General features: G+C 54.9%; 56 protein-coding genes and 1 tRNA gene (1 of these 57 cut by a window edge). 28 read left to right on the top strand and 29 right to left on the bottom strand.

The features are described 5' to 3' along the window. On the top strand, nt 1–333 hold the final stretch of the coding sequence (locus tag LG198_RS06370) for a DsbC family protein (RefSeq protein WP_230342345.1). 393 nt of this gene lie to the left of the window's left edge; 333 of the gene's 726 nt are visible here — the last part of the coding sequence; the start codon falls outside the window, past its left edge; the stop codon is at nt 331–333. A 45-nt stretch (nt 334–378) separates the two neighbouring features. Here the strand turns inward: LG198_RS06370 and LG198_RS06365 are convergent, their stop codons facing one another. Together LG198_RS06365 and pilB are read right to left on the bottom strand one after the other, a co-directional pair. Beyond that, entirely contained in the window at nt 379–1587 is a 1209-nt protein-coding gene (locus LG198_RS06365) for a type II secretion system F family protein (protein WP_230342344.1), read from the bottom strand. 16 nt (nt 1588–1603) lie between these two features. Beyond that, complete coding sequence (gene pilB, locus LG198_RS06360; RefSeq protein WP_230342343.1) at nt 1604–3322, bottom strand: type IV-A pilus assembly ATPase PilB; 1719 nt, start codon at nt 3320–3322, stop codon at nt 1604–1606. A gap of 302 nt (nt 3323–3624) precedes the next feature. Here pilB and LG198_RS06355 point away from each other — a divergent pair, with 302 nt between their 5' ends. Beyond that, nucleotides 3625–3828 carry a cold-shock protein gene (locus LG198_RS06355; protein ID WP_011480361.1) on the top strand — a complete coding sequence of 68 codons (204 nt, stop codon included), beginning with the start codon at nt 3625–3627 and terminating at the stop codon, nt 3826–3828. Nucleotides 3829–3920: 92 nt separating this feature from the next. On the opposite strand, the gene icd is transcribed toward LG198_RS06355, so the two are convergent. Next, nucleotides 3921–5159 (bottom strand): NADP-dependent isocitrate dehydrogenase, encoded by a 1239-nt coding sequence (gene icd, locus LG198_RS06350; RefSeq protein ID WP_230342342.1) that lies wholly within the window; start codon nt 5157–5159, stop codon nt 3921–3923. 59 nt (nt 5160–5218) lie between these two features. Between icd and LG198_RS06345 the strand changes: the two genes are divergently transcribed. From LG198_RS06345 to LG198_RS06330, 4 genes are all read left to right on the top strand, one after another. Beyond that, nucleotides 5219–5758 carry an rRNA large subunit pseudouridine synthase E gene (locus LG198_RS06345; protein WP_230342341.1) on the top strand — a complete coding sequence of 180 codons (540 nt, stop codon included), beginning with the start codon at nt 5219–5221 and terminating at the stop codon, nt 5756–5758. Between the two features lie 59 nt (nt 5759–5817). Further along, nucleotides 5818–6903: a chorismate synthase gene (gene aroC / locus LG198_RS06340; RefSeq protein WP_230343011.1), complete on the top strand. Its 1086-nt coding sequence runs from the start codon at nt 5818–5820 to the stop codon at nt 6901–6903. A gap of 72 nt (nt 6904–6975) precedes the next feature. Beyond that, nucleotides 6976–8142 carry an MFS transporter gene (locus tag LG198_RS06335; protein WP_230342340.1) on the top strand — a complete coding sequence of 389 codons (1167 nt, stop codon included), beginning with the start codon at nt 6976–6978 and terminating at the stop codon, nt 8140–8142. Further along, the gene (locus LG198_RS06330) at nt 8139–8786 is read left to right on the top strand and encodes a retropepsin-like aspartic protease family protein (protein WP_230342339.1); all 648 of its coding nucleotides are present in this window, start codon (nt 8139–8141) and stop codon (nt 8784–8786) included. The genes LG198_RS06335 and LG198_RS06330 overlap by 4 nt, the downstream gene beginning before the upstream one ends. Nucleotides 8787–8858: 72 nt before the next feature. On the opposite strand, the gene folE2 is transcribed toward LG198_RS06330, so the two are convergent. The 5 genes from folE2 to LG198_RS06305 form a co-directional block, all read right to left on the bottom strand. Beyond that, nucleotides 8859–9659, bottom strand: a complete 801-nt coding sequence (gene folE2, locus LG198_RS06325) for a GTP cyclohydrolase FolE2 (protein WP_230342338.1) — start codon at nt 9657–9659, stop codon at nt 8859–8861. Between the two features lie 44 nt (nt 9660–9703). Next, the gene (dxs, locus tag LG198_RS06320) at nt 9704–11548 is read right to left on the bottom strand and encodes a 1-deoxy-D-xylulose-5-phosphate synthase (RefSeq protein WP_230342337.1); all 1845 of its coding nucleotides are present in this window, start codon (nt 11546–11548) and stop codon (nt 9704–9706) included. Nucleotides 11549–11559: 11 nt separating this feature from the next. Further along, nucleotides 11560–12450 carry a polyprenyl synthetase family protein gene (locus tag LG198_RS06315; RefSeq protein WP_230342336.1) on the bottom strand — a complete coding sequence of 297 codons (891 nt, stop codon included), beginning with the start codon at nt 12448–12450 and terminating at the stop codon, nt 11560–11562. Further along, on the bottom strand, nt 12447–12704 hold the full coding sequence (locus LG198_RS06310; protein WP_230342335.1) for an exodeoxyribonuclease VII small subunit: 258 nt from the start codon (nt 12702–12704) through the stop codon (nt 12447–12449). Before LG198_RS06310 ends, LG198_RS06315 begins: the two co-directional genes overlap by 4 nt. Nucleotides 12705–12814: 110 nt before the next feature. After that, nucleotides 12815–13483 (bottom strand): alpha/beta hydrolase, encoded by a 669-nt coding sequence (locus LG198_RS06305; protein WP_230342334.1) that lies wholly within the window; start codon nt 13481–13483, stop codon nt 12815–12817. 138 nt (nt 13484–13621) lie between these two features. Between LG198_RS06305 and LG198_RS06300 the strand changes: the two genes are divergently transcribed. Together LG198_RS06300 and LG198_RS06295 are read left to right on the top strand one after the other, a co-directional pair. Then, nucleotides 13622–15850: a CHASE2 domain-containing protein gene (locus LG198_RS06300; RefSeq protein ID WP_230342333.1), complete on the top strand. Its 2229-nt coding sequence runs from the start codon at nt 13622–13624 to the stop codon at nt 15848–15850. Beyond that, the gene (locus LG198_RS06295; protein WP_230342332.1) at nt 15847–16611 is read left to right on the top strand and encodes an MBL fold metallo-hydrolase; all 765 of its coding nucleotides are present in this window, start codon (nt 15847–15849) and stop codon (nt 16609–16611) included. Before LG198_RS06300 ends, LG198_RS06295 begins: the two co-directional genes overlap by 4 nt. A gap of 461 nt (nt 16612–17072) precedes the next feature. On the opposite strand, the gene LG198_RS06290 is transcribed toward LG198_RS06295, so the two are convergent. The 3 genes from LG198_RS06290 to LG198_RS06275 form a co-directional block, all read right to left on the bottom strand. Continuing rightward, nucleotides 17073–17507: a pilin gene (locus LG198_RS06290; RefSeq protein ID WP_328484990.1), complete on the bottom strand. Its 435-nt coding sequence runs from the start codon at nt 17505–17507 to the stop codon at nt 17073–17075. 236 nt (nt 17508–17743) lie between these two features. After that, complete coding sequence (locus tag LG198_RS06280) at nt 17744–18277, bottom strand: SRPBCC family protein (RefSeq protein ID WP_230342331.1); 534 nt, start codon at nt 18275–18277, stop codon at nt 17744–17746. 95 nt (nt 18278–18372) lie between these two features. Next, nucleotides 18373–19335 (bottom strand): YVTN family beta-propeller repeat protein, encoded by a 963-nt coding sequence (locus LG198_RS06275; protein WP_230342330.1) that lies wholly within the window; start codon nt 19333–19335, stop codon nt 18373–18375. A gap of 207 nt (nt 19336–19542) precedes the next feature. On the opposite strand from LG198_RS06275, the gene LG198_RS06270 reads away from it, so the two are divergent. Then, entirely contained in the window at nt 19543–20061 is a 519-nt protein-coding gene (locus LG198_RS06270; protein ID WP_230342329.1) for an RNA pyrophosphohydrolase, read from the top strand. Between the two features lie 52 nt (nt 20062–20113). Here the strand turns inward: LG198_RS06270 and asd are convergent, their stop codons facing one another. The 6 genes from asd to nadC form a co-directional block, all read right to left on the bottom strand. After that, nucleotides 20114–20962 carry an archaetidylserine decarboxylase gene (asd, locus tag LG198_RS06265; protein WP_230342328.1) on the bottom strand — a complete coding sequence of 283 codons (849 nt, stop codon included), beginning with the start codon at nt 20960–20962 and terminating at the stop codon, nt 20114–20116. A gap of 136 nt (nt 20963–21098) precedes the next feature. Then, nucleotides 21099–22115 carry a ketol-acid reductoisomerase gene (gene ilvC / locus LG198_RS06260; protein WP_230342327.1) on the bottom strand — a complete coding sequence of 339 codons (1017 nt, stop codon included), beginning with the start codon at nt 22113–22115 and terminating at the stop codon, nt 21099–21101. 56 nt (nt 22116–22171) lie between these two features. Next, complete coding sequence (gene ilvN, locus LG198_RS06255) at nt 22172–22663, bottom strand: acetolactate synthase small subunit (RefSeq protein ID WP_230342326.1); 492 nt, start codon at nt 22661–22663, stop codon at nt 22172–22174. A 12-nt stretch (nt 22664–22675) separates the two neighbouring features. Next, nucleotides 22676–24382, bottom strand: coding sequence for an acetolactate synthase 3 catalytic subunit (locus LG198_RS06250; RefSeq protein ID WP_230342325.1), 1707 nt, complete (start codon nt 24380–24382; stop codon nt 22676–22678). Nucleotides 24383–24540: 158 nt separating this feature from the next. Then, nucleotides 24541–26325: a GspE/PulE family protein gene (locus tag LG198_RS06245; protein ID WP_230342324.1), complete on the bottom strand. Its 1785-nt coding sequence runs from the start codon at nt 26323–26325 to the stop codon at nt 24541–24543. 96 nt (nt 26326–26421) lie between these two features. Then, complete coding sequence (nadC, locus tag LG198_RS06240) at nt 26422–27282, bottom strand: carboxylating nicotinate-nucleotide diphosphorylase (protein ID WP_230342323.1); 861 nt, start codon at nt 27280–27282, stop codon at nt 26422–26424. A gap of 47 nt (nt 27283–27329) precedes the next feature. Between nadC and LG198_RS06235 the strand changes: the two genes are divergently transcribed. After that, nucleotides 27330–27941 (top strand): glutathione S-transferase family protein, encoded by a 612-nt coding sequence (locus tag LG198_RS06235; protein ID WP_230342322.1) that lies wholly within the window; start codon nt 27330–27332, stop codon nt 27939–27941. Between the two features lie 20 nt (nt 27942–27961). Here the strand turns inward: LG198_RS06235 and mnmA are convergent, their stop codons facing one another. Continuing rightward, complete coding sequence (gene mnmA / locus LG198_RS06230; RefSeq protein WP_230342321.1) at nt 27962–29044, bottom strand: tRNA 2-thiouridine(34) synthase MnmA; 1083 nt, start codon at nt 29042–29044, stop codon at nt 27962–27964. Nucleotides 29045–29053: 9 nt separating this feature from the next. After that, entirely contained in the window at nt 29054–29497 is a 444-nt protein-coding gene (locus LG198_RS06225) for an NUDIX hydrolase (protein WP_230342320.1), read from the bottom strand. Between the two features lie 165 nt (nt 29498–29662). Here LG198_RS06225 and LG198_RS06220 point away from each other — a divergent pair, with 165 nt between their 5' ends. From LG198_RS06220 to LG198_RS06210, 3 genes are all read left to right on the top strand, one after another. After that, nucleotides 29663–30253, top strand: coding sequence for a Maf family protein (locus tag LG198_RS06220; protein ID WP_328484982.1), 591 nt, complete (start codon nt 29663–29665; stop codon nt 30251–30253). Between the two features lie 35 nt (nt 30254–30288). Then, entirely contained in the window at nt 30289–31740 is a 1452-nt protein-coding gene (gene rng / locus LG198_RS06215; protein WP_230342319.1) for a ribonuclease G, read from the top strand. A 152-nt stretch (nt 31741–31892) separates the two neighbouring features. Next, nucleotides 31893–32615 carry an NADPH-dependent F420 reductase gene (locus LG198_RS06210; protein WP_230342318.1) on the top strand — a complete coding sequence of 241 codons (723 nt, stop codon included), beginning with the start codon at nt 31893–31895 and terminating at the stop codon, nt 32613–32615. Nucleotides 32616–32706: 91 nt separating this feature from the next. On the opposite strand, the gene LG198_RS06205 is transcribed toward LG198_RS06210, so the two are convergent. Genes LG198_RS06205 through LG198_RS06195 form a run of 3 tightly spaced genes read right to left on the bottom strand, consistent with a single transcriptional unit; the run spans nt 32707 to nt 34839 of the window. Then, complete coding sequence (locus LG198_RS06205; RefSeq protein WP_230342317.1) at nt 32707–33282, bottom strand: YggT family protein; 576 nt, start codon at nt 33280–33282, stop codon at nt 32707–32709. Nucleotides 33283–33316: 34 nt separating this feature from the next. Further along, the gene (gene proC, locus LG198_RS06200; RefSeq protein ID WP_230342316.1) at nt 33317–34126 is read right to left on the bottom strand and encodes a pyrroline-5-carboxylate reductase; all 810 of its coding nucleotides are present in this window, start codon (nt 34124–34126) and stop codon (nt 33317–33319) included. Nucleotides 34127–34131: 5 nt separating this feature from the next. Beyond that, nucleotides 34132–34839 carry a YggS family pyridoxal phosphate-dependent enzyme gene (locus LG198_RS06195; RefSeq protein WP_230342315.1) on the bottom strand — a complete coding sequence of 236 codons (708 nt, stop codon included), beginning with the start codon at nt 34837–34839 and terminating at the stop codon, nt 34132–34134. A 76-nt stretch (nt 34840–34915) separates the two neighbouring features. Here LG198_RS06195 and LG198_RS06190 point away from each other — a divergent pair, with 76 nt between their 5' ends. The 4 genes from LG198_RS06190 to LG198_RS06175 all read left to right on the top strand — a co-directional run bounded on the left by LG198_RS06190 (nt 34916) and on the right by LG198_RS06175 (nt 39553). Next, nucleotides 34916–35959, top strand: coding sequence for a type IV pilus twitching motility protein PilT (locus LG198_RS06190; protein ID WP_230342314.1), 1044 nt, complete (start codon nt 34916–34918; stop codon nt 35957–35959). 19 nt (nt 35960–35978) lie between these two features. Further along, nucleotides 35979–37115: a PilT/PilU family type 4a pilus ATPase gene (locus LG198_RS06185; protein WP_230342313.1), complete on the top strand. Its 1137-nt coding sequence runs from the start codon at nt 35979–35981 to the stop codon at nt 37113–37115. A 54-nt stretch (nt 37116–37169) separates the two neighbouring features. Continuing rightward, nucleotides 37170–37922, top strand: coding sequence for a TerC family protein (locus LG198_RS06180; RefSeq protein WP_230342312.1), 753 nt, complete (start codon nt 37170–37172; stop codon nt 37920–37922). Nucleotides 37923–38101: 179 nt separating this feature from the next. Beyond that, nucleotides 38102–39553: an acetamidase/formamidase family protein gene (locus tag LG198_RS06175; RefSeq protein ID WP_230342311.1), complete on the top strand. Its 1452-nt coding sequence runs from the start codon at nt 38102–38104 to the stop codon at nt 39551–39553. A gap of 60 nt (nt 39554–39613) precedes the next feature. On the opposite strand, the gene LG198_RS06170 is transcribed toward LG198_RS06175, so the two are convergent. From LG198_RS06170 to LG198_RS06140, 7 genes are read right to left on the bottom strand one after another with little or no spacing between them, the layout of a single operon-like run. Further along, nucleotides 39614–40891, bottom strand: a complete 1278-nt coding sequence (locus LG198_RS06170) for a dihydroorotase (RefSeq protein WP_230342310.1) — start codon at nt 40889–40891, stop codon at nt 39614–39616. Continuing rightward, nucleotides 40888–41841 (bottom strand): aspartate carbamoyltransferase catalytic subunit, encoded by a 954-nt coding sequence (locus LG198_RS06165; protein ID WP_230342309.1) that lies wholly within the window; start codon nt 41839–41841, stop codon nt 40888–40890. Before LG198_RS06165 ends, LG198_RS06170 begins: the two co-directional genes overlap by 4 nt. Further along, nucleotides 41841–42365 (bottom strand): bifunctional pyr operon transcriptional regulator/uracil phosphoribosyltransferase PyrR, encoded by a 525-nt coding sequence (gene pyrR, locus LG198_RS06160; protein WP_230342308.1) that lies wholly within the window; start codon nt 42363–42365, stop codon nt 41841–41843. Before pyrR ends, LG198_RS06165 begins: the two co-directional genes overlap by 1 nt. Continuing rightward, nucleotides 42362–42808, bottom strand: a complete 447-nt coding sequence (ruvX, locus tag LG198_RS06155) for a Holliday junction resolvase RuvX (protein ID WP_230342307.1) — start codon at nt 42806–42808, stop codon at nt 42362–42364. The genes pyrR and ruvX overlap by 4 nt, the downstream gene beginning before the upstream one ends. Next, a complete protein-coding gene (locus tag LG198_RS06150) occupies nt 42801–43370 on the bottom strand; it encodes a YqgE/AlgH family protein (RefSeq protein ID WP_230342306.1) in 570 nt (189 codons plus the stop codon). Before LG198_RS06150 ends, ruvX begins: the two co-directional genes overlap by 8 nt. Before the next feature lie 40 nt (nt 43371–43410). Next, on the bottom strand, nt 43411–44496 hold the full coding sequence (gene ribBA, locus LG198_RS06145; protein WP_230342305.1) for a bifunctional 3,4-dihydroxy-2-butanone-4-phosphate synthase/GTP cyclohydrolase II: 1086 nt from the start codon (nt 44494–44496) through the stop codon (nt 43411–43413). 36 nt (nt 44497–44532) lie between these two features. After that, nucleotides 44533–45132 carry a riboflavin synthase gene (locus LG198_RS06140; RefSeq protein ID WP_230342304.1) on the bottom strand — a complete coding sequence of 200 codons (600 nt, stop codon included), beginning with the start codon at nt 45130–45132 and terminating at the stop codon, nt 44533–44535. 290 nt (nt 45133–45422) lie between these two features. On the opposite strand from LG198_RS06140, the gene LG198_RS06135 reads away from it, so the two are divergent. The 11 genes from LG198_RS06135 (at nt 45423) to LG198_RS06085 (ending at nt 55709) form a co-directional block, all read left to right on the top strand. Continuing rightward, the gene (locus LG198_RS06135) at nt 45423–46190 is read left to right on the top strand and encodes a PEP-CTERM sorting domain-containing protein (RefSeq protein WP_230342303.1); all 768 of its coding nucleotides are present in this window, start codon (nt 45423–45425) and stop codon (nt 46188–46190) included. A gap of 109 nt (nt 46191–46299) precedes the next feature. Beyond that, nucleotides 46300–47565, top strand: a complete 1266-nt coding sequence (locus tag LG198_RS06130; RefSeq protein WP_230342302.1) for a lipoprotein-releasing ABC transporter permease subunit — start codon at nt 46300–46302, stop codon at nt 47563–47565. After that, nucleotides 47558–48235, top strand: coding sequence for a lipoprotein-releasing ABC transporter ATP-binding protein LolD (lolD, locus tag LG198_RS06125; RefSeq protein WP_230342301.1), 678 nt, complete (start codon nt 47558–47560; stop codon nt 48233–48235). Before LG198_RS06130 ends, lolD begins: the two co-directional genes overlap by 8 nt. 14 nt (nt 48236–48249) lie before the next feature. Then, nucleotides 48250–50658 (top strand): DNA internalization-related competence protein ComEC/Rec2, encoded by a 2409-nt coding sequence (locus LG198_RS06120; RefSeq protein WP_230342300.1) that lies wholly within the window; start codon nt 48250–48252, stop codon nt 50656–50658. A gap of 37 nt (nt 50659–50695) precedes the next feature. Beyond that, nucleotides 50696–51310, top strand: coding sequence for a MotA/TolQ/ExbB proton channel family protein (locus tag LG198_RS06115; protein WP_230342299.1), 615 nt, complete (start codon nt 50696–50698; stop codon nt 51308–51310). Beyond that, nucleotides 51307–51729 carry an ExbD/TolR family protein gene (locus tag LG198_RS06110; RefSeq protein ID WP_230342298.1) on the top strand — a complete coding sequence of 141 codons (423 nt, stop codon included), beginning with the start codon at nt 51307–51309 and terminating at the stop codon, nt 51727–51729. Before LG198_RS06115 ends, LG198_RS06110 begins: the two co-directional genes overlap by 4 nt. Before the next feature lie 19 nt (nt 51730–51748). Continuing rightward, entirely contained in the window at nt 51749–53500 is a 1752-nt protein-coding gene (gene msbA / locus LG198_RS06105) for a lipid A export permease/ATP-binding protein MsbA (protein WP_230342297.1), read from the top strand. Between the two features lie 12 nt (nt 53501–53512). Beyond that, a complete protein-coding gene (lpxK, locus tag LG198_RS06100) occupies nt 53513–54520 on the top strand; it encodes a tetraacyldisaccharide 4'-kinase (protein ID WP_230342296.1) in 1008 nt (335 codons plus the stop codon). A gap of 3 nt (nt 54521–54523) precedes the next feature. Beyond that, on the top strand, nt 54524–54706 hold the full coding sequence (locus tag LG198_RS06095) for a Trm112 family protein (RefSeq protein WP_230342295.1): 183 nt from the start codon (nt 54524–54526) through the stop codon (nt 54704–54706). Next, complete coding sequence (gene kdsB, locus LG198_RS06090) at nt 54706–55479, top strand: 3-deoxy-manno-octulosonate cytidylyltransferase (RefSeq protein ID WP_230342294.1); 774 nt, start codon at nt 54706–54708, stop codon at nt 55477–55479. Before LG198_RS06095 ends, kdsB begins: the two co-directional genes overlap by 1 nt. 153 nt (nt 55480–55632) lie before the next feature. Beyond that, nucleotides 55633–55709 (top strand) — tRNA-Met (locus tag LG198_RS06085). Nucleotides 55710–55870: the final 161 nt, after the last annotated feature.

Raw genomic sequence — 55870 nt, 5'->3', positions numbered from 1 at the left:
CAAAAGGAGCTGGCCAATATCAATGATGTGACCATTTATACCTTCCTGTTCCCGCTGGAGCAGTTGCATCCTGATGCCGCCAACAAGTCTCGCGCGATTTGGTGTGCGCCCGACCGTGCCAAGGCATGGAATGACTGGATATTCAATGGCCAGTTGCCCAAGGCACAGGGAACTTGTGATACACCAATTGAGAAACTGGCTGAACTGGGCCGCAAGCTGAATGTCACCAGTACGCCTACTTTGATCTTTGCCGATGGCAAACGTATGCTGGGTGCTTATCCGGCCAAGGATATTGAGAAGGCAATGACGACTGCTGGCACTACCAAGAAGTAAGCAGTGATTGTTAGGTAGGGGACGTTCCGTCCCCTACTAAGTTTTCTATACCACTTGTCCCATCTTGAATATTGGCAGGTACATGGCAATGACCAGGCCGCCGATCAGGACGCCAAGCACGACCATGATGATAGGTTCCATCAGGCTGGAAAGGCCTTCTACCGCATCATCCACTTCAGCCTCGTAAAAATCCGCAACCTTGCTGAGCATGGAGTCCAACGCACCGGATTCCTCTCCAATCGCGACCATCTGCAACACCATGTTGGGGAATACCTCTGTGTTCTGCATCGCCACGGTCAGGCTGGCGCCTGTGCTGATCTCGCTTTGCACCTTCTTGGTGGCATCGTAATAAACGCGGTTGCCGGAAGCGCCGGCAACGGAATCCAAGGCTTCGACCAGAGGCACACCGGCAGCAAACATGGTGGACAATGTGCGTGAGAAACGTGCAATCGTTGCCTTGCGGATGACTTCGCCGAAGATGGGCAGCTTGAGCAAAAGCCTGTCCATGGTGGACTGCATTTTTTCCGAGCGCTTCCAGGTATAGAAAAAGAACCAGAGGCCGCCGCCGATGGAGCCGAAGATTGCCCACCAGTATTCGACAAAAAAGTCGGAAATCGCCATCACCATGACGGTTGGTGCAGGCAGGTCTGCGCCAAAACTGCTGAACAGCTCCTTGAAGGCCGGAATCACGAAGATCATGATGACGGCAGTGATGACAAAGGCTACCACGATGATGGAAATCGGATAGAACAAGGCCGACTTGATCTTGCCCTTGATGGCGAGAATCTTTTCCTTGTAGCTGGCGAGCCGGTCCAGCAGGGAGTCGAGGATACCTGCCTGTTCGCCTGCACCCACGAGGTTGCAGAACAGGTTGTCGAAATACAGCGGATATTTTCGGAAGGCCTGGCTCAGGCTGCTGCCGGTTTCCACATCGGCCTTAATGTCGCCGAGTAGCTTGCTGACGGCGGCATTGCTATGGCCCTTGCCGACAATATCGAATGCCTGCAACAGTGGCACGCCGGCCTTCATCATGGTGGCAAGCTGGCGGGTGAACAGGGTGACGTCCTTGTCAGAGATTTTGCCGCCGCTCTTGAAGCGTTGCTTGCTGACCTTGACGACATTGATGCCCTGGCGGCGCAGGGTGGCCTTGACGAATGCCTCCCCACTGGCTTTCATCTCCCCTTTGACGCGCTTGCCTTTTTTGTCCGTACCCTCCCAGGCGTACGTGACTTCCTTGGTTTCCTTGGCAGCCATGATTCCCTATTTCGTTCTATTCGTTGGTGACAGCTTCGATTTCTTCCAGCGAAGTCAGGCCTTGTCTGACCTTGAGCAGGCCGGATTGCCGTAAATCCCTGACACCTTCCTTGCGTGCCTGGTCTGCAATATCGTGCGAAGTGCCATTTTTCATGATGATGCGGCTCATCTCATCGGATACCGGCATGACCTGATAAATCCCCACACGTCCCTTGTAGCCCAGGTTGCAATATTCACAGCCTTCTGTATTGGCGGCATACGGTTGCCAACTGCCGTCCAGTTCCTCCGCGGTGTAGCCAACACTCAGCAGGGCTTCACGCGGAATATCGGCGGGCACCTTGCAATGTGGACAGAGTTTGCGCGCCAGACGTTGTGCTGTTATTAACGACACGGCCGAGGCAATATTGAATGGTGCCACGCCCATATTGACGAGACGGGTCAATGTCGAGGGCGCATCATTGGTGTGCAAGGTGGAGAGGACCATATGTCCGGTGGATGCCGCCTTGATCGCCATATCCGCGGTTTCCAGGTCGCGGATTTCGCCGATCATGATAATGTCGGGATCCTGGCGCAGGAAAGATTTGAGGGCTGCTGCAAATGTCAGGCCCTGCTTGTCATTGACGTTGACCTGGTTGATACCGGCCAGCGGAATTTCAGCCGGGTCTTCGGCGGTGGATATATTGACGCCGGGTTCGTTGAGAATATTGAGGCAGGTGTAGAGCGAAACTGTTTTACCGGAGCCTGTCGGCCCGGTGACCAGCACCAGGCCATAAGGCCGGGTGACCGCATTGAGCAGGGCCTCTTTCTGTTCCGGCTCGTATCCCAATGCGTCAATGCCAAGTTTGGCACTGCTCGGGTCCAGGATACGCATCACGATTTTTTCGCCATTGATCAATGGCAGGGTGCTGACGCGGAAATCAATACTGCGGGTCTTGGAAAGCACCAGTTTCATGCGCCCGTCCTGCGGTACACGCTTTTCCGAGATGTCGAGGTTGGAAATCACCTTGATACGCGAAGCCAATTTTTCCTTGATCGCAAGCGGAGGCTGGGCGATCTCGCGCAGGATGCCGTCAACCCGGTAGCGGATGCGGTAGAACTTCTCATAAGGTTCAAAGTGCAGGTCAGATGCGCCCATATTGATGGCATCAAGCAGGATTTTATGGATATATTTGACAACGGGCGCATCCTCGATTTCTATCGATTGTTCCGGCTCGTTGTCCTTCTCATCGTTTTCTGCCTCCAGCCCAAAGTCGTCTTCGCTGACGAGGGACTGCATGGTAGTGTCGCTGGCTTCCACCAGTTTGTCTATCCATTTGCCCAGCTTGTCGTCTTCGACAATGACAGGGACCAGCGTCTTGCCGGTCTGGAACTGGACTTCATCAAGCGCATGCAGATTGGTCGGGTCCGATAGCGCGACGAACATATTGTTGCCGCGGTTATACAGCGTGATGGCGCGGTAGCTCTGCATGAGCTGCGGGCTGATGCCCTTGCTGGGCAGAAAGTCCCGGTTTACAGCTTCGAGGTCAAGCAGGGGAAAGCCAAAAGCTTGGGAGGATGCCTGGGCAATTTGCAGCGCAGTCAGCCTGCGTGTTTGCAGAAGCTGGTTGATAAATGAGGTTTGCTTGCTATTGGCCGTGGATTGAATGGTGGCAGCCTCATCCTCGCTCAACAGTTTTTGATGGATTAATACGCGAGCAAGTCCGCCCATCTTGTTAGGTGAAGTGACAGCAGCCATTGATCCTCAAGCCAACTCTTTCCTGATTAAAGCGATAGTCGCAGTGATAATGCATGCTGGCATTTTATTTGTAAAGCATTGAGGATATTTGCGCTGTCTGTCCCGATAGGGCGCTGCGGAGAAGAGAAAAATAACAATTATCATCTAAAAGCGCTTGACTTATTCAAATAACCCACGTAAAAACGCATACAGGCGTTTGGAATTCGAGTGCAATTGTAGCCGGCAACTACCGACTTTAATTCTTGAAGTACAAACTTTTGGGGTCGCCTCCCCTTCAAATGTTTTAAGCAAGGAAGTATGAAATGGCAACAGGTACCGTAAAGTGGTTCAATGATTCCAAAGGTTTTGGTTTCATTACCCCGGACGATGGTGGCGACGATTTGTTCGCACACTTCTCCGCAATTGTAGAAGCTGGCTACAAAAGTCTGAAGGAAGGTCAACGCGTATCATTCGATGTTACCGAAGGCCCCAAGGGCAAGCAAGCTTCTAATATCCAGAAAGCTTAGCTTGACTCGCTGATGACTACATAGTCTTCAACATAAAAAGGCCGGAGAAATCCGGCCTTTTTTATTTGTGCTTGCGATCGAGCTCAAGCACATTACATATGCTTGACGATTTCTGCTCCAAACTCTGCACTGCCCACTTGCGTGGCGCCTTCCATTTGCGATGAGAAGTCATGGGTCACGCGTTTTGCCTGAATTGCCTTGGCTACGCCTTTAAGCACCAGGTCCGCGGCTTCTGTCCATCCCAGGTGACGCAACATCATTTCCGCTGACAGAATCAACGAGCTAGGATTGGCAATATCCTTGCCGGCAATTTTTGGTGCAGTGCCGTGAGTGGCTTCAAACATGGCAACGGTATCCGAGATATTGGCGCCAGGGGCGATGCCGATACCGCCAACCTGGGCTGCAAGCGCGTCAGAAATATAATCGCCATTGAGGTTGAGGGTAGCCACTACATCATAATCTGCTGGATGCAGCAGGATTTCCTGCAGGAATGCATCGGCGATACAGTCCTTGATGATAAGGCCGTTGGGCAGTTTGCACCACGGCCCGCCATCGATCTCGACCGCGCCGAATTCTTCCTTGGCAACTTCATAGCCCCAGTTCTTGAAACCACCTTCGGTGAATTTCATGATGTTGCCCTTGTGGGCAATCGTCACGGACTTGCGGTTGTTGTCGATCGCGTACTGGATTGCCTTGCGCACCAGGCGTTTGCTGCCGTCAATAGAAACCGGCTTGATGCCGATTGCGGAAGCTTCGGGAAAGCGGATTTTCTTGCGCACGCCCATGTCGCTGAGGAAATCCACTACTTTCTTCACTTCATCGGTGCCAGCCGCCCATTCGATACCGGCATAGATGTCTTCGGTATTCTCGCGGAAAATGACCATATCGGTTTTTTCAGGGTGCTTGACCGGGCTGGGAACTCCCTGGAAATATTGGATAGGGCGCAGGCAGACATAAAGATCAAGCTCCTGGCGCAGGGTGACGTTGAGTGAGCGGATACCGCCGCCAACAGGGGTAGTCAGTGGGCCCTTGATCGAGATGACGTAATCCTTGACTGCTTTCAATGTTTCATCAGGCAGCCAGGTATTGTCACCGTAGGTCTTGACGGCTTTTTCGCCTGCATAAACTTCCATCCATGAAATGGCGCGCTGACCGCTATACGCCTTGGCGACAGCACTATCCACCACATGGCGCATGGGCGGGGTGATGTCCACGCCAATGCCGTCTCCCTCGATAAATGGGATAATCGGCTGATCGGGGACATTGAGCGTGTTGTCGGCGTTGACGGTGATTTTCGCGCCGTTGGCTGGTACTTTAATTTTTGTAGACATTCAGAACTATCCTATTCAAACGCTAGAGAAAACAGGCGTAATCGTTGCAAGAGACCAAGATGCTGATTCTATTCAATAAGCCTTATGGTGTAATTTGCCAGTTCAGTCCGCATGAAAAGCACAAGACATTGAAGGATTATGTTGCCGTGCCTGGGGTTTATGCCGCCGGGCGGCTTGATACTGACAGTGAAGGTCTGCTTATTTTAACCGATGATGGCAGGCTGCAACACCGCATATCGCATCCAAAACATAAAGAATTCAAAACCTATTGGGTGCAGGTGGAGGGCGATCCTACGGAGGAAATGCTGGAACCCTTGCGCCATGGTGTGGATTTGGGCGATTTTGTCACCAAGCCTGCCCGTGTGCGACGGATTGATGAGCCTGTCGGGCTATGGCCACGCAATCCGCCCATTCGTGAGCGCAAGGCCATCCCGACTACCTGGCTGGAAGTGATCATCAGCGAGGGCAAGAACCGTCAGGTACGCAGGATGACGGCCAAGGTGGGTTTTCCTACCCTGCGCCTGATTCGCTATGCCGTGGGACAGCACACGATTGAAGGCATCGCGCCGGGCGAGTGGAAGCGCCTCCCAGCTAGCTAAATCATGTGTCGGGATATGTTAAACTCCCGACCTTGTCCATCTATACCGCGAAGATATCCATGTCCGGCAATACCATAGGCACCTTGTTCACCCTTACCTCATTTGGAGAGTCGCACGGCCCTGCGATAGGCGGCGTGATCGATGGCTGTCCGCCTGGGCTGGAGCTTTCGGTCGAAGATATCCAGCAAGAGCTGGACCGGCGCAAGCCTGGCACCTCGCGGCATGTGACCCAGCGCAAGGAACCAGATACCGTGGAGATACTCTCCGGCGTGTTCGAGGGCAAGACCACGGGCACGCCAATCGGCCTGCTGATCCGCAACCAAGACCAGCGTAGCCAGGATTACGGCAAGATTGCTGAGACTTTCCGCCCTGGACATGCCGATTACACCTATTGGCAGAAGTATGGCATTCGCGACTATCGTGGCGGTGGCCGCTCAAGTGCGCGTGAAACAGCGGTCCGTGTGGCCGCTGGCGCGATTGCCAGGAAATGGCTCAAGCAGCGTTATGGTGTCACTATCCGCGGCTATATGAGCCAGCTGGGGGAAATCCGGATCCCATTCAGCTCCTGGGATCATGTTAGCCAGAATGCTTTCTTTGCCCCTGACGAGCGCATTGTTCCTGAGTTGGAGGCTTATCTCGATAAAATCCGCAACGAACGGGATTCGGTCGGCGCCAGGATCACTGTGGTGGCGGAAGGTGTGCCGGTAGGCTGGGGCGAGCCGGTCTACGACCGGCTGGATGCCGATATCGCCCATGCCATGATGGGTATCAACGCGGCCAAGGGTGTGGAAATCGGAGATGGTTTCGCCAGTGTGGCGCAGCGTGGTTCTGTGCACGGCGATGAGTTGACGCCACAGGGTTTTGCCAGCAACCATGCCGGCGGCATACTCGGTGGCATTTCCAGCGGGCAGGACATTGTCGCGCATGTGGCGTTCAAGCCGACTTCCAGCATTCCGCAATTGCGCCACTCCATCGACAAGCAGGGCGCGGCGCTGGAAATGCAGACCACAGGCCGTCATGACCCATGCGTTGGCGTGCGTGCGACACCGATCGTGGAGGCCATGATGGCGCTGGTACTGATGGACCATGCCTTGCGCCATCGTGCCCAGAACGCTGACGTCTCGGTGGATACCGTCAAGCTCTGAAGAGCCTTCACCATCATGCAGGCGGGCAAGTGTATCCACGATGATCAAGCTGCCCATTTGTACTAAGCCAGCATGAAAGTGCATGCTCCCTTGCCTTATTGGCGCTTGTCCGGCTTTTACTTTGCCTATTTTGGCTTTGTCGGCGCTTTTACCCCGTTCTGGACGTTGTATCTAAAGTCCCTGGCGTTCAGCGCCTTCCAGATCGCCATCCTGATGTCGCTTTTCCAGATTGCCCGCAGTTTCTCACCCAGCCTGTGGGGTTGGGTGGCAGACCATCGCGGGCATCGTGTCCCCATTATCCAATTCTTGGCGGGAGCCAGCTTGCTGGCCTATGTCGGCGTGTTTTTCGGCAATAGTTTTTACTGGCTGTTTGCCATCATGCTGACCTTGAGTTTTTTCTGGAGCGCTTCCTTGCCGTTGATCGAGGCGGTTACCCTAGGCCATCTTGGAGACAGGCTGGACCGTTATGGGCATATCCGGCTCTGGGGCTCTATAGGATTTGTTGTCGCGGTCGTTGGGCTGGGGTATGCCGTGCAATACCTGGGCATGATGGCGTTGCTGTGGGTGATCCTGATCCTGCTGGCTGCCGTCTGGGGCTTGTCATGGCGCCTGGCGGATCCGCTGGTGGCGTTGCAGCATCACGATAGCGATGGTTCCTGGTGGGCAATATTGCGCAGGCGCGAGGTCATTGCGCTGATGGCTGCCTGTTTTGCCATGTCCGCCGCACATGGCGTCTATTACACTTTCTACTCGATCTATCTGGTGGACCACGGTTACAGCAAAGGCATTGTCGGCTGGCTGTGGGGGCTGGGCGTGATGTGCGAGATTATGGTGTTCCTCTACATGCCCAGGCTATTTGCCCTTTTTGGCTTGCGCCGCATTATGCTGACCAGCCTGTTTCTTGCATTTGTACGCTTTTTCGTGATTGGCTGGGCAGTGGATGTCTGGTGGCTGATCGTATTGGCCCAGACGCTGCATGCCGCTACCTTCGGTTCTTATCACGCGGCCGCAGTGGCCTTGACGCATCGCTACTTCAGGGGCAAGCACCAATCCAAGGGGCAGGGCCTTTACACCAGCATCTCCTATGGGGTCGGCGGCACGCTTGGCGCAGTCATCAGCGGGTTTGCCTGGGACAGCATAGGCCCAAGCTGGACATTTACCGCGTCCGCGCTCTGCGCTATGCTCGGCTTTATCTTTTTCATGTTCATGATGCGGGAAGATCAAGGAGAGACAGAATGATGCGGGCATGGATGCTGGTGTTTCTATGGCTCTTACCGATGACGGTGTGGGCAGAAACCCAGGTGAATATTGTCGGCCTGTTCCAAGGCAAGGCCATTATGGCTATCAACGGTGGCAAGCCACGTACGTTGTCGGCAGGGGAAATCAGCCCTGAGGGCATACGCCTGATTGCTGCGAGTAGTGACAAAGCAGTGATCGAGGTGGATGGCGTCAAGCGCGAACTCGGCATGGGCCAGGCGATTGCCTTGCCCAGCAAGGATGCGGTAGCTGGTGGCAGCAGCGTCACCTTATATGCGGATTCCACCGGCCATCATTTTATCGATGGTCATATCAATGGGGCTTCCCTGCGTTTCCTGGTGGATACCGGCGCATCTGCGATTGTCATGAACAGCGGCGATGCGCGTTATGCCAAGATTGATTACAAGCGAGGTACGCCGGTTTCGGTACAAACAGCCAATGGCGTTGCCAATGCCTACAAGGTGGTTATCAATAACGTGCGGCTGAATGGACTGGTGTTGACCCAGGTGGATGGACTGATCATGGAAGGCGGCTCGCCTGCGGTAGTGCTGCTAGGAATGAGTGCGCTCAATCGCGTGGAGATGAAACGCGATGGTATTGCGTTGACATTGACTAAGAAGTATTGAACCTTAAACGCAATAAAAAAAACGGCAGCTTCAAGCTGCCGTTTTTGTTTCTGACTCTTGCTTCGCTAATAATTACTTGCGCTTGTCTTTTTCGATCAGTGCATAAGCAGAGTGGTTGTGGATGGATTCGAAGTTTTCCGATTCCACGGTGTAAGCGACGATTTTTTTCTCTGCATTCAGCTCGGCAGCCACGTCGCGCACGATGTCTTCGACAAACTTGGGGTTGTCGTAGGCGCGCTCGGTGACATATTTTTCATCGGGGCGCTTCAGCAGGCCGTAAACCTCGCAGGAAGCCTGGTCTTCAACCAGGCGGATGATGTCTTCCACCCAGATGAAGTCACTGATCAGGGCAGTGACTGTGACATGTGAGCGCTGGTTGTGCGCACCATAGTCGGAAATCTTCTTCGAACATGGGCACAAGCTGGTGACGGGTACGACGACCTTGACGGTAATGTCGTACTTGCCCTGGTTGATTTCGCCGATGAATGTGACTTCATAGTCAGATAGGCTTTCGACGCCGGAAACCGGGGCGGCCTTGTTGACGAAATAGGGGAATGTCATTTCCACGTGGCCGGACTCCGCATCCAGGCGTTGCACCATGGCGCGCAGGATGCTTTCGAAGGAATCCACGGAAATCTCGCGCTCGTTCATGTTGAGAATCTCAACAAAGCGCGACATGTGCGTGCCCTTGAAGTTATGCGGCAGGAACACGTACATGTTGAAAGTGGCAACGGTGTGCTGGACACCGCCGGTCTTGTCCTTGACCTTGACCGGGTGGCGGATGGATTTGATTCCTACCTTGTCAATGGCAAGCTGCCGGGTGTCCGGGGTATTCTGCACATCTTCAATGGGTGGAATGGAGGGTTGGTTCATGGCGATCCTGAAAACTTAAGTGAATTCGGTAATAGTTGAGTATACTACTTGGTTACTCTTTTCTCAATTGCGGCAGCAATGCCGCTTGCGTTAAGACCACATTCTGCGAGCATGGTTTCATGTACGCCGTGCTCAATAAATGCATCCGGCAGGCCTAGGCATAACACCGGCGTTTCCAGCCCGGATGCTTGCAACGCTTCCATTACTGCCGCACCGGCACCGCCCATGATGGCGTTTTCCTCGATGGTGACGATCAGCTCATGCGTGCTTGCCAGGTTTTTCACCAGTGCTTTGTCAAGCGGTTTGACGAAGCGCATATTGGCGACGGTGGCGCCAAGCTTCTCACCTGCCTCTAATGTGGGCGTTAGCATGCTGCCAAAGGCCAGTATGGCAATCTTGCTGCCCTGCCTGCGGATTTCACCTTTGCCTATTTCAAGCGCCTGCATAGTGCTTGATATTGCCGCCCCCGGGCCGCCACCACGCGGATAGCGTACGGCGGAAGGGCCGTTGTGCTGGTAGGCGGTGTAGAGCATTTGTCTGCATTCGTTCTCATCGCTGGGCGTCATGATGACGATATTGGGGATGCAGCGCAGGTAGCTCAAGTCGAAGCTGCCTGCGTGGGTGGGGCCATCAGCGCCTACCAGTCCGGCACGGTCTATGGCAAACATGACTGGCAGGTTTTGCAGGGCAATATCGTGTATGAACTGGTCGTAGGCACGTTGCAGGAAGGTGGAGTAAATTGCCACGACTGGCTTGAGGCCATCGCACGCCATGCCTGCGGCAAAAGTGAGCGCATGCTGCTCGGCAATGCCGACATCGTAAAAGCGGTCGGGAAACTGCTCGGCAAAGGCATTGAGGCCGGAGCCATCGCACATGGCCGGCGTGATGCCGATCAGGCGTTTATCCTGTTTTGCCATGTCTACCAGCCAGTCGCTGAACACCTGGGTATAGGTTTTCTTGCCGGCCTGGGCGATCGAGCAGCCATTGCTCGGGTCAAACTTGCCAACGCCGTGGTATTTGCCCGGATTGTCTTCAGCCGGCTGGTAGCCATGGCCTTTCTGTGTGGCGATGTGCAGGAACTGCGGGCCCTTGAGTTCGCGGATATTGCCCAGGGTGGCGATCAGTACATCAATGTCATGGCCATCAATCGGACCAATGTAATTGAAGCCGAATTCCTCGAACAATGTGCCGGGCGTCACCATGCCTTTGACATGCTCTTCTGCACGCTTGGCAAATTCGCGCACAGGCGGCACGACACCCAGCATTTTCTCCCCTGAGCGGCGCATCGTGGTGTACAGTGGCCCTGAAAGCAGCTTGGCGAGATAGTTGGTGAGTGCACCTACATTAGGGGAAATCGACATGTCATTGTCGTTGAGGATCACCAGCAGATTGGCATCCATTGCACCCGCATTGTTGAGCGCTTCAAACGCCATGCCTGCCGTCATCGCGCCATCGCCGATGATGGCGATCGAGTGGCGGTCGGAGCCGGTTTTCTGTGCAGCGATGGCCATGCCCAGCGCAGCGGAGATGGAGGTGCTGGAGTGGCCAGTGCCAAAAGTGTCGTAGATGCTTTCATCCCGGCGCGGGAAGCCGGCAATACCGCCAGGCTTGCGCAGGCTGCTCATGGCTTCACGGCGGCCTGTCAATATCTTGTGAGGATAGGTTTGGTGTCCCACATCCCAGACTATGCGGTCTTCAGGTGTGCTGAACACATAGTGCAGGGCAATGGTGAGCTCTACCACACCAAGGTTTGAGGACAGGTGTCCACCGGTCTGCGCCACGCTGTTGACGAGAAAACCACGCAGTTGCTCTGCGAGCGTATGCAGTTCCCTGCGGTCCAGCTTGCGCAGTTGCTCGGGTGAATTGATGCTTTCTAGCAGTTCATACATGGCTTGCCCGCTCAAAAGCTGCGTTGGGTAATGAAATTGGCAACTTGCTTCAATTGATTGGCTGCTTCTCCATAAGGCGCAAGTGGTGCGAGTGCATTGTCGAGCAGTTCCTGTGCCAGTTGCTTGGCGCGGTCTATGCCGAGGATGGTGACATAGGTCGGCTTGTCGCTTTCCGCATCCTTGCCTGCGGTTTTACCCAAGGTCTCGCTATCGGCCTCGGCATCAAGGATATCGTCCACTACCTGGAAAGCCAGTCCGATGGACTGGGCATAGTGGTCTATCGCCTGTAGCTGCTCCTGGTTCAGATCATCCGCACACTGTGCCCCCAGCAGGGCTGCTGCACGAATCAGCGCGCCGGTTTTGTGGATATGCATATATTCCAGTTCAGTCTGGTCAAGTGCCTTGCCTACGCTGGCAAGGTCAATGGCCTGGCCGCCTGCCATGCCGCGCGAACCGCTGGCAATGGCGAGCAGGCTGACCATTTCCAGCTGGCGTCCAGGGTCGTTGCATAATCCGGATGTGGCAAGGGATTGGAATGCCAGTGTTTGCAATGCATCGCCTACCAGGAGCGCCGTCGCATCATCATACTGTTTGTGGCAGGAAGGTTTGCCACGGCGCAAGTCGTCATCGTCCATACAGGGCATGTCATCATGCACGAGGGAGTATGCATGGATCAGCTCTACAGCAGCAGCAGCGACATCCACTTTTTCCGGGTTGGCGCCGCATAGTTCGCCTGCTGCATGCGCCAGCAATGCGCGCACGCGCTTGCCTCCGCCCAGCACCGCATAGCGCATGGCTTCATGCAGGCGGTCGGGAGCAATGTTGGAGGCTGGCAGGAGGGTATCCAGTACTTGTTCCATCCGTTGTTGGGTATGGCGGGCCCAGCTTTGAAAATCGGTCATTTAGTGTCGGTGTAGGTTTGTAGCTGGTTGGATTCGTTGAGGATGCGCACTTGTTGCTCAACCTCGGCCAGTGACTTCTGGCAATGTTGCAGTAACTCGGAACCGCGCTTGTAAGCGGCCAGGGATTGTTCAAGCGGCAGTTGGCCGGACTCGATCTGTGCGACCAGGCTTTCCAGCTCTGTCATGGCATTTTCAAAGCTCATGGCTTCGAACATGCTGGTCTGCTGGTCGTCAGCTTTGGTTTTTTTACTCATAGATACGACCGTTGCAGGGGCATGTCAAACAACTTGGTCAAGCTGATGTGCTCCCTGCGTTATTGAAAATAATGCGCTATTTTACGACGATCTGCCCCTGTAAACCATGATTAAGTTAATGATAAGCCCAAGTGCTGCTGCATGAAGCGGCGGATATCGTCGATTTCCTCTATGCAAACCGAGTGCGGCATCGGGTATTCATGCAGCTCCAGCGCGTAGCCCAGGCCTTGTAATACCTGGGCGGAGGCATGATGGCGGCTTAGCGGAATAATGTTGTCCTGTGTGCCATGCGCCATGAATATGGGAGTGGCTTGATTGGCGGCATGCCGCCCTGTGGGCAGGCTGTCAGCCAGCGGCAGGTAGGTGGAAAGTGCCAGTGCCCCGGCCAGTGGCGCTTGATGGCGTAGCGCCGTGTGCAGTGCAATTGCGCCGCCCTGTGAAAACCCGACCAGCATAATGTGCTGGCTCGAAATGCCGCGCTCTATTTCATGGGCAATCAGTGCTTCAATTTGCTGCTGTGTGGCATGAATGCCATCGGCATCCTGCCTGGAGCCCGGTTCAAAGCTGTAAATGTCATACCACGCGCGCATTTCATAACCCTGATTGACAGTGACGGGCAGGACGGGGGCGTGTGGCAGAATGAAGCGGGTATGCGGCAAGGCCAGTTCCCGTACCACCGGGGCGAAGTCATAGCCATCGGCGCCTAGGCCATGCAACCAGATGACGCTGTTATGAATGGGGTCGCTGAAGGATATTTCAACAAAATCAAGTAAAGACATACTGCCTACGTTTGGCAAAAGCAATATTCTGCCATGGTCTCGATGGTCTAGGGCCTGTTCCTGTGCATTACTTTTGCGATATGCTTCTGATAAATCATGGGTTTTTAACTCAAAAACATATTATAAATTCATTCCCACATGCGCCTTTCTCGTCTTGTTTCCCATTCACAGATTCGTATATTGCTTGGCCTATTGGTGGCCGGCATCCTGCTGGGGCATACAGCAGGGCTGATAAACCTGGGCTTTGTGCATAGCCTGGAGCATTTTGCCTACGATGCCAAATTGCAGCTATTGATGCCGGGCGGACAGGATGATCGCATCGTGATTGTGGATATTGATGAAAGCAGCCTGCAACAGGAAGGGCATTGGCCCTGGAGCCGTCACAAGCTTGCACATTTGCTGGATCGCCTGTTTGATGAATATCAGGCCAAAGTTGTGGCGTTTGATGTGGTGTTTGCTGAAAAAGATGAAAGCTCCGGCCTGGCAAACCTGCAAAGAATCCGGCAAGCGAAACTCAACCATCAGCCGGAGATTGCAAAGGTTGTAGAAGCATTGGAGGCAGAGCTGGATTATGACCAGCAGTTTGCCCACAGCGTGCAGGGGCGCAATGTCGTGCTGGGCTATTACTTCCGGCATGAGCGCAGCAATGTCCAGCACAACATTGGTAAGCTGCCACCGCCCGTCATGGCTGCGGATATGCTTGCCGGCCGTGATATTACCCCGCTGCATGCCATCGGTTATGGCGCCAACCTGCCGCTGTTGCAGCAGCAGGTGCGTGTTGCCGGACATTTCAATCCAGACCCTGACGGCGACGGCGTTACCCGGCGCATTCCCCTGCTGGTGCAGTTCCAAGATGGCGTGTATGAAGCATTGTCACTGGCCGTGGCGCGCCAGGCATTGGGTGGCGTGGAGATTACGCCTGGCTTTGTCTATGCCAGAAGCTATGCGGGAATGGAATGGCTGCAGCTCGGCCACAGAAAAATCCCGGTTGATGCCGCCCTCAGTGCCTTGATTCCCTATCGCGGACGGCAGGGTAGCTTCCCTTATGTGTCGGCCGTTGATGTGTTGCATGGCAAGGTATCCCAACACTTGCTCAGGGGTCGCATCGTCTTGATCGGCACCACTGCGCCAGGGCTGATGGATTTGCGCGCCACCCCGGTGCAGAGCGTGTATCCCGGCGTTGAGATTCACGCCAATATGATTGCAGGCATATTGGACGGCAGCATCAAGCAGCATCCTGCTTATACCATCGCTGCAGAATGTCTGTTGTTACTTATCCTGGGTGTGTGGCTAGCTTGTTTGCTGCCACGATTGAGCCCCTTGTCTTCGACTATCCTGGTTGCGGCCCTGTTGGGTTTATCTGTGCTTGCCAACCTCATGTTCTGGCAAGCTGGATTTGTGCTGCCATTAGCTTCTACCTTGTTGCTACTTGTGCTGGTTTATATGCTCAATATGAGCTATGGCTATTTCATTGAGTCGCGCAGCAAGCGGCATTTAGCGCAACTGTTCGGTCAGTATGTGCCGCCGGAGCTGGTGGCTGAAATGGCAGACAGGCCGCAGCAGTTTGGGCTGGAAGGTGAAAGCCGCGAGCTCACGATATTGTTTTGCGATATCCGCGGATTCACGACGATCTCCGAGTCGCTGGATCCGCAAACGCTGGGCAAGCTGATGAATGAATATCTCACCGTCATGACCCGTGTCATTCACCAGCATCGCGGCACCATAGACAAATACATGGGAGATGCCATCATGGCATTCTGGGGCGCGCCACTGGCAGATGCCGAACATCCAGGCAATGCCGTCAATGCGGCATTGGGCATGGTACAGGCACTCAAGGAGCTGAATACCGGCTTCAAGCAGAAGGGGTGGCCCAAACTGGAAATAGGCATGGGATTGAATAGCGGGGAAATGACTGTCGGCAACATGGGTTCGGAGTTCCGCATGGCGTATACCGTGCTGGGAGATGCCGTCAACCTGGGCGCGCGGCTGGAAGGGTTAAGCGAATATTATGGCGAACCGGTGATTGTGAGCGAGAGCACTGTCCGGCAAGCCGGTCAATATCATTATCGCGAGCTTGATCTGGTACGTGTTAAGGGGAAAGATACGCCTGTGCGGATTTATGCGCCTGTCCCATTTGGGGATGCTGTCCTGGCACAGGAACTAGCGCAATATGAGGCAGCATTAATCCTCTATCGCCAGCAACATTGGATTCAAGCCGGCAAGTCATTCAACGCATTGCAGACTGCCTATGGAGAGCGCAGAATCTATAGCATTTATATTGAGCGGATTGCTTATTTCAGCATGCATGCGCCAGCAATGGACTGGGATGCGGTATTCAACTTTGAAAACAAGCGGGGAGCAGCATGATTGTCCGGGTTCTTGGTTGTGACGGCGGTATAGGTTTGGGCCTGCGTACCACCTCCTTGCTGGTGGATGATGACATCCTCATTGATGCCGGCACCGGCGTGGGCGATCTCACGCTTGAGCAATTGGTGGACATTGACCATGTATTTTTGACACATTCCCACCTGGACCATGTCGCATTCCTGCCGCTTCTATTGGATGCTGTTGCCGGACAGCGTGATCAGCCTGTGACGGTACATGCCTTGCCGGAAACCATCGCCAGCCTGAAAGCGCACCTGTTCAACTGGCATATCTGGCCTGACTTCAGCCAGATACCTACCCCAGAGCAACCCCTGCTGCAATATGCCCCGGTGGCAGTGGGCGAAGCCATTACGCTGGGTGGCAGGCGTATTGTTGCCCTGCCTGCCAACCACACCGTGCCTGCCGTGGGGTATTTGTTGGATAGCGGTGAAGGCAGCCTGGCATTTACCGGGGATACCACCAGCTGCAATGAGTTCTGGCAAGCGGTGAACCAGGCGAACAATCTGTGCCACCTCATCGTTGAAGCCTCGTTCACCAATGCCGAGATCGCACTGGCACTGGTTTCTCACCATTATTGCCCGGTATTGCTGCTGACTGGGCTGGATCAATTCAAGTCCAGTCCTCAGGTCTGGATCACGCATCTGAAGCCGGGTGAAGGGGAAGCCATCATGCGGGAGATCGATGCTGCCAGGCATCCTTTGGCGCCGCAGGCATTGCAGCATGGGCAGGTTTTGAGTGTCTGATCTCTTTCCTCACATTGTTTTGTCATCCCGGCCTAGGAACTGGGATCTCGTAGTGCTCAGGAATGCTTCTGATATGACATGAAGTCCGGCATGGACCCGCCTCTTGTTATTCCAGCCCCCGAGCCGGAATCTTGTGGGTATGCAGGAGTGCAACTACACATCGGGTCTCTGCCCTGCATGGCAATGAAAGTAGGTGGCCAGAAGATAGTGACAAAAAGAAATAGGAGACAAGTCAATCTTGATTTTGTCTCCTGTGAAAGATGGTACTTCATGTGATGCAATACCCGTTGTTATTGCGCCTTTGTTGGATTTACCCTTACCAGATAGTTTGGATGGTACTTTTTAGTACTTGAAAATATGCACTTAAGCCAGAGATTAAGTTTAAAAGGTTGTGAATGTAAATCTCGCCTAGAATAAAAAACCCGCTAAAGTAGCGGGTTTGATAAGTTTTTTTATTAATATTATGGAGTTGCAGGGGCTGCAGCACCTTGGCAAGATTTTGGAGAGTACTTAGTTTTTGCATCCCCAGCAAGGTCGCTATCGCAAGTCCAAGCGCCTGTAGCAGCTGCGCGGGTAAGTGTAATGGTTCTACCATTAACTTGGGAGGGTGCATTTGCAATGACGCATGTAAGAGTCGTACCTGATACTCCAATAGGTCCGCAGTTCGAAGTGGTTGTAGAAGGAATATTCAAGTTTGCAACGGATGGTGTTTCGCCGTCGTTTGCTATCAATTCAAAACCTGTTTTATAACCTGCTATTTCAGATAGGCCGGCTGTGAATTTAGCTTTGGCCTGATAGTCAGAATAGGCCGGAATTGCCACTGCCGCCAAAATACCAATAATCGCAACCACGATCATCAGTTCTATCAGCGTAAAACCTTGTTGTACTTTTTTCATTATTAAACCCCTTTTAGTTGAGTTGAGTTTGGTATTTGCGGCATGGAGGAGTGCCGCATGTCTTGCTTCTCGCAATGGCTGTGCCAACTTTTTGGGGAGGTTGGTTACTTATTGAATTTTAATGGTTTTATTTTTTATAAAATAAAAAAGCGGAGTTTGTGCTCCGCTTTTTGTTGGCTTTTGACTGACAATTTTTGTCAGTAGGTGACAAGCCTGGGTAGGGTTGCTTGAGGTTTTTATTTACCTTCGGCAACCTTTTTCAGGTTTTCCAGCCCCGTGTCATACATGCCATTCACTGCGTCTAGGGCGGATTTGTCATCCTGGCCTGGAGGGATAGGTGGGTTAAGCTTATAAACACGGTAGAAGCGGCCCAGCCACTTCACTTCGCTCTTGCCGCCGTCTGCAGCCTTGACGCTGATGGTGGAGTAGTAGTCTGCCACAGGCAGTACACCTTCAATGATGCCGTACTTGAGCTGTTTGCTGTCTTCATCCAGGCTCTTGAGGTTTTCAAGGATGGTGCCGCCGCCCTTGAGCGTCAGCAGGCGCAAGGTTTCTTCTTCGCCAGCTTCATTTTTCTTTGTCTCAAGCTTGGTGCTTTCAACTGCCGGGTGCCATTTCTGCCAGTTGCCGAAGTCCTTGACCAGTGCCCAGACTTTGTCGGGACTAGCGTCGATGGTGATGGTTTTTTCTACCTTCTGTGGTGCGGGGCCGTGGGCTGCAGCGCTAAACGGCAGCAAGCCGATGGCTAAGAGTGCGAGTATCTTCTTCATCTATGTTTCTCCATGTTTTTGCAAGTTATAAAAGTGGAACCGTCAATGTGCTGGCCTGCTGTTGGCAGCGGGTCAGCATACTAAGCAGTTCCTGATCAATGTGACGTCTTGTTGAGTATGAACTGTCCGAACGCCCGGCTTTGCTTGCCTGTCGGGATGTCCTGGATATGTTTATGACTGCTGGCGTCTATCACTGAAACCGAGTTGTCAAACCAGTTGGCAACGTAAATACGGTTGGTGGAAGCATCGTAGTTGATGCCTTCCGGGAAACCGCCGACGCGAATCTTGGCGGTTTCCTTGTTTTGTTCCAGGTCCAGTACCGAAACGGTGTCGGCCTGGGTATTGGTGACATAGGCATAACGGCTGTCTGGACTCACCGTGACGCAATAGGGGTGTTCGCCTACGGCAATGGTGCGCGACTCAAGATTGTCCAGGTTGATAACAGACAGGCTGTTGGCGTAGACATTGACGACGAAGAGTTGTTTGCCATCCGGCCCGAGTGTTACACCAAATGGGTGTTCGCCAGTGGCAACGCGTTGCAGGATTTTGAGCGATTGCGTGTCGATAATCGCCAGGTCGTTGCTGTCGCGGTTGGCAACGTAGAGTTTGCTGCCATCCTGGCTGATGACGATGCCTGCGGGTGCCTTGCCGATGCTGACTTCACGGCGCTGCTCGGTATCGGCGGTGTCAATGGCCAGCACGCGGTTATCGTTCCAGTCGGCGACGTAAAGTGTCTTGCTGTCGGGTGAGAGTGCAATGCCCACGGGTGAGCCGGGGATGGCGATGGTGTCCACAACTTCATATTTCTTGCTGTCTATGACTGAAACCGAGTGGCCGTCGACATTGCTGATATAGACCCTGCCCAGGCTGGCGGATGCGGTAACGCCAACAGGCGCCTTGCCTACTGCGATGGTGGCAATGATGCTGTGGTCTGCAAGGTTGATGACGGAAACGGTGTTTTCACCCTGGTTGGTGATATATGCCTCGTTTGCCTGTGCCAGCAAGGAAAAAGCCAGAAAAACTAAGAAGCTGCTGAAAATACGGATGGTGTGTTTCACTGTCTATCAGGTTTCTGCCAATAATTAAGGTAACGCGTATACGCTGCCACAGGTTGACTTGGCAGTATACGGGTGTGCTGTAAACAGCGTCAAGGCTGGATTTCTCCTGGATTTTCTGGGATTTGACGGATCAGGCGGTGGTTCGCTTAGCTTTCAATCTTAGGCGAAATATGGAAGAATTACGACAAATTATAGAGGTATGTTGTCATGATAGATCGGGATGGATATCGCCCGAATGTCGGCATTATTTTATGTAATGCTCGCAATCAGGTGTTTTGGGGTAAGCGCATCCGTGAACACTCTTGGCAGTTTCCGCAAGGCGGGATCAAGTATGGCGAAAGCCCTGAGCAGGCCATGTACCGCGAATTGATGGAGGAGGTCGGGTTGCGTCCCGAGCATGTCAAAATCCTGGGCCGTACCCGGGATTGGCTGCGTTACGATGTGCCTACCAACTGGATCAAGCGCGAATGGCGTGGCAGTTACAAGGGCCAGAAGCAGATATGGTTCCTGCTCCGGCTGGTGGGGCGTGATAGCGATGTGTCATTGCGTGCCAGCACGCACCCGGAGTTTGATGCCTGGCGCTGGAGTGATTACTGGGTTGCTATGGATGCCGTTATTGAGTTCAAGCGTGATGTTTATCGTATGGCGCTAAAAGAGCTGTCCTCTCATCTGGCGGATCGTCGGCGCGTGCGCGTGGCAGAAAAACTGGACCAGTCAGTGCGTTGATTTGCCTTGGGAGATTCTGGCGTCAGGCCGGAATCTCCTTTCCCATTTTATTTCAATCTTGTTGTGCCATTGCCTCACCCAGGGACACAGCCCGCAACGGGTGCCAGCCAGCCTGGAATGTTAGCCGGGCCGTTTCCGGATAGAGCAACACCACAGTGGACCCTAGCAAGAAGCGCCCCATTTCCTCACCTTGTTTCAAGTGAATGTCCTGGTCATGGTAGTGCCAAGTCTGGATTTTCCCCGGACGCGGCGGGTTGACGATGCCGTGCCATACGGTTGCCATGCTGCCAACGATGGTGGCGCCTACCAGTACCAGCACAAACTTGCCTTCGCCATGCGCAAATTCGCACACCACGCGCTCATTGCGGGCGAATAGCCCGGGCACGTGTTCTGCAGTCACCGGGTTGACGGAAAACAGGTCGCCGGGCACATAGGTCATGGAAAGCAGCTTGCCGTCGCAAGGCATGTGAATGCGGTGGTAATCGCGGGGGCTCAGGTAGATGGTGGCAAAATGACCATTTTCGTAGGTCTTAGCCATCGCAGTATTGCCAGCCAGTAATGCAGTGGTCGAGTATCGGTGGCCTTTTGCCTGAAAAATCTGATCTTTATCGATACAGCCGAACTGACTGATGGCGCCATCGACAGGGCAGATTTGCGTTGCATCGGCCAGCGGCCGTGCACCGGGCTTCAATGCCCGGGTAAAGAAGTCATTGAAGCTGGCATAGCTGGTAATGTCGGGGTTCACCGCTTCGAGCATATTGACCCGGTAGCGTTTGGCAAACCAGCGGATAACGGCGGTGGTGAGCCACCCAGCACGCAGGTGGGCAAGTTTGCCAGCTAATGCGGTCAATGCGATTTTAGGAATCAAGTATTGCAGTTTGACGGAACAGGGTTTTGACACACAAACCTCTTAACATGAGACTGAATGTAAAAAAGAGGCTGGACATTGTCCAGCCTCTTTCCATTTTAGCTTAGACTCGGATCGCTGAGTTTTGTTAGCGGCTCTAAGTTCGATCCGATCAATCTATCAAAAACTGTTAGTTCTTGGATTGATCTACCAGCTTGTTCTTGGCAATCCAAGGCATCATGGAGCGCAGCTGGCCGCCAACTTGCTCAATGGGATGAGCAGCATTGAGGCGACGACGTGCAGTCATGGATGGATAGTTGGTACGGCCTTCCAGGATGAACTGCTTGGCGTAGTCACCGTTCTGGATGTTGGTCAGGCATTCCTTCATTGCAGCGCGGGCCTGGTCGGCAATCACGCGCGGGCCGGTGACATACTCGCCGTATTCAGCGTTGTTGGAGATGGAGTAGTTCATGTTGGCAATGCCGCCTTCGTACATGAGGTCCACGATCAGTTTCAGTTCGTGCAGGCATTCGAAGTAAGCCATTTCTGGTGCGTAACCTGCTTCAACCAGTGTCTCGAAGCCAGCCTTGACCAGCTCAACCGCGCCGCCACAGAGCACAGCCTGTTCGCCGAACAAGTCGGTTTCGGTTTCTTCACGGAAGTTAGTCTCGATTACGCCACCCTTGGTGCCGCCGTTGGCTGCAGCGTAGGAAAGCGCAATGTCCTTGGCCTTGCCGGATGCGTCTTGGTAAACCGCGATCAATGAAGGTACGCCGCCGCCCTTGAGGTATTCGGAACGCACTGTGTGGCCTGGGCCCTTTGGCGCGATCATGATCACGTCCAGGTCTTTACTTGGCACGATCTGGTTGTAATGCACGTTGAAGCCGTGAGCAAAGGCTAGCGCAGCGCCCTTCTTCAGGTTAGGTTCGATTTCTGCCTTATAGATTTCTGCCATGGTTTCGTCTGGCAGCAATACCATGACGACGTCAGCACCAGTGACGGCATCCTTAATTTCCTTGACGTCATGGCCTGCATTTACAGCCTTGGCAAAGGAGCTGCCATCCTTGCGCGCACCGATAGTGACAGTTGCACCGGAGTCCTTCAGGTTTTGTGCATGCGCGTGGCCCTGGGAACCGTAACCGACGATTGTCACCTTCAGTTTCTTAATCAGGGAGAGGTCAGCGTCCTTGTCGTAATAGACTTTCATTTTTTACCTTTCAATACAAATGGATTCTGCCGCCTGTGAATAGGCAGCTGGAGTGTTTAAAGTTTGAGTATCCTGTCGCCGCGGCCGATGCCGGAAGCGCCGGTGCGCACGGTTTCGAGAATGACGGCCTTATCCAGTGCTTCCAGGAAGGCGTCCAGCTTGGAGCCGGAGCCGGTCAACTCAATGGTGTAGCTACCGTCCGCGACATCGATGATGCGGCCGCGGAAAATGTCGCACATGCGCTTCATTTCATCGCGGAAGGAGCCGGTAGCCTTTACCTTCACCAACATCAGCTCACGCTCGATAAAGCGGCCATCGTTGAGGTCCAGTACCTTGACCACATCAATCAGCTTGTTGAGCTGCTTGATGATCTGCTCGATCACATCATCCGATCCGGAGGTGACGATGGTCATGCGTGACAGCGTGGCGTCCTCGGTGGGCGCCACGGTCAGGGATTCGATATTGTATGCACGCGCAGAAAACAGGCCGGCAACGCGGGAGAGGGCGCCGGCTTCGTTTTCCATCAATATGGAGATGATATGTTTCATGCTTGGTTCTTCTTACAGGTCTTCAGCCAGGATGATTTCAGATAACCCCTTGCCGTTCGGCACCATCGGGAACACGTTTTCGTTCTGGTCGGTAATGAAGTTCATGAAGACGAACCGGTCTGTGAGGTTGAATGCCTCGGTCAAGGCGCCTTCAACATCAGCAGGCTTTTCGATATTCATGCCGACATGACCGTAGGACTCTGCGAGCTTGACGAAATCCGGCAGGCTGTCCATATAGGATTCGGAATAACGGTTTTCATAGAAGAACTGCTGCCACTGGCGCACCATACCGAGATAGCGGTTGTTGAGCAGAACCACTTTGATCGGCAGGTGGAACTGCTTACAGGTGGAGAGCTCCTGGATGTTCATCTGGATGCTGCCTTCGCCGGTGACACAGGCCACCTTGGCCGAGGGGTCGGCAAACTGCACACCCATGGCATAGGGCAGGCCGACGCCCATGGTGCCCAAGCCGCCAGAGTTGATCCAGCGGCGCGGCTTGTCGAACTTGTAGTATTGGGCGGCCCACATCTGGTGCTGGCCTACGTCTGATGTGACATAGGCATCGCCCTTGGTGACTTCCCACAATTTCTCGATCACGAACTGCGGCTTGATAATCTCGCTATTGCGGTTGTAGGTGAGACAGTTGCGGCCGCGCCATTCCTCGATCTGCGTCCACCATGCCTTGAGCGCGGCAGCATCGGGCGTGCGGGTTTCCGCATCCAGCAATTCGTTCATCTCGGCGAGCACGGATTGCACATGGCCGACGATGGGGACATCCACCTTGACGCGCTTGGAAATGGAAGACGGATCCACGTCAATGTGGACGATGGTGCGGTCCTTGTTATAGAAGTGCTGGGGATTGCCGATCACGCGGTCGTCAAAGCGCGCGCCTACGGCAACCAGCACGTCACAGTTCTGCATTGCCATGTTGGCTTCCAGCGTGCCGTGCATGCCGAGCATGCCGACAAACTGCTTGTCTGTCGCAGGGTAGCCGCCCAAACCCATCAAGGTGTTGGTCACCGGGAAACCCAGTCTGTGCGCAAGCTTGATCAGTTGATCTGCTGCATCGCCTAGCACCACGCCGCCACCGGTATACAGCATGGGGCGCTTGGCCTCAAGCATGAGCTTGATGGCTTTCTTGATCTGGCCGGAGTGTCCTTTGAGGATAGGCGTGTAGGAACGCATCTCCACGCTTTTGGGATATTCGTAATGGCCGAGGTGCGCGGTGATGTCTTTGGGAATATCGACGACCACGGGGCCGGGACGCCCAGTCGCGGCGATGAAGAATGCCTTCTTGATCGTGGGCGCAATATCCTTGACATCCTTGACCAGGAAGTTGTGCTTAACACAGGGACGTGAAATACCAATCATGTCCACTTCCTGGAAGGCATCCAGGCCGATGGCAGGGGTCGGTGCCTGGCCACTGATGATGACCATGGGAATCGAATCCATGTGGGCAGTTGCAATGCCGGTAATCGCATTGGTGGCGCCAGGGCCGGAGGTTACGAGGGCGACCCCGACCTGGCCGGTGGCGCGGGAATAGGCGTCCGCTGCGTGGACAGCAGCTTGCTCATGGCGGACAAGGATGTGCTTGAACTTGTCCTGCTTGAATATTTCATCGTAAATGTTGAGCACCGCGCCGCCAGGATAGCCGAAAACGTATTTGACGTTCTCTTCCTGTAGGCAGCGGATGACGATTTCTGCGCCAGATAATTCCATAGATATTGCTTGTTATGCCGAGGATTTGGGAAACTTAGAACACTAACGGTTTGTGCCTGTTTGGTCAAGGCAGATTACGCGAAACATTGCTTTAAGCCGGTGATTTTTAAGTGGCTTGTGAGCAACTCAGGCAGCACAGTTTTCCATTTTTATTCATGTTATTCAAATGGTGGCGGTGCGACCTTGAATAGCTCTTCTATGGTGGTCAACCCGGCCGCGATTTTTTCCGCGCCGTTGATCAGCAACGGCTGCATGCCTTGTTTGTATGCAAGCTGCTTGATGCTGGAAAGGTCGGCATCATGCGTGATGAGCTTCTTGAGCTCGGGTGTCAGGGACAGCATTTCATAAATACCGCTACGGCCGCGGTAACCGGTCATGCGGCACTCCAGGCAACCATTGGCGACATGGATTTGCGCAGGTTTGGGCAGTTTCCACGCGCCGACCAACTCATCCCAGCGTTCCTGGCTGATCTCGGCAGGTGTCTTGCAATGCGGGCACAATGTGCGGACCAGCCGTTGTGCCATGATGCCGATCAGCGAGGAGTGGATCAGGTAGGGCGGGATGCCTAAGTCCAACAGCCGGGTCACTGCGGCAGGGGCATCATTGGTATGCAGGGTGGAGAGCACCAAGTGGCCGGTGAGTGCTGCCTGGATGGCCATTTCACCGGTTTCCACATCGCGGATTTCGCCTACCATGATGATGTCCGGGTCCTGGCGCAGCAGCGTGCGGACGCCATCGGCAAAGTCCAGGCCGATATTGTGCTGCACCTGCATCTGGTTGAAGGCGGGCTCCACCATTTCTATCGGGTCTTCCACGGTACAGACATTGACTTCCGGCGTGGCGAGCAGTTTTAGCGTGGAATAAAGCGTGGTGGTCTTGCCAGAGCCGGTGGGACCGGTGACCAGCACAATGCCATTCGGGCTCTGGGTCCATTTGATCCATTTTTGTGCCTGCTCGCTGGAAAAGCCCAGCTCGACAAAATCCTTGACCAGGATTTCCGGCGTGAAGATACGCATGACCAGCTTTTCGCCAAACGCGGTGGGCATGGTCGAGAGGCGCAGCTCGATCTCTTCACCCTCATCTGTAAGCGTCTTGATACGGCCATCCTGCGGTCGGCGTTTTTCCACCATATCCATGCGCCCGAGCAGCTTGATGCGGTTGGTGATCGCATTCATGATCGCGCTGGGCAACTGATACACCTGATGCAGCACCCCATCGATACGGAAGCGCAATAAGCCCATATTGCGCCTTGGCTCCAGGTGGATGTCGCTGGCGCGTTGCTCGAAGGCATACTTGAACAGCCAGTCCACGATATTGATGACATGCTGTTCATTCGCGTCGAGATTGCTGTGCTTGCCCAGCTCGACCAGTTGCTCAAGGTTCTGAACGCCGATTACCTGCCCGGTCTTGGCGGTGTTAGCCAGGTTGATGGAGTTTGCGAGGTTGTAGACTTCCGGCAGGTAGCGGTTGATTTCGCGCGGGTTGGCGACGACCAACCGGATGTTGAGTTTGAGGATGCGTTCGAGATCGGGAATCCACTCGGTAAAGAAAGGCTCGGCGGTGGCAATGACGGCTTCCTGCCCGCTGATCTTCACCGGCATGATCTTCAGGCGTTCGGCATAGGCTTTGGAAACAACCTGGGCAACGGCGCTGAAATCGAGCTTGAGCGGATCGACATGAAAATGCTCCAGGTTGGCCCGAACGGCGAGCCAGGCGGTCAGCGCTTCCAGCGAGAGCAGTTTGTTGGGCTGCTGCAGGTTTTTCCACTTTTGCTCGCTGATGATGATCAGCGGATGCAGGTTGGAGCTGTCGAGCCGTCTATCCTTGTATAGCTGTTCCGCCTGTAACTTATGCACCAGGCCATCATTGACCAGCATGCGCAGGGTATCGCCAATGGTCAGGCGACCAGGTGCCGGTTGGAAGGCGGTTGTGGGTTGGTGCATCTTGGCAATACTAAAGACTACTGCCTTAAAAGTCGATGCGTTTGGGGATAAGCGGAGAAGAGGCTGGCTTATGCATCTTAGAGCTTGTTCACGCTCTTACTTTTCCTCAAACCGCATGGAAAGATCCAGGGCATGCACATGCTTGGTCAGGCTGCCGATTGAAATGCGATCCACGCCTGTCAGGGCGATCTCCCGCACATTGTCGAGGTCAATGCCGCCAGAGGCCTCCAGTACTGCACGCTGATTGTTGATGCGAACTGCTTCGCGTAATTGGACGGTGCTGAAGTTGTCTAGCAATATGAGTGTGGCACCTGCATCAAGCGCTATTTGCAGTTGTTCCAGTGTTTCGACTTCAATCTGGATGGGTACGCCTGCCTTGAGTGCGCGGGCATTGTGCAGCGCGGCTTCGATACTGCCTGCTGCTGCAATGTGGTTTTCCTTGATCAGGATGCCGTCATAGAGGCCGATGCGCTGATTGAGGCCTCCACCCACACGCACTGCATATTTTTGCGCAAGCCTGAGACCGGGCAAGGTTTTGCGCGTGTCCAGAATGCGCGCCTGGGTGCCTGTTGTTTCTTTAACATATTGGCGGGTCAGGGTGGCTGTGGCAGACAATGTTTGCAGGAAGTTGAGTGCGCAACGCTCTGCGGTGAGCAGTGCGCGCGCTGGGCCTGAGAGTTCGCAAAGCGTAGTGCCAGCCTGGATTTCGTCTCCTTCCACTACCTGCCATGTGATGGATGTATCTTGCGACACGCGGTGAAACACCCTGGTCGCCCAGGGTATGCCGCAAATGACCGCATCCTCCCGGCTGATGATGGTGGCGTGGGCGAGCTCGCCTGCAGGGACCAGTTGTGCCGTGACATCGCCACTGCCCAGGTCTTCTTCCAGGGCGCGGGTAATATCTGCATCGACTGTGGCAAGCAATGATTCGGGCAGGGCGGATAATGTGGCTTTCATGATTTACATTATAATGCACTCATCCACATCCCAAGGGCTTGTTCGAGATGAAGCTTCTCTATTCCAATACTAGTCCTTATGCCCGTAAAGTGCGGGTGGTGGCCGTCGAGAAACGTATTGATGTCACCATGGTGCCGGTGGTACTTGCCGACCCGGATTGCCCGGTCAAGGACCATAATCCGCTGGGCAAGATTCCGGTGCTGATCCTCGCGGATGGCGACAGTCTGTACGACTCGCGCGTAATTGTGGAATACCTGGATAACCGCACGCCCCTGGCCCACCTGATTCCGCAGGATCATAGCGCCAAGATCTGGGTGCGACGCTGGGAGGCCCTGGCGGACGGTGTCTGTGATGCTGCCATTGCAGCCGTGCTAGAGGGGCGCCGTCCCGAAGACGCGCAGGACACCGCGGCGATTGCCAAGCAACTGGGCAAGGTGGAACGGGGCCTGAAGGCGTTGAATGACGATCTGGGCAATAACAAGTGGTGCGTCAACGATACTTTCAGTCTGGCAGACATTGCGTTGGGCTGTGTGCTGGGGTACCTGGATTTGCGCTACCAGCACCTGGACTGGAAACAGCAATATCCCAACCTTGCCCGGCATTATGTTGCCATGCTGAAGCGTCCTTCATTCAAGGATACCGCGCCCGTTAGTAATTGATTCTGGCACTGTAGGATGACTTAAAGTGCTGAAGTGATAATTCCGCCACCCAAGCAGACATTGCTTTCATAGACCACGACCGATTGCCCCGGTGTAATCGCCCATTGTTTCTGCCCAAAGCGAATGTCGGTAATGCCGCCTTCCAGCCTGTCGATTTCACAAGGCGCGTCCGGCTGGCGGTAACGGGTCTTGGCGGCATATACCCAGTGTGTTTGCGGGTCTTCGCCGGCAATCCAGTGCAGGTTGCCGGCTACCAGGCCGTCGTTGAGCAATAAGGGATGGTCGTGCCCCTGCACCACAACCAGCACATTGCGCTGCATGTCCTTGCCAGCGACGAACCAGGGCTCGCCATTGCTTTCCTTCGAGCCGCCGATTCCCAGACCTTGGCGCTGCCCCATGGTGTAGTACATCAAGCCGTTGTGCTGGCCGACGACCTTGCCTTCAGGCGTCTGGATTTCTCCAGGCGTGCGTGGCAGGTAGCGACTGAGGAATTCCTGGAACGGACGTTCGCCGATGAAGCAGATGCCGGTGGAGTCCTTCTTCTCGCTGGTGGGCAGTCCTGCACGGCGCGCAATTTCGCGGATCTCGCGCTTGAGCAGATGGCCGAGCGGGAACAGGGTCTTGGATAATTGCGTCTGGTTGAGGCGGTAAAGGAAATAGCTCTGATCCTTGGTGCCGTCGTCAGCCTTCATGAGCTGGAACAAGCCATTTTTCTCGCGCACCTGGGCGTAATGGCCGGTGGCGATGAGGTCTCCCCCCAGCGCCATGGCATGGTCGAGGAATGCCTTGAACTTGATTTCGGAGTTGCAGAGGATATCCGGGTTGGGCGTACGGCCAGCGCTGTATTCCTCCAGGAAATTGGCGAATACGCGTTCCTTGTATTCCTTGCTGAAATTGACCGCCTCGATTTCGATACCGAGCTTGTCGGCGACGGCGGCCGCATCAATCAGGTCCTGCTTGGCGGGGCAGTATTCGTCGGTGTCGTCATCCTCCCAGTTCTTCATGAACAGGCCGGTGACTTCATAGCCTTGTTCCTTGAGCAGTAATGCGGCGACTGAGGAGTCGACGCCGCCGGACAGGCCGACGATGACTTTTTTCTTCATGATGCGATTCTATAAATGGGTGATGACGTTGAGCGGGAAATGCTGTCCCGCCAGATAATGCTCTATGCAGGCCAGCACTTGCGGGCTGCGGTGTTGCGCATGGCTGGCACGGACTTCATCCAGTGTAAGCCAGACTGCGCGCAGGATGCCATCATCAAGTGGCTGCTCCGGCCTATGGTCATCCACTTGGCCAATAAAGGCAAAGCGCAGGTAAGTGATGTCCTTGAGAGGGTGGCGCCAATGGTAGATGCCAAGCAGGCTTTGCGGGGTGAAGCGGTAGGCGGTTTCCTCGCGCGCTTCCCTGACTGCGGCTTCAAGCAGGCTTTCGCCATTCTCGACATGGCCGGCCGGCTGGTTGAGGCGGATGCCCTCGGCGGTTTCTTCCTCCACCAGGAGGAATCGGCCATCCTGCTCAACGATAGCGGCAACAGTGGTATGGGGTTTCCAGATCATGGGCTTGCTCACCAGGGCACAGATGTGCCAGGACAACGTAAACCCATAATTTTACAGCGGGATTGGCTGCGAAGCCAGTAACATCATTTCGACTCACTTGTTGGTGCCAAGGTCTATCGGTTAGTATCCTCGCCCAAGTTAACCAACATATTCCATAGAAGCTTGATGATGACACGCATTTATCTTGCCTCGCGCTCACCAAGGCGTGCGGAGCTGTTACAGCAAATTGGTGTGGAGTTTGTCGTATTGCCTTCCGATATAGACGAGTCTGTATATAATGCGGAACCGGCTGCCGATTATGTATTGCGGCTTGCGCGTGAAAAAGCACGGGCCTGTGCTGGAAAACTGGCTGTGCTGGATATGCCGGTGCTGGCAGCGGACACAACGGTATGTGTGGATGGCGATATTCTGGGCAAGCCGCAAGATGATGATGAGGCTTATGCCATGCTGGCTTCCATGTCAGGGGGCTGGCATGAGGTGCATACGGCAATTGCTCTGGCAAGTGGTAAGGGCGTGGAAACGGCACTTTCGACCACGCGCGTGAAGATGGCAAGCTTGAACCATGAGTTGATTGCGGCTTATGTGGCAAGTGGCGAGCCACGGGACAAGGCAGGCGCCTATGGCATACAAGGCTTGGGCGGCACCCTGATTGAGCGCATTGAAGGCAGCTACTCCGGCGTGATGGGCCTGCCGTTGTTTGAAACTGCGACCTTGCTCAGAAATTGCGGTTTTGCCATTCCGGGCCGGGCAGCCTGACTAAGAATAAGCGGAAAAATAAATTAAGTGATGTCATGAGTGAAGAAATTCTGATCAATGTAACGCCGCAGGAAACCCGTGTTGCCATCGTGGAGCAAGGGGTGCTGCAGGAGTTGCATGTGGAGCGTGCCACTTCGCTGGGACTGGTGGGCAACATCTATCGCGGCAAGGTCTGCCGCGTGTTGCCCGGCATGCAGTCAGCCTTCGTCGAGATTGGTTTGCAGCGAGCGGCCTTCCTGCACGTGGCGGATATTCTGGAATGCTGTAGCCCGGAAAAGGAAAAGGCCATCCAGGAGGTGCTGCACGAAGGCCAGCCCGTTATGGTGCAGGTGATCAAGGAGCCAATCGGCACCAAGGGCGCGCGCTTGACTACACAGATCAGTATTGCCGGGCGCTTCCTGGTTTATCTGCCGCAGCAGCAGCACATTGGCGTATCCCAGCGCATTGAAGATGAAGCCGAGCGTGAATTGCTGCGTGAGCGGCTATTGCGTCTGTTGCCCGAGAACCGCCAGGGCGGTTACATCATCCGCACCATGTCGGAAGCCGCTACTGATGAAGAGCTGCTTGCCGACATAGACTATCTGCAGAAGGTCTGGAGCAATATCCAGGCGGCAAGCCATGGTGCCGCAGACCGCTCCCTGGTGTTCCAGGACCTGGACCTGCCCATGCGTGTGCTGCGTGATGTGGTGAATGATGAGACTGAGCGCATCCTTGTCGATTCGCGCGAGACATACCAAAAGCTGCTTGATTTTGCCAGCCACTATGCCGTTGGCGCAGTCAAACGCATTGAGCATTATCAGGGTGGACGTCCTTTGTTTGATATGTACCATGTCGAGCATGAAATCAACAAGGCCATGTCGCGCAAGGTGGAGCTCAAGTCGGGTGGTTACCTGATCTTTGACCAGACCGAGGCGCTGACCACAGTGGATGTGAACACCGGCGGCTTTGTGAGCGGCCGCAGCCTTTCCGATACGATTTTCAAGACCAATCTTGAAGCGGCGCAATGTATTGCCCGTCAGTTACGCGTACGCAACCTCGGCGGCATCATCATCATTGATTTCATCGACATGGACGAACCTGAGCAACAGGAAGCCGTGCTCACCGAGCTGAAAAAAACCGTGGTCAAGGACAGGGCGCGGACCGGGGTCAACGGTTTCTCTACGCTTGGCCTGGTGGAAATGACGCGCAAGCGTACGCGAGAGAGCCTGGCGCACCTGTTGTGCGAGCCTTGCCCGTCCTGTAAGGGGCGGGGCGAGGTGAAAACCGCACAGACTGTTTGCTATGAAATTTTCCGAGAACTGCTGCGCAATGCCAAGCAGTTTACCGCACGCGAGTTCCGCATTCTGGCGGCGCCCAAGGTCATTGACCTGTTGCTGGATGAAGAATCGCAAAGCCTGGCCAATCTTTCCGATTTTATTGGCAAGCCCATTTCCCTGCAGGCAGAAACCCATTATGCCCAGGAAACCTACGATATTGTCCTCATGTAGCCTTTTGTGAAGTTCTGGTGCGGATGTTTGGCCCCAAGCCGGATTTACTTCCGCTTACATTATTTTTCGCAACCTTTACCTTGGTCTTTGTCATGGTACTGTTTCTGGTTCTATACTCGAACAGGTCATTGTTTTGATCAAGGAGAAATGCCATGCGTAATATATCGCGTCGACAGCTTCTGAAACTTGGAGGAGGCCTGGGCCTGCTGGCCGCTCTTCCTTTCGGTGGGCATGCTGCCTTTGCTGCTGAGGGGAAATCCCTAAAAATTGGCACTATCGGGGCAGGGAACCTGGGGGGCGCAGTCGGTGCACTATGGGTGAAGGCCGGGCATGAAGTCCTGTTTTCCTCACGGGATCCTGCAAGCCTGAAATCGCTGGTTGAGAAGCTGGGGCCCAAGGCACACGCTGGAACCGTGGAAGAAGCGATTGCATTCGGCGATGCCATTTTGCTGGCTGTGCCTTATGAGGCCTATCCACAAGTTGGCCGTGACTACGGCGAGGCGCTCAAGGGCAAGATCGTGCTTGATGCGGGTAATGCCAATCGCAGCTCGCTATATCCCGAGACCCAGGCCAACGGCATAGGTATCACCACGGCAAAATATCTGCCAGGCGCGCATATTGTCCGTGCCTTCAATGCTGCCAATAACCGTGTGTTTACCGATAATGCCGGGCGTACGCCCCGCATTGCCATCCCGATTGCCGGCGACGACCAACAGGCGCTGGAGGTTGCCAAGGCATTGATCTCCTCGGCAGGCTTCGATCCCCTTGTTGTGGGCGGATTGAAAGATGCGGATAAGTTTGCCATGGGCACTGATGGGTTTGGGCATATCTTGTCGGCTAACGAACTGGCGAAAAAGCTTGGCGTCGCACCTTAATCTCTGACTGGTCGCTGGCAGGAACAACTGCGTAAGCGGTCAGTTGTTCCTGCCCAGTCGACTGCTGGGCGGTATTGGATTCAGGCCCAGCTTAGAACAGGCGTAGTAACTGCTGCTCCATCGGAGTAACAAGTACGATCAGCACTAGCTGGGCGAAAATGAACACCGCTAAAGGGCTGAGGTCGAAACCGCCCGCGGTGGGAATGCGGTTGCGTAACGGACGCAATAGCGGCCGGGTAAGCGCGTCCAGCACCGGGCTGAGGATGGTGTGGGGATTGATCCAGCTGAGAATGGCTTGCAGCAGCACCGCATAAAGAAAGATATAGATGCTGAGTTTGAGCAGGCCGACAAATGCCAAGCCCAGCAAGGCGATCCAAATGGTGTTGTCTGCAACAAGCAAGGGAAAGTCGCGTATCCACAAAGAGCCCACTTGCAGCAGGAATTGCGCAATGAATGCCAGCAGCAGGGTGGAAGTGTCCAGGCCGCCAATCCCCGGGACAATACGCCGGATGGGTTTGACGGCAAAGTTGGTGACGGCGACGATGGCCTGGGAGACAGGGTTATGGAAAGGCGCCCGTGTCAGTTGCAGGTAGAAGCGCAGCAGCAGGGCCAGGGTAAATAGCCCCAATAAAGTATGCAGCAGGAATTGCAAGGCGTTGTCTATCATGCGGACTCCCGGCTTGAGGTTGCTGTTGGCATTGTTAATCCTTTCCTAATTGTTCGCCCAGTTCGCGTGCGCGTTCCGCTGCCGCATGCGCTGCCTGGATAATCGCCTGTTTGATATTGGCCTGTTCCATGGACTGGATCGCCCGCTCTGTGGTGCCGCCCTTGGATGTTACCTGGGAGCGCAATGTCGCTGCGGGCGAGTCGCTCTGGCTTGCCAGCTTGCTGGCGCCGAGGAATGTTTGCAGGCTCAATGAGCGTGCCTGTTCCGGGTCAAAGCCAAGCTCCAGTGCTGCCTGTTCCAGTGCTTCAATGAAGTAGAACACATAAGCCGGGCCGCTGCCAGAAATCGCGGTGACTGCGTCTATCTTGCTTTCATCGTCCAACCATAATGTACTGCCTGCAGCGGACAATAGCAGGTTGGCCTGTTCGCGCTGTTCCATGCTGACGCCTTCTGCCGCATAAAGGCCAGACACGCCAGCCTGGATTTGCGCAGGCGTATTGGGCATGACGCGCACAATGGCGCTGTAGCCGTTCAGCCAGCGGCTGAGGGCAGCGCAACTGATACCGGCGGCAATGGAAATAATGAGTTGCTGCTTGAGAAAACTCGCGAGAAAAATAGCGAGGTCGCGCAGTTGCTGGGGTTTGACTGCCAGGACGATGACGTCTGAATTGACGACGCTGGGCAGGTGCTCCGTGGCCTGCACGCCAAACGCTTCTGTCAGTTGCGCACGCTTTGCTGCATCCAGTTCCACGACATTGATATCTGCCGTGTTGAAGCCTTTTTGCTTGAGTCCGCCGATGATGGCGCCTGCCATGTTGCCGCCGCCGATGAAGCTGATTTTCATAGTGACTATTCTGTTGTTGATGTTGTTGACTTGATCCGGGCACCGAAAATGGCTGAGCCCACCCTGACTATTGTCGCACCCTCCCGGATAGCTGCGGGAAAATCTTCCGACATGCCCATGGACAAGGTATCCAGGTCGTGACCTTGCGCCAATAGTGTTTGGTAGATGTTACGCACCTCGCGGAACTGGGCCTGCTGCACTGCCGGGTCGGCCGTCGGCGCAGGAATCGCCATAAGGCCTCGCAGGCTCAGGCGCGGCAATTGCCTGATATGTCCGGCAAGCGCAATCGCTTCTGCCGCGCTGGCGCCGCTCTTGCTGTTTTCCTCGCTTATATTGACCTGGATGCAGACCTGAAGCTGAGGGAGTTCTGCACTGCGGGCCGCATTGAGCCGCTCGGCGATCTTGACGCGATCCACGCTGTGCACCCAGTCGAAATGCTGGGCGATTGCTTGGGTCTTGTTGCTCTGGATCGGGCCGATAAAGTGCCATTCTATCGCCAGGTCCTTGAGTTCTGCCTGCTTGGTCAGCGCTTCCTGCAGGTAATTCTCGCCGAACTTGCGCTGCCCGAGCATGTAGACTTCGCGCATGGCGCTGGCCGGGTGCGCCTTGCTTACGGCCAGCAGGCTCACAGAGTCCGGCGCTCTTCCGGCATCAAGCGCTGCGGCCTCGATGCTGGCCTTGATTGCTTGCCAGCGCCCGCCAATTGTGTCCATAATCCGTCCATCCTTCGTGATTGCAACCATACCGGGCACCAGCGTGCCTGGGGCAAAATTATAACAGGAGCCTCTCTTGGATATTTCGGATTTACTGGCGTTCTCGGTCAAAAACAAGGCTTCCGACTTGCATCTCTCGGCAGGGATGCCGCCATTGATCCGGGTGCATGGCGATGTGCGCAAGATCAATGTGCCGCCGCTGGACCACAGCGCTGTGCACGACATGGTGTATGACATCATGAACGACGGCCAGCGCAAGGTGTACGAAGAGACGCTGGAGTGTGATTTTTCCTTCGAGATCCCCAACCTGGCGCGTTTCCGTGTCAATGCCTTCAACCAGAACCGCGGGGCTGGCGCGGTATTCCGTACCATTCCTTCCAAGGTGCTGACCATGGAGCAGTTGGGCTGTCCGCCCATCTTCCGCGAGATTGCGCAGAACCCGCGCGGCATCGTGCTGGTGACCGGGCCTACCGGCTCCGGTAAATCCACCACATTGGCGGCCATGATCGACTTCATCAATGAAAACGAGTTCGGCCATATTCTTACCGTGGAAGACCCGATCGAGTTCGTGCATATCTCGAAAAAATGCCTGATCAACCAGCGCGAGGTCGGGCCGCATACCCTGTCATTTTCCAATGCCTTGCGTTCAGCACTGCGTGAAGACCCGGACGTGATCCTGGTCGGTGAAATGCGGGACCTGGAAACCATCCGCCTGGCACTAAGCGCGGCTGAAACCGGCCACCTGGTGTTCGGCACCCTGCACACTAGTTCCGCTGCCAAGACCATAGACCGTATCGTCGATGTATTCCCGGCAGCGGAAAAGGAGATGGTGCGCTCCATGTTGTCGGAATCGTTACGCGCCGTGATCTCGCAAACCCTGTGCAAGACCAAGGATGAGCAAGGCCGTGTGGCGGCGCATGAAATCATGATCGGCACGCCAGCTATCCGCAACCTGATCCGCGAGAACAAGATTGCGCAGATGTATTCCGCGATCCAGACTGGGCAGAATGTCGGCATGCAGACCCTGGACCAGAACCTGCAAGACCTGGTGCGGCGTAACCTGATTTCCCTGGCCGAGGCAAGAACCAAAGCTGCCAACAAGGATGCCTTTGTCGGCTAGCCGGAGATAAACGAATTATATGGATCAGGGGCAAGCAGAGAAGTTTGTATTCGACCTATTGCGGTTGATGCTGGGTAAGAAGGCATCCGACCTCTTCATTACGGCAGGATTTCCGCCGGCCATGAAGATAGACGGCAAGATGATGCCGGTAACGCAACAGGCACTGACAGCGCAGCAGGCGCGCGAGATTGCGCGTGCCATCATGAACGACAAGCAGGCGGCAGAATTTGAAGCAAGCCGCGAGTGCAATTTTGCCATCGGCATGCCAGGCGTGGCGCGTTTCCGCGTCAATGCCTTTGTGCAGCGCGGCAGTGTCGGCCTGGTGTTCCGTACCATTACCACCAAGATTCCGCGTCTTGAGGAATTGGGGCTGCCGGAGATACTCAAGGAGGTTGCCCAGGCCAAGCGCGGCTTGGTGATTTTTGTTGGCGGTACCGGTTCAGGCAAGTCTACCTCGCTTGCAGCGATGGTAGGTTACCGCAATGAAAACAGCCACGGCCACATCATCACCATAGAAGACCCGATCGAGTTTGTGCATGAGCACAAGAACTGCATCATCACCCAGCGCGAGATCGGGGTGGATACCGACAACTGGCAGACAGCGCTCAAGAACACCTTGCGCCAAGCGCCGGACGTGATTCTGATCGGCGAAATCCGTGACCGTGAAACCATGGATTACGCTATTGCCTTTGCCGAGACCGGGCACCTGTGCATGGCCACCCTGCATGCCAACAGCACCAACCAGGCATTGGACCGCATCATCAACTTCTTCCCGGAAGAGCGCCGCCACCAGTTGCTCATGGATTTGTCGCTCAATGTGCAGGCGTTTGTCTCCCAGCGTCTGATTGCGCGTAAAGGCACCACAGGCCGTGTTGCGGCGATGGAAATCATGATCAACTCGCCGCTGATTTCCGACCTGATCTTCAAGGGCGAAGTGCACGAAATCAAGGAGATCATCGCCAAGTCGCGCGAGCTGGGCATGCAGACGTTTGACCAATCCCTGTTCGTCTTGCACGAGGCAGACCTGATCAGCTATGAGGATGCCCTGCGCAATGCGGATTCGGTTAACGACCTCAGGCTCAGGATCAAGCTGGAGGGCAAGGATGCCAAGGACAAGGACCTCTCCGCAGGGTTGGATAATCTCGGTATAGTGTGAGCCTGTCAGCACTGCTTGCTGATATTCTCCAATTTTCTTTTCTGAAAGCCGAATATGCTGGAATGGTTGGCAAGCCCTGAAGCCTGGATTGCGCTCGCAACATTGACTGCCCTGGAAATCGTCCTCGGCATAGACAACATCATCTTTATCTCCATCCTCGTCGGCCGCCTGCCGGAAAAGCAGCGAAACATTGCCAGACGGCTTGGACTGAGCCTGGCGATGATCGCGCGCCTGGCGCTGCTATTCTCCATTTCCTGGGTCATGGGCCTTACCCAGCCCTGGTTCGAGATTGCTGGCGTGGAAGTATCCGGCCGCGACTTGATCCTGATTGGCGGCGGCCTGTTCCTGCTCGCCAAGGCCACGCATGAAATCCATAACAGCCTTGAAGGCGTCGATGGCCATAACGAAGGCAATGTGGTCGTTGCCAGCATGGGCATGGTGCTGGTGCAGATCGCCGTGCTGGACATCGTATTCTCGCTGGATTCCGTGATTACCGCCGTTGGGTTGGCCGACCATGTCGGCATCATGGCGACCGCCATCATTATTGCTGTGGGTGTCATGCTGTTTGCTGCCAAGTCCATAGGCGAGTTTGTCGATGGGCACCCCACGATTAAGATTCTTGCCTTGTCCTTCCTGATCCTGGTTGGCGTGACACTGATGGTGGAAGGCTTCGATGTGCATGTGCCGAAAGGCTACATCTACTTTGCCATGGCGTTCTCGGTGGCGGTGGAAATGCTCAACATCCGCATGCGTAAGCGCGTGGCTACGAGAAAGCCGGTGAAGTTGCGCAAGAAACCGATGCAATGATGATTCGCCATGGGCCGCGATAGTGCATGGTGTTGAATCATGGTGCGGAGGAATGCGGGGAAGTAGAAGTTATGTCAATCTATCTTGCTGAATAATATGTAATTTTATACATACACTCATTTGGTATTCATATTGCTTTGGTTCCTAATGACCTTTTCAATATCATGGGAGTTGGCCAAATGAGTGAGCATGTCTGTCAGCAAGGGTGCCGTCATCATTCACATGCAGCGGATAACCCGGAAATCCAGCAAGAGTTTCAGGAAGGCAGGCGCGATTTCATGCGTGACTTTGCCGTCGGAGGCGTGCTCGCCTCTGCGGCAAGCATGGGGATCAGTGCCAGTGCTTTTGGCCAGACTACGCCCAAGTCTGGTGCCTCCACCGGGCATGCCACCCATTACTATATTCCCGCTAACGATAAAACCGTGAATTGGGGGTTCTTCAGTAAATCCCTGAAACCCATTGTGGAGCTTGAGTCGGGTGACTTCGCCACCATGGAGACACTGACCCACCATTCCAATGACGATGCACCGCTCATGGTCAAGGGCGACCCTGGCGCCGAGAGCGTGTTTTACTGGGACAGCAAGCACAAGAATGTGGATCGTCGCGGGGTCGGGCCGATGGATCACAAGCTGGGGGCTGGCGGTGGCCTCGGCGTGCATATCTGTACCGGGCCGGTTGCAGTCAAGGGCGCGCAGCCGGGTGATGTGCTGGAGGTGCGGATTGTTGATGTGGCATTGCGCCCGAGCGCCAACCCTGAATTCAAGGGCAAGGCTTTCGGCTCCAATGTCGCCGCCAACTGGGGCTTTCACTATAACGATCTGATAGAAGAGCCGAAGAAGCGCGAAGTCGTGACGATTTACGAGCTGGATGCCACAGGGGAGCGCAATTGGGCCCGTGCATTCTATAACTACCGCTGGACGCCGCAGACCGATCCTTTCGGCGTGGTGCACCCGATTGTCGATTATCCAGGCGTGCCTGTTGATCACAGCACCATCAGCAAAAATTACGATGTGCTGAAAAATATCCGCGTCCCGGTACGCCCGCATTTCGGCACCATGGGGCTGGCGCCGGTGGAGGCTGACATGGTGAACTCCATCCCGCCAAGCTACACCGGCGGCAATATCGACAATTGGCGCATAGGAAAGGGCGCGACCATGTATTACCCGGTTTCAGTGCCGGGCGGCATGTTCTCAGTGGGTGATCCGCATGCCTCGCAAGGGGATTCTGAAATGTGCGGCACCGCGATCGAGTGTTCCTTGACCGGCACCTTCCAGTTCATCCTGCACAAAAAGGCCGATCTGGCAGGCACCGCACTGGAAAGCCTGCAATATCCGCTGCTGGAAACCCAGGATGAATGGGTGCTGCATGGCTTCAGCTATGCCAACTACCTTGCCGAGCTTGGCGCTGATGCGCAAAACAGCATCTTTTCGAAATCCTCGCTGGATCTGGCGCTCAAGGATGCATTCCGCAAGATGCGGCATTTCCTCATGCATACCCAGCATTTGAGCGAGGACGAGGCGGTTTCATTGATGTCGATCGGCGTGGACTTTGGTGTGACTCAGGTGGTAGATGGCAACTGGGGCGTGCATGCCGTGGTGAAAAAAGGCATTTTCCCGGCGCGAGATGCTTAGCTAATCCTTGCTGGACGAGCCTCAGGCCCTCTGCAAATCATTTACAGAGGGCCTGGACATCTAGCCGCTGTAGGCAATCTGGCCGTTGACCAGGGTGTAACGCACCTTGCCTGCCAGTTCCAGTCCGTTGAACGGGGTGTTCTTGCCCTGGCTTAACAGGTTGGCTGCTTTCACTTTCCAGTATTGCTGCGGGTCGAAGATGCAGACGTCTGCCTGCGCATCCAGGCCCAGGTGCCCTTGGCTGATGCCCAGGCTGGCCGCGGGTACGCTGGTGATGCGCGTCAGCGCTTCGGCCAGCGGTACTTTCTGTTCTTCTGCCCACTTCAGGGTAAGCGGCAGCAGCAGTTCCAGCCCGGTGGCGCCTGCTTCCGCTTCAGCAAACGGCATGAGCTTGGCATCTTCATCCACGGGGGCATGGTCCGAACATACGAGGTCAATGGTGCCATCTGCCAAGCCTTGGCGCAGGGCATCGCGGTCGCGCTGGCTGCGCAACGGCGGACGCAAGTGGCAGTTGGTATCGAAGAAGCCGATATCGTGCTCGGTGAGGTGCAGGTGGTTGGCGCTGACATCGCAACTGATCTTCAGGCCTTTCTGCTTGGCTTCGCGCACCATGGTCACGCCTTCGGCACTGGAAAGGCGGCACAGGTGGACCCTGGCGCCGGTTTCGCGCGCGATGTGGATGATGGTGGCCAATGCCAGGGTTTCAGCCGCGACCGGGATGGTCTTGAGGCCTAGGCGTGCAGCTACCTCGCCATCATGCGCCACACCGCTCTGGGATAGGTAAGGTTCCTGCGGGCGCAGCCATACGGTAAAGCCGAAGGTGGCAGCATATTGCATGGCGCGCCATAACACTTGAGTGTCAACAATGGCCTGGTCAGCCTGGGTGAAGCCGACGCAGCCTGCGTCGGTGAGCTCGTTCATTTCCGTGAGCTGCTTGCCTGCAAGCTGGCGCGTGAGCGCGCCCAGTGGATATACGTTGCTCAGGTGCAGTTGCTCGGCGCGATGCTTGAGCATTTCAACCAGGCCGGATTCATCCAGCACCGGATCGGTATCGGGCGGACAGGCGAGACTGGTGATGCCGCCCGCGACGGCAGCATGCAGTTCGCTTTTCAGTGTCGCCTTGTATTCATTGCCGGGTTCGCGCAGGCGTGCTGAAACATCCACCAGGCCAGGGCAGACAACCAGTCCGGTTGCGTCTATGACCTGGTCGGCAGCAAAGCCGTCTGGAGCATTGCCTATGCCTGCAATCCTGCCATTACTGATGTAGATATCCTGGATGGCATCAATATTGTGTTTGGGGTCGATCAGCCGCCCCTGCTTGATCTCGACGATGTTCATTCGGAGTTTCCTGCAAGTATGCTCATGACCGCCATGCGTACGGCGATGCCGTAGGTGACCTGGGGCAGGATGACGGATTGCTTGCCATCGGCAACGGCCGAGTCGATTTCCACGCCGCGGTTCATTGGTCCCGGGTGCATGACGATGGCATCAGGTTTCGCCAGCGCCAGCTTTTCCTGCGTGAGGCCATAACACTTGAAATACTCTTGGGCGCTAGGCAGCAGGGCGCCATTCATGCGCTCGTTCTGCAGGCGCAGCATCATGATCACATCCACGTCCTTCAGGCCTTCATTCATGTCGTGGTAAACCTGCACGCCCAGTTTTTCCACATGCTGCGGCAGCAAGGTCTTGGGCGCGATCACGCGCACTTCAGGTATGCCCAGCGTGGTAAGCGCGTGGATTTCGGAGCGTGCGACGCGAGAGTGCAGCACATCGCCCACCAGGGCCACGCGCAGGTTGTGCATTTCCGGCTTGTAGCGGCGGATGGTGAACACATCGAGCAAGCCCTGGGTCGGATGGGCATGGCGGCCGTCGCCTGCATTGATCACGTGGATATGCGGGGCGACATGCTGCGCAATGAAATGGGCCGCGCCGGATTCAGCATGGCGCACGACAAACATGTCGGCATGCATGGCGGTGAGGTTGTCCACGGTATCGAGTATGGTCTCGCCCTTGGATTGTGAGGAAGTGCCGACATTCAGCGTGATGACGTCCGCCGAAAGGCGCTTGGCTGCGATTTCGAATGTCGTCCGGGTGCGCGTGCTGTTCTCGAAGAAAATGTTACAGACGGTCTTGCCGCGCAGCAAAGGCACTTTCTTGACTTCGCGCTCGGCCACGCCGACGAAGGATTCGGCGGTATCCAGTATCTGGTTGAGGATGGCGCGTGGCAATCCCTCGGTGGTGAGCAGGTGCTTGAGCTTGCCGTCTTTGGTAAGTTGGGGGTTATGCATCAGGCATGCGCCTCCAGGGTGAATTGGAGTTGGTTGTTTTCATCACGGGATAATTGCAGTTTTTGTTGCGGCGGGATTTCCAGTTCCAGCGCTGCTACCTGCGGGCAGATCGGCAGTTCGCGCCCGCCGCGGTCCACCAGCACGGCCAGGCTGATGCTGGCTGGCCTGCCGTAGTCGAACAGTTCGTTCATGGCCGCGCGTATGGTGCGACCAGTATAGAACACATCATCGAGCAGGATGATGTGCTGTTCTTCAACGTCGAATGGAATCTGCGACGGGCGTGTTTCGGCGTGCAGGCCGCGCTGGTTGTAGTCATCGCGATAGAACGAGCTGTCGAGCATGCCTAGCACCAGCGAGTAATCAGGGTGGGATTGTTGCAGCGAGGGAAACAAACGTTCGGCAATCCAGGCGCCGCCGCTGTGGATGCCGACAATGGCGGTTTTTGGCTGGATGAATGGGGCAAGTTTCTGTTCCAGAATCAGGAGCAGGTCTTCTGCATTAGGTAATTGCGGGTTCAATGTCATGAGGCAAGTCCATCAAAGTAGGATTGCAGGATATGCTGTGCGGCTACTTGGTCCAGCATGGGTTTCTGCTTGCGGCCGGTAATGCCGCTTTCCCTGAGCGCCTGGCTGGCCTCTGCGGAGCTCAGGCGCTCATCGACCAGTTTTACCGGCAGGTTGAAGCGGCCTTCAAGGCGGCGTGCAAATTTGCGGCAAAGCTGGGTCAGCGTATGCTCGTCGCCATTGAGGTAGCTTGGCAGGCCAACCACCAAGGCAACCGGTTGCCACTCGGCAATCAGCTCGGCAATGGTAGAAAAACGCTTGTCATTGGCTTCTTCGTCAATGGTAATGAGCGGGTGGGCAATGCCGAGCAAGTGCTCGCCAATCGCGACGCCTATGCGCTTTTCGCCAAAGTCGAATCCGAGCACGCAGCCTAGGGTCGGTTGGCTGGGCGCGGCCTCAGGCATGCCCGGCTTCCTCGGCAAAGCGGGCGAAATCCAGGCCCAGCAATGCCATTGTGGCTTGTACCTTTTCTTCTGCGGGCAAGCCGAACAGCACATGGTCGCGTTGTTCTGGCGTGGCTTCTACCGTCAGCCAGGCATTCTGGGCAATCTCTTGTTCCAGCTGGCCTGCTGACCAGCCTGCATACCCCAGGCTGATAAAGAAGTTGCTGGGAATATGTCCTTCGGCAACCGCTTGCAGAATATCCTTGGAAGTGGTGAGGCCTGTATTTTCGTCGATGTTGAGCGTGGAGTCCCAGTCTTCCAGCGGCTGGTGCAGGACGAATCCACGATCAAGCTGTACCGGGCCGCCGAAATAGACCGGTCGGTCTGTCAGTTCGCTGGAAAGCGGCAGGTTCAATTGCTTGAACAATGCCTGTAGCTTCATATCGATAGGGCGGTTGATGACGATGCCCATGGCGCCATCAGTATTATGTTCGCAGACGAAAGTGACCGACTTTGCGAAATAGGGATCGGTCATGGCGGGCATGGCAACCAGAAACTGACCAGTGAGATTAACGTTTTCCACGTGGCTATTATCTCATATAACCATGGCTTGAATCAGCCGCTCAGGGTGTTTCAACGTATCCGGTGATTTCCAGGCCGAAGCCGACAATGCTCGGCATTTTGCGTGGCGCGGCCAGCAGTTTCATTTTCTTCACGCCCAGATCCAGCAGAATTTGCGAGCCTATGCCGTAATTGCGCAGGTCCTGGCGGATGCGGACCGGTTCATCGGCAAACTTGATACGCTCCACCAGGTCCTCGGCATTTTCACCATTGTGCAGCAATACGACAACGCCGGCTTGCGCCTCCTGAATCTTCTTCATGGCCTGCAAGGTGTTCCATGAATGTGAGCGGCTACTTTCATCAATGAGGTCGAACACGGAAAGTGGTTCATGGACGCGCACCAGCACTTCCTGATCGGGGCTGATGTTCCCTTTGACCAATGCCAGATGGGTTCGCTTGGCAATAGTATCGGCATAGGCAATCAGACGCATGGGGCCATAAGGGGTGATGACATCGCGTTCTGCGGCGCGCTTGACCAGGCATTCGTTCTCGTTGCGATACTGGATCAGGTCGGCGATGGTGCCGATCTTGAGATGATGTTGCTTGGCAAATTCAATGAGGTCAGGCAGGCGGGCCATGCTGCCATCCTCCTTGAGTATCTCGCAAATGACAGAAGCGGGAGTGAGGCCTGCCAGGGCAGAGAGGTCGCATCCAGCCTCAGTATGGCCTGCACGCACCAGCACGCCGCCGTTTTGCGCGGCAACCGGGAAGATGTGGCCAGGGCTGACAATGTCGGTCGGCTTGGCATTCGGTGCTACTGCTGCTTGTATGGTTCTGGCGCGGTCGCCGGCAGATATGCCGGTAGTGACGCCGGTGGCGGCTTCGATTGAAACCGTGAAATTGGTGCCCATGCCGCTGCCATTTCTCTCCACCATGGCGGGCAGGTCTAGCTGCCTGCAACGTTCTTCAGTCAATGTCAGGCAAATCAGGCCGCGCCCATGTTTTGCCATGAAGTTGATATGTTCGGCAGTGGTGAACTGTGCGGCAAGGACAAGGTCGCCTTCGTTCTCGCGGTCTTCTTCGTCAACGAGGATCACCATGCGCCCTTGGCGCATTTCTTCAATGATTTCTGTGGTCGGGCTGATCATGATTTATAAGGGGTGAGTTTGCAGAATGCCAGAGGTTCAGGCAGGTATATTGCTCCATTGCGTCATGCGGTCCACATAACGGGCAATGAGATCAACTTCAAGATTGACGCGGCTGCCTACGCCCAGGCTGTTCAATGTAGTGACTTCCACAGTGTGCGGGATGAGGTTGACGCTGAAATCATCGCCATCCACGCTGTTCACCGTGAGGCTGACACCATCAATGGTGACGGAGCCTTTTACCGCAATGTAGCGTGACAAGCTATTTGGGGCGCGCACAACGAGCAACATGCTTTCGCCAACTGGCTCAAAGCGAATGGCCTGGCCCACGCCATCAACATGCCCGCTGACCAGGTGGCCGCCCAGGCGGTCAGAAAGTCGCAGTGCTTTTTCCAGATTGACTTCGCGCAGGGTATCCAGTCCAACCGTACATGACAGGGTTTCCTTGGAGACATCTGCCTCGAATGATCTTGATCCCAATGTAATCACGGTCAGGCAGACACCATTGACGGCAATGCTGTCGCCAATGGCGACATCCTGCAGGTCAAGATCGCCTGTATCAATGACAAGCCTGGCGTCATCGCCATGGGGCGTGATGGAACTGATATGGCCCTGGGCCTGAATAATGCCGGTAAACATGATGTGAATTCTAGCAGACGTAGGAAGGACTTTGGCGGAATTTTGTTTGGAAGCTAAGCGCTTCCCTTGTTTTTAATCTGAATTGTAAAGTTTCAATATAATTAGATGGTTATTTTTGTGACAACGAGAATTAGTCCGATGGTACTAATTAGTCCAGACGTACTAAATGCAAAAAATGAAATCAACCTTATACTGCGTCCCAGTATCAAACGGGACAAATAAGTCCGTATCAATTTTCAAGAAGACTGTTTGTCGATTGCAGTAAAGTAAAAATTAGAGAAGGGGCTGTAATGTTGAATTTCAAGGGGACAATTGTAAGCGCACTGCTGATTGGTGCATCCATCATTAGTCAGTCTGCATTGGCGACACCATCTGCCGGTATTGAGGCCACGCTGACCGGGTATGAGTTTTCCAGCAAGAAAAACGTGGTTGACGTCAACGTCGACCTGAAGGGTTCAGGTTTATTCGGCTGGTGGGGCGGTGTATCGGGTGATGTTGCCGCAGGTGCATATTCCGGTACTTGGAGCAATGGTGATTCTTTTGCCGCCTTCTGCGTCGAGTTGACGCAAAACTTCAGAACATTTGGCAAATCTGCCGTCTATACCGAAGGTACTTTCAGTTCCACGGTAGAAAGCAACCTGACCAATCTGGCCAACAAGTACTATTCCTTTGTCGATGACGCAATTTCCTCAGCTGCCTTCCAGGTGGCCGTTTGGGAAATCGTCAGTGAAAAGTCGGACAACCTTAACCTGGATAAAGGCAAGTTTGAAGCTGATCCAGTATGGAACGGCTTCTTGTGGTTTGGCAGCTACGATGCAGAATCCAAGGCGGCTATTTCGCTTGCCAAGACATGGCTCTCTGGCGTCAACGATGACAGTATTCTGGCTACTGGCGACTACAGCCTGACCTATCTGAAGAACAAGAACTACCAAGACTTGGTTGTCTTTACTTCTATTGCGGCAGTGCCTGAGCCAGCGACATACGGCATGCTGCTGTTGGGCATGGGGGTCGTGGCATTGGTTGCACGCCGTCGCCGTGGCGAGAGCATCCGCTTCTAAGCGGCGCTTGTTATAAACAAAAGCCCTTCCAGTTGTTGGAAGGGCTTTTTTATTGGCTTGCAACCGTGGTCGGTGCTGTACATGAGGCTCTTTCACGCTAGAATGCGGCATGGCATTTTTCAAACAACTTCCCTTTGAGCTTTTTGTCGGCTTGCGCTACACGCGGGCCAAAAGGCGCAATCACTTTATTTCCTTTATTTCGCTGACCAGCATGGTCGGCATCGGCCTGGGCGTGGCGGCATTGATCGTCGTGCTCTCGGTCATGAACGGTTTCCAGGATGAACTGCGCAACCGTATTCTCGGCGTGGCTTCGCACCTGCAGATTACCGGGCCGAACAATACGCTGGAGGACTGGCAAGGCCTGTTGCAGAAGGTCGATGGCGCGCCGCATGTGCAGGATGGTGCCCCGTATGTTATGGCGCAAGGCATGCTCTCCTTTGGACAAGCGGTGCAGGGCGCAATTATCCGCGGCGTATTGCCCGGCCTCGAAGACAAGGTGGCCGAACTTGGCCACCATATGCGCGCAGGAAAACTGGCTGACCTCAAGCCGGGCGAGTTTGGCGTGGTGTTGGGTTCCGAGCTGGCCCAGTCGCTGGGCGTGGTGCTGGGTGACAAGGTAGTGCTGATGGCGCCCCAGGGCCAATTCACGCCCACGGGCGTAGTGCCGCGCATCAAGCAGTTCAAGGTGGTCGGCTTGTTCGAGATCGGCATGTTTGAATACGATTCCGGGCTGGCCTTGATTCATATCGATGATGCTGCCAAGCTTTACCGCATGGGTGACAGCGTCTCCGGCGTGCGGCTCAAGCTTGATGACCTGTTCGATGCCCCGGCTGTAGCGCGCCAACTGGGGCAGCGCCTGATGGGCGCTGGCAACTATTACATCAGTGACTGGACACAGCAGCATGCCAATTTCTTCCGCGCCATCCAGATGGAAAAACGCGTGATGTTCATCATACTGGCGCTGATTGTGGCGGTGGCGGCATTCAATATTGTCTCCACACTGGTCATGGCGGTGACGGACAAGCGTGCCGACATTGCCATCATGCGCACCTTTGGCGCCAGCCCGCGCAGCATCATGCAGATTTTCATCGTGCAAGGGGCTCTGATCGGCGTGATCGGCACTGTGGTTGGCGCATTCTTCGGTGTCCTGATCGCATTGAATATCGACACCATCGTGCCATTTATCGAACGTATCTTGGGTACACAGTTTCTTGCCAAGGATGTGTATTACATCAGTGACCTGCCATCCAAACTGCTGTGGTCGGACGTGGCCGTGATCGTGGTGCTGTCTTTTGTCTTGAGCCTGCTGGCTACCCTTTACCCAAGCTGGCGTGCGGCCAGGGTCAACCCGGCGGAGGCCTTGCGTTATGAGTAACCCGACCATTCTGCAATGCACGGATTTGCAGAAAACCTATACCGGCCTTGACGTTGCAGTGCTCAATGGCATCAGCCTGCAGGTAGATGCAGGTGAGCAGATTGCGATTGTCGGGACGTCGGGTTCGGGCAAGAGCACTTTGCTGCACTTGCTCGGCGGCCTGGACGAGCCAAGCGCTGGCAGCGTCAATGTGATGGGCAAGCCGCTTGCGGCATTGAATGAAACGCAGCGTGGCGAATTGCGCAATCAGGCGCTGGGGTTTGTCTATCAGTTCCACCATTTGCTCCCGGAATTTACTGCGCTGGAAAACGTGGCCTTGCCGTTGATGATACGCCGCTTGTCGCGTACCGAGGCGCTGGCGCGCGCGCAGGAAGTGCTGGCGAAGGTAGGGCTTGGCCACAGGCTGGAACATATGCCGGGTGAGCTTTCCGGCGGCGAGCGTCAGCGTGCCGCCGTGGCGCGGGCGCTAGTGACCAGTCCGCGTTGCGTGCTGGCGGACGAGCCGACCGGTAACCTTGACCGGCATACGGCCCAGGGGGTATTCGATCTCTTGTTGGAGCTGAATCGTGATCAGGGTGTGAGCCTGGTGGTGGTGACGCACGACCTAGAGCTGGCAGCCCGCATGCAGCGGCAATACCGCCTTGAAGACGGCAGGCTGAATCCCGCCTGATTGGGTGATCGGCGATGCCCATTTTTGCACTGTCATTTGTAGCCGGTGCCTGGGCGTTGCAACAATTGCCGGGATTGCCCACCCTATCCTGGGCGTGGGGCTTGCTGCCTTTGTTTTTCCTTTCCTGGCGCTTGCGTCACCTGGATGTGATCAATCACCTGCTGCTCGGCTTGCTGGGCGCTGCGCTAGGGTTTAGCTGGGCGGCATGGCTGGCACATTCCCGCATGGCCGATGAGCTGCCGCATGCCTGGGAAGGCCGCGATATTCAAATCATCGGCGTGGTGGCAAGCCTGCCTGCCGCGCATGACCGTGGTGAGCGGTTTGATTTTGATGTCGAGCAGGTGCAAACACCCGGTGCGGTAGTTCCCAAAAGAATTTCCCTGATGCATTACCGGGGCGGCTTTGCCATGGGCGCTCCTTCATCTCCGGCGCGAGATGCCAGCCTGCCGATATTCCATGCCGGCGAACGTTGGCAATTGACGGTCCGGCTCAAACGTCCGCACAGCACATCCAATCCCCATGGCTATGATTTCGAGCTATGGATGCTGGAGCGTAACATCCGCGCCAGCGGCTATATCCGCAATAACCCTTCTCCTGTGCGGCTGGATGCCCAGGTGAACAGGCCCGGCTACTGGGTGGAGATGGTGCGGGAGGCGGTGAGCCAGCGCATGGCGCATGTCCTGCAGGACAAACCTTATGCCGGGGTATTGAAAGCGCTGGCGATTGGTGAGGATGATGCCATCAGCCAACAGGATTGGCAGGTGTTCCGCCGTACCGGGATCATTCACTTGGTCAGTATTTCCGGATTGCATATCACCATGCTGTCAGGGATTGTCTATGCCCTCGTGGTTGGCATCTGGCGCAGGATTCCCGGCTGGGTGCTTTATTTGCCCGCACGCAAGGTCGGGCTGCTTGCCGGAGTGCTGACGGCGGTTGCCTATTCGCTGGTAGCGGGTTTTTCCGTGCCGACGCAACGTACTTTATATATGTTATCCGTGTTTGCCCTGGCATTCTGGTCAGGACGGCGCGTGTCCATAGGCCGGGTATTGCTGCTGGCCTTGCTGATCGTGGTAATGATCGATCCTTGGGCAGTGCTCGCAGCCGGGTTCTGGCTCTCTTTCGGTGCCGTTGCACTGATCGCCTATGTGATGGGCGGCCGCCTGCAAAGGCCACATTGGCTACGGGACGCGATTCTGACACAGTGGGCGGTGACGGTTGGCCTGATGCCTGCCTTACTACTGTTGTTCGGGCAGTTTTCCTTGATTTCTCCATTTGCCAACGCCTTTGCCATTCCCTTGGTGAGCCTGGTGATTGTTCCATTGACATTGCTTGGCAGTTTTCTGCCCCTGGATTCCTTGTTATGGCTGGCGCATTGGATCATGCAGTTCGCCATGGATATCCTGGTATGGCTGAGCAATTTGCCTTCCGCGGTATGGCAGCAGCATGCGCCATCAGTGCTGGCCATGTTGTTGGCAGCTGTGGGCGTGGCCTGCCTGTTGCTGCCCAGGGGCATTCCCTTGCGCTGGCTTGGGTTGGTGGGGCTGTTGCCGCTTTTTCTCGAGGTTCCGCCAGCACCAGCGAATGGGGATATGCGCGTTGCGGTCCTGGACGTGGGGCAGGGGCTGGCCGTCGTGGTAAGGACGGAAACGCATGTGTTGGTATACGATACCGGCCCAAAGTTCTCGAGCGAAAGCGATAGTGGTAGCCGGGTGATTGTGCCTTACCTGCACGGCGAAGGGGTAAAGCGCCTGCATGGCGTGGTGGTGAGCCATGATGACCTTGACCATACTGGAGGCCTTGATTCTGTTCTGTCTGCCATCCCGGTGGACTGGTTGCTCAGTTCATTGCCGGCTGATAAACCCGAACTTGCCAATCTGCAGCATTTGCCATGCCAGGCAGGCCAGCAATGGCATTGGGATGGGATTGATTTTGACATGCTATATCCTGCCAATGCGGCCACGTTCCCGGCTGGTGTCAAAACCAATAACCGCAGTTGCGTGCTGCGCGTCCGCAGTGCGGGTGGCACACTATTACTGCCCGGAGATATTGAGCGTTCCGCCGAGGCCGACTTGCTGGATGCAACATCACAGAATATCGCCACTGACGTGCTGGTGGCGCCGCATCATGGTAGCAAGACTTCTTCCACCCTTAGTTTTGTTGAGGCCGCAAAACCGCAAGCGGTTATTTTCACAGTGGGCTATCGCAACCGCTTCCGGCATCCGCGGCAGGAGGTTCTGGCGCAGTATGATGCCATCGGTGCCAAGCGGTATCGTTCGGATCATGATGGTGCTGTGATTCTGGATTTCAAACGAGACAGTGGAATTGCGGCAACCCGCTGGCGCGAAAAGTCGCGACGGTACTGGTATGACATGCCTGCCGGTTTTACACCGGCTTCCCTTGCTGAAACCGGCGGCGCACGATAAAGTAACGCCACTTTACAGAACATCTTAGGGGCACTTTGTGTGGGAAATCATTAAAGCGGCAGGATGGCCGATCTGGCCGCTGATCTTTGCTTCAATCGTAGCAGTTGCCATTATTATCGAGCGCCTGATCGCCTTGCGCGAGCAGCAGATCGTGCCTAAGACCTTGTTGCCCGAGGTGCAGAACTGGCTGGGCCAGGGGCGTGCCGGGGTGACGCCGGAAGCTTTGTCCAGGCTGGAAAAGCACTCCTTGCTGGGTACCGTGTTTGCCAGTGCGCTCAAGAACCTTGGCGCACCGCGTGATGTGCTCAAGGAGGCGGTTGAGGAGTCTGGTCGTGCAGTCGCGCACAAGCTGGAAAAATACCTGACTACCCTGGGCACGATTGCCACTGTTAGCCCATTACTGGGTTTGCTGGGCACCGTGATCGGGATGGTGGAACTGTTTGGCGCCTTTACCGCGACAGGTCATGACGTAGCGCAGTTTGCGCGCGGCATTTCCGTGGCGCTGTACAATACGGCCGGTGGCATTGTGGTAGCTGTGCCGGCCATGATTTTCTATCGTTACTTCCGCGGCAAGATTGACGGCTTCATCGTCGAGATGGAGCAGGAAGCAGTCAAGCTGGTTGAAATTATCCACGGCGAGCGCAAGGAATGAATTTCCAACGAGGCAAAAAGCACGAAGATCTGGAAATGAATCTCGTGCCATTGATCGATGTGTTGCTGGTGATCATCATCTTCTTGGTAGTGAGTGCGACTTTTTCACGTGTCACGGAATTGCAGATTAACCTGCCTACCGCTGAAGCTGAAACACCACAGGACAAGCCTTTGGTGATCAATGTGGGGGTGGATGAATCCGGCCATTATGTGATCAACAACAAGGATGTTGCGGATGATTCTGTTGCAGGGATTGCCGATGCCTTGAAAAAGGCTGTGGGCGATGGTAAGGATCCTACTATTATCATCAGCGCAGATGCCAAGAGCAGCCACCAGTCGGTGGTCAATGTGATGGAAGCATCGCGTCAGGCGGGATATAGCCAGATTACCTTTGCAACACAGGCACGTTCCGGTTCTTGAATTTTAAAAAGTATTAACAATGTCCAATGATGCACTTGGGAAGGCAACCGCCTCCGTGCAAAGTGCGCGGGTTTTATACCTGCGCCTTCTCAAATATGCAACCCGCTACTGGTTTGTATTCCTGATCAGCGTCATCGCGCTGGTGACTTTCTCCGCAACCAACACAGGCTTTCTCGCCACCATCAAAATGGTGACCGACGAAGGGTTCGTCAATCAGGATTCGTCCAAGCTACACCTGCTGCCATTCATGTTGTTTGGCTTGCTGGCAATTCGTGCATTGGCCGGATTTGTCTCGAACTTCGCCATGCGCTGGGTGGCCCGGCGTGTGGTGGAAAATCTGCGCCAGGATACTTTTCGTCGCTTGATGAGCTTGCCGGTCAGTTTCTTTGATGCCATATCGGCTGGGGTGATTACATCCAAGCTCACTTATGACACTGAGCAGATGGCTGGCGCAGCCACCAAGGTGGCGATGAGCGCCGTGCGCGATACCTTGACTATTGTTGGCATGGTTGCCTACATGCTTTACCTAGATTGGCAATTAACCCTGATTTTTGCTGTGGTGGCCCCTGCCATGGCTTGGTACCTCAAGAGCATGACTCCCAGGCTGCGCAGCTCTGGCAAGGCGGTGCAGCAAACCATGGGTGAGATGACCCAGGTGATTGAAGAAGCGGTTTCCGGCCAGCGCATGGTGAAGATTTTTGGCGGCGGCGATTATGAATACCAGCGTTTTGCCAAGGTGGCAGGCAAGAACCGCCATATGCAAATCCGCCTGGCGCGCTTTTCCGGCATGAACAGCATGGTGGTCGAGTTGCTGGCTGGCGTGGCCTTGGCTTTGGTGGTGTTTTATGCTGTTGGCAAGTTCAGCGCGGGGGAGTTTGCTGCATTTATCGGTGCTTTGCTCATGCTGATCGGGCCGGTTAAAACATTGACCAGCCTCAATGAAGAATTGCAGGTCGGCCTTGCAGCAGCACATAGCGTATTTGATCTCATCGACACTGTGCAGGAAGTCGATGAGGGTAAAGAGGAGATTGGACGCGCCAAAGGTGAAATCGTATTTGAGCACGTTACTCTGCAATATGCGGCTGCCAAACGTCCTGCCTTGAGTAATCTCAATTTCACCGTCAAGCCAGGGGAAAAGGTTGCCCTGGTTGGCCGCTCTGGTGGCGGTAAGACCACCTTGGTCAATCTGTTGCCGCGTTTCTATGAGGCGCAGCAGGGCAAGGTGCTCATCGATGGCGTGGATATCCGCAACCTGAGCCTCAAGAGCCTGCGTCAGCAGTTTTCCCTGGTGAGCCAGGACGTGATCCTCTTCAATGACACGGTATTCAACAATATTGCCTATGGCGTGCTGCGCAATTCCACTGAAGAAGAGGTGATTGCTGCAGCCAAGGCCGCGCATGCCTGGGATTTTATTCAACAACTACCCAATGGCCTCATGAGCGAGATTGGTGATCGCGGTGTGCGGCTCTCTGGCGGCCAGCGTCAACGGTTGGCAATTGCCCGCGCGATCCTCAAGAATGCTCCCATTTTGCTGCTGGACGAGGCGACGTCTGCCCTGGATACAGAGTCAGAACGCCATGTGCAGGCCGCATTGGATGAACTGATGCAAAATCGAACCTCAATTGTGATTGCTCACCGGCTCTCCACCATAGAAAACGCAGATCGTATTCTGGTCATGGAGCAAGGGCAGATTATCGAAGGAGGAAGTCATGAAGAGCTTCTGGCTCTGGGCGGACACTACGCCAAGCTTTACCAGAAACAGTTCCACTAGGAGCCCGGTGAGATGAACCAGCGATTCAGCCGGTGGCTGGAGCGCCAGTGGTACCGTCGTACCGCCTGGCAACTAGTGCTGCGGCCGTTTTCGTGGCTGTTTTGGATACTTATTGGCTTGCGCAGGCTGGCCTATCGGCTAGGGTTGTTTAAATCCCTGAAATTACCCGTTCCCATCATTATTGTCGGTAACATCAATGTCGGCGGTACTGGAAAGACACCATTCGTGATTTGGCTGGTACAGCAGTTACGGCAGAATGGCTGGTATCCAGGCATCATCAGCCGTGGCTATGGCGGCAATGTCATCCATACACATCAGGTGAGTAAGGATAGTCTGCCCCAGGATGTTGGCGATGAACCCGTCTTGCTGGCGCATCGCACTGGCGTTCCCTTGTATGTCGGTCGCAAGCGTACTCGCGCTGTCCGTCATCTGTTACGAGATTACCCAGAGTGCAACCTGATCATCAGTGATGATGGCCTGCAGCATTATGCGTTAGAACGCGATATCGAAATTGCTATCATTGATGGCGAGCGCATATTCGGCAATGGTCAATTGCTCCCGGCTGGGCCGTTGCGGGAAACCAGTTCACGTCTTGATGAAGTTGATGCGGTTGTTTTCAATAGCGGGCCGCCTGCGGCTGGGGGTTACCTCATGCAACTGGTGCCTGATAGCTTGCGGCAGTTGAGTAATCCTGAGACGCGCATGGAGTTATCCGAACTGATTGGTAGGCGTGTGCATGCGGTTGCAGGTATCGGTAACCCGCAGCGTTTCTTCGGGCAGCTAGAGAACATGGGCCTGATTGTTGAGGCTCACCCTTTCGCTGATCATCACGCGTATAGCGAGGCAGATTTTCAGTTCGCCAAGGATGAGATTGTGCTCATGACCGAAAAGGATGCCGTCAAGTGCACATCTTTTGCACGTGAAAATTGGTGGTTCATGCCCATTGCTGCAGAAATCGACCGTGCACTCGCAGAGAAAATACTGGCGCGTCTCACGCGACTCATAGAAAAGGAAGATTGATCCATGGATGCGAAACTACTTGAAATCTTGGTATGCCCCATTTGCAAGGGGCCGCTGCATTACAAAAAACCAGAGCAGGAATTGATTTGCAAGCCATGCCGTCTTGCTTATTCGATTAATGATGGCATTCCTGTCATGCTGGAAGAAGAAGCGCGCAAACTGCCGGCAGAGGAAGAGGTCGAGTAATGACCTTCAAGGTTGTGATTCCTGCCCGTTATGCCAGTAGTCGCTTGCCAGGCAAGCCATTGCTTGATATCGCCGGAAAGCCGATGGTGGTTCGGGTAGTTGAACAGGCGGTTGCTAGCGGCGCAACAGAAGTGGTTGTCGCCACAGACCATGAACGTATTCGCGATGCTGTCGCAGCTTATGGCTATGACGTTGTCATGACCCGCCCTGACCATGCTTCGGGTACGGATCGCATTGCCGAAGTTGTGCAAAAGCAGGGTTGGAGCGACAATGCCATTGTCGTCAATGTGCAGGGGGATGAGCCTCTTATTGATCCCAGATTGATTGAAGAAGTCGCGAATAACCTTTCCACACACATAGAAGCTGCAATGGCGACTGCGTGTCATGCGCTGCATGACACGCCTTCTATTCTTAATCCTAATATCGTCAAAGTTGTATTAGATCACCAGGGGCATGCACTATATTTCAGTCGTGCTCCCATTCCTTACCCAAGGGATGCATTTGCTGCCAATCAGGATATACCTACAAATATGCCCATCTATCGGCATATCGGTATTTATGCTTATCGCGCCGGGTTTTTGCGGGCATATGCAGCACTGACCCCTTCGGCGATTGAGCATTTTGAATCGTTGGAACAATTACGCGTGCTTTGGCACGGTTATAAAATCAGTGTGGAAATTACAGAAAAAGCGCCTGCGGCAGGCGTGGATACTGAAGCGGATCTAGCTTACGTCCGCTCTGTCGTGATCAATCACGAAAATAAACCACTTTGAGCGGTTTTGATAAGTGATTGATTGAAATTGTGAACTGCGCGAATTGAGTCGGCTTTCTATAATTAATCGCCCAAAAGGCGTTGACACAGAAGTTTCAGATTTGCTATAGTTTCACCTCTCGACGCAACGTAAATAACGAAGCGGCGAATCGGACGCGGGGTGGAGCAGTCTGGCAGCTCGTCGGGCTCATAACCCGAAGGTCACAGGTTCAAATCCTGTCCCCGCAACCAAATATAAATTTTACAGAATGTAGTTGACGAAAATATTCTGATCTGTAAAATGCGCGGCTCGCTAGAGGATGGTGGTGTTAGCGAAGTTGGTGTTGAGTTGATTGTAAAATAAATTCGAAACTAGCTTGACCGGAATGAAGAGGTCTGTATAATGCGCCCCT

The organism is Methylobacillus arboreus (assembly GCF_020532725.1).
Lineage (GTDB): Bacteria > Pseudomonadota > Gammaproteobacteria > Burkholderiales > Methylophilaceae > Methylobacillus > Methylobacillus arboreus.
Note: the sequence above shows the minus strand (reverse complement) of the source record. Positions and strands in the feature narration are given on the sequence as shown.

Excerpts from the sequence above, each read along its gene's own strand:
- rng (WP_230342319.1), top strand. The coding sequence starts at position 30,289 with ATGAGTGAAGAAATTCTGATCAATGTAACGCCGCAGGAAACCCGTGTT.
- kdsB (WP_230342294.1), top strand. The coding sequence starts at position 54,706 with ATGACCTTCAAGGTTGTGATTCCTGCCCGTTATGCCAGTAGTCGCTTG.
- ilvN (WP_230342326.1), bottom strand. The coding sequence starts at position 22,663 with ATGAAACATATCATCTCCATATTGATGGAAAACGAAGCCGGCGCCCTC.
- mnmA (WP_230342321.1), bottom strand. The coding sequence starts at position 29,044 with ATGAAGAAAAAAGTCATCGTCGGCCTGTCCGGCGGCGTCGACTCCTCA.
- lpxK (WP_230342296.1), top strand. The coding sequence starts at position 53,513 with ATGAACCAGCGATTCAGCCGGTGGCTGGAGCGCCAGTGGTACCGTCGT.
- LG198_RS06270 (WP_230342329.1), top strand. The coding sequence starts at position 19,543 with ATGATAGATCGGGATGGATATCGCCCGAATGTCGGCATTATTTTATGT.
- LG198_RS06235 (WP_230342322.1), top strand. The coding sequence starts at position 27,330 with ATGAAGCTTCTCTATTCCAATACTAGTCCTTATGCCCGTAAAGTGCGG.
- LG198_RS06310 (WP_230342335.1), bottom strand. The coding sequence starts at position 12,704 with ATGAGTAAAAAAACCAAAGCTGACGACCAGCAGACCAGCATGTTCGAA.
- LG198_RS06225 (WP_230342320.1), bottom strand. The coding sequence starts at position 29,497 with ATGATCTGGAAACCCCATACCACTGTTGCCGCTATCGTTGAGCAGGAT.
- LG198_RS06185 (WP_230342313.1), top strand. The coding sequence starts at position 35,979 with ATGGATCAGGGGCAAGCAGAGAAGTTTGTATTCGACCTATTGCGGTTG.
- folE2 (WP_230342338.1), bottom strand. The coding sequence starts at position 9,659 with ATGAACCAACCCTCCATTCCACCCATTGAAGATGTGCAGAATACCCCG.
- ilvC (WP_230342327.1), bottom strand. The coding sequence starts at position 22,115 with ATGAAAGTCTATTACGACAAGGACGCTGACCTCTCCCTGATTAAGAAA.
- LG198_RS06345 (WP_230342341.1), top strand. The coding sequence starts at position 5,219 with ATGCTGATTCTATTCAATAAGCCTTATGGTGTAATTTGCCAGTTCAGT.
- LG198_RS06220 (WP_328484982.1), top strand. The coding sequence starts at position 29,663 with ATGATGACACGCATTTATCTTGCCTCGCGCTCACCAAGGCGTGCGGAG.
- LG198_RS06180 (WP_230342312.1), top strand. The coding sequence starts at position 37,170 with ATGCTGGAATGGTTGGCAAGCCCTGAAGCCTGGATTGCGCTCGCAACA.
- aroC (WP_230343011.1), top strand. The coding sequence starts at position 5,818 with ATGTCCGGCAATACCATAGGCACCTTGTTCACCCTTACCTCATTTGGA.
- pilB (WP_230342343.1), bottom strand. The coding sequence starts at position 3,322 with ATGGCTGCTGTCACTTCACCTAACAAGATGGGCGGACTTGCTCGCGTA.
- LG198_RS06365 (WP_230342344.1), bottom strand. The coding sequence starts at position 1,587 with ATGGCTGCCAAGGAAACCAAGGAAGTCACGTACGCCTGGGAGGGTACG.
- LG198_RS06305 (WP_230342334.1), bottom strand. The coding sequence starts at position 13,483 with ATGTCTTTACTTGATTTTGTTGAAATATCCTTCAGCGACCCCATTCAT.
- proC (WP_230342316.1), bottom strand. The coding sequence starts at position 34,126 with ATGAAAATCAGCTTCATCGGCGGCGGCAACATGGCAGGCGCCATCATC.
- LG198_RS06335 (WP_230342340.1), top strand. The coding sequence starts at position 6,976 with ATGAAAGTGCATGCTCCCTTGCCTTATTGGCGCTTGTCCGGCTTTTAC.
- LG198_RS06210 (WP_230342318.1), top strand. The coding sequence starts at position 31,893 with ATGCGTAATATATCGCGTCGACAGCTTCTGAAACTTGGAGGAGGCCTG.
- LG198_RS06295 (WP_230342332.1), top strand. The coding sequence starts at position 15,847 with ATGATTGTCCGGGTTCTTGGTTGTGACGGCGGTATAGGTTTGGGCCTG.
- LG198_RS06355 (WP_011480361.1), top strand. The coding sequence starts at position 3,625 with ATGGCAACAGGTACCGTAAAGTGGTTCAATGATTCCAAAGGTTTTGGT.
- LG198_RS06165 (WP_230342309.1), bottom strand. The coding sequence starts at position 41,841 with ATGCATAACCCCCAACTTACCAAAGACGGCAAGCTCAAGCACCTGCTC.
- lolD (WP_230342301.1), top strand. The coding sequence starts at position 47,558 with ATGAGTAACCCGACCATTCTGCAATGCACGGATTTGCAGAAAACCTAT.
- LG198_RS06250 (WP_230342325.1), bottom strand. The coding sequence starts at position 24,382 with ATGGAATTATCTGGCGCAGAAATCGTCATCCGCTGCCTACAGGAAGAG.
- dxs (WP_230342337.1), bottom strand. The coding sequence starts at position 11,548 with ATGTATGAACTGCTAGAAAGCATCAATTCACCCGAGCAACTGCGCAAG.
- ribBA (WP_230342305.1), bottom strand. The coding sequence starts at position 44,496 with ATGATCAGCCCGACCACAGAAATCATTGAAGAAATGCGCCAAGGGCGC.
- LG198_RS06175 (WP_230342311.1), top strand. The coding sequence starts at position 38,102 with ATGAGTGAGCATGTCTGTCAGCAAGGGTGCCGTCATCATTCACATGCA.
- LG198_RS06110 (WP_230342298.1), top strand. The coding sequence starts at position 51,307 with ATGAATTTCCAACGAGGCAAAAAGCACGAAGATCTGGAAATGAATCTC.
- LG198_RS06140 (WP_230342304.1), bottom strand. The coding sequence starts at position 45,132 with ATGTTTACCGGCATTATTCAGGCCCAGGGCCATATCAGTTCCATCACG.
- icd (WP_230342342.1), bottom strand. The coding sequence starts at position 5,159 with ATGTCTACAAAAATTAAAGTACCAGCCAACGGCGCGAAAATCACCGTC.
- LG198_RS06290 (WP_328484990.1), bottom strand. The coding sequence starts at position 17,507 with ATGAAAAAAGTACAACAAGGTTTTACGCTGATAGAACTGATGATCGTG.
- LG198_RS06330 (WP_230342339.1), top strand. The coding sequence starts at position 8,139 with ATGATGCGGGCATGGATGCTGGTGTTTCTATGGCTCTTACCGATGACG.
- LG198_RS06120 (WP_230342300.1), top strand. The coding sequence starts at position 48,250 with ATGCCCATTTTTGCACTGTCATTTGTAGCCGGTGCCTGGGCGTTGCAA.
- msbA (WP_230342297.1), top strand. The coding sequence starts at position 51,749 with ATGTCCAATGATGCACTTGGGAAGGCAACCGCCTCCGTGCAAAGTGCG.
- LG198_RS06135 (WP_230342303.1), top strand. The coding sequence starts at position 45,423 with ATGTTGAATTTCAAGGGGACAATTGTAAGCGCACTGCTGATTGGTGCA.
- LG198_RS06130 (WP_230342302.1), top strand. The coding sequence starts at position 46,300 with ATGGCATTTTTCAAACAACTTCCCTTTGAGCTTTTTGTCGGCTTGCGC.
- pyrR (WP_230342308.1), bottom strand. The coding sequence starts at position 42,365 with ATGACATTGAACCCGCAATTACCTAATGCAGAAGACCTGCTCCTGATT.
- LG198_RS06300 (WP_230342333.1), top strand. The coding sequence starts at position 13,622 with ATGCGCCTTTCTCGTCTTGTTTCCCATTCACAGATTCGTATATTGCTT.
- ruvX (WP_230342307.1), bottom strand. The coding sequence starts at position 42,808 with ATGCCTGAGGCCGCGCCCAGCCAACCGACCCTAGGCTGCGTGCTCGGA.
- LG198_RS06170 (WP_230342310.1), bottom strand. The coding sequence starts at position 40,891 with ATGAACATCGTCGAGATCAAGCAGGGGCGGCTGATCGACCCCAAACAC.
- LG198_RS06315 (WP_230342336.1), bottom strand. The coding sequence starts at position 12,450 with ATGACCGATTTTCAAAGCTGGGCCCGCCATACCCAACAACGGATGGAA.
- LG198_RS06280 (WP_230342331.1), bottom strand. The coding sequence starts at position 18,277 with ATGAAGAAGATACTCGCACTCTTAGCCATCGGCTTGCTGCCGTTTAGC.
- nadC (WP_230342323.1), bottom strand. The coding sequence starts at position 27,282 with ATGAAAGCCACATTATCCGCCCTGCCCGAATCATTGCTTGCCACAGTC.
- LG198_RS06195 (WP_230342315.1), bottom strand. The coding sequence starts at position 34,839 with ATGGACACAATTGGCGGGCGCTGGCAAGCAATCAAGGCCAGCATCGAG.
- LG198_RS06095 (WP_230342295.1), top strand. The coding sequence starts at position 54,524 with ATGGATGCGAAACTACTTGAAATCTTGGTATGCCCCATTTGCAAGGGG.
- LG198_RS06205 (WP_230342317.1), bottom strand. The coding sequence starts at position 33,282 with ATGATAGACAACGCCTTGCAATTCCTGCTGCATACTTTATTGGGGCTA.
- LG198_RS06245 (WP_230342324.1), bottom strand. The coding sequence starts at position 26,325 with ATGCACCAACCCACAACCGCCTTCCAACCGGCACCTGGTCGCCTGACC.